This window comes from Dellaglioa algida DSM 15638, from assembly GCF_001434695.1.
GTDB classification, from domain to species: Bacteria; Bacillota; Bacilli; order Lactobacillales; family Lactobacillaceae; genus Dellaglioa; species Dellaglioa algida.
Genome location: NZ_AZDI01000010.1, coordinates 1 through 57,671 on the forward strand (window position 1 = coordinate 1; position 57,671 = coordinate 57,671).

Here is a 57,671-nt window from a genome sequence, read left to right on the forward strand (position 1 = left end):
TCTCCCAGTTTACGCTGTTCCCAATCGTCAGAAAACCCTTTAAACCGTATCTCGGGTGTCATTTTATCGCTCATTTGAATACCTCTTTTGTCGCTTCAATCAAGTCTTTTGTTTCATCAGTAACGGCTAATTCATCCAGCATAGCTAGGAATTCTGCTTCTGATTTCTTAATTTCTGCATTCAAATCAACAAGTTCTTTACTAACTTGAACTAAGTCGATAGGTTCTTCTTCTTCAAAAGTATCCACATAACGCGGAATGTTTAAGTTAAAATCATTTTCCACAATTTCGGCCAATTCGGCTTTATGCGCATATTTTTCAACATCTTCTCGTTTTTGATACGTTGCAATGATCTTATCTACGTGCTCATTAGTTAAGTTATTTTGATTCTTCGCTTTTTCAAAATCATTTGACGCATCAATGAAGAAAATATCATTATTAGTCCGATTCTTTTTGAATACTAAAATAGTTGTTGGAATACTTGTGCCATAGAATAAATTAGCTGGTAAACCAATTACGCCATCAAGGACATTCATTGATTCAATCATTTGTTTACGAATTAAGCCTTCACCTGCACCACGGAATAATACCCCGTGAGGTAAAACTACAGCCATTGTACCTTCATCGGACAAATGATAAAGCATCGTTTCAACAAAGGCAAAATCAGCCTTTGATTTAGGCGCTAATTTACCAAATGAACCAAAACGTAGATCGTCATTCTTTGATGCATCGGCATTCCAGTTAGCTGAATAAGGTGGATTTGCGACTACTGCATCAAATTTTTGATCGCCATATTTATCATTTTCCAATGTATCGCCTTGCTCAATATTGAAGTCATCAAAAGAAACGTCATGAAGAAGTAGATTCATGCGAGCTAAATTATAAGTTGTTCCATTCAATTCTTGACCCGCGTAATAACTAACCTCGGCTTCATCCCCGACACGAAGTAACAACGAACCCGAACCAGCCGTTGGATCATAGACGTTACGTAATTTCTTTTTATCCATTGTGACCAATTTAGCTAAGATACTTGAAACCTTTTGTGGTGTATAGAATTCACCAGCTTTTTTACCAGCGCTTGCCGCAAATTGGCCAATTAAATATTCGTACGCATCACCGAGAACGTCAATCTGAGTATTATCGTAATCTGTTTCAATTGAATTAATTGAGAGCATTACTTTCGCAATCAAACCAGATCTAGCCGTCACCGAACTACCTAAACGGGTTGAACTCAAATCCATATCGTCAAACAGATGGTCAAAATCTTGTTCTGAATCCGTTCCGATTGTTGAACTTTGAACACGGTTTACTGCAATTTCTAAATGTTCAACAGAAAAGTTATTAGCAGATATTTCTTTAATCATATTAGAAAATAAATCTTCAGGTAATACGACATAACCAAGCGTATCTAACAATTCGGCGCGAACGTCTTCTTCCCCAGCTTCCGCAACCAATTCTTGATAAGTTGTTAATTCAGGATAATCTTCCAGTAAAGTGTCCACATATTTTGCTGTTTTTTGTGATAAATACCGATAAAAAATCATACCAAGCAAATAATTCCTAAATTCACTGGCATCCATGTTACTACGTAAATCATTTGCGGCGGCCCAAAGTGCTTTTTGTAGGTTGGCCTGTTGTTGCTGTACAGTATCCGTATTTTCAGTCATTAATTAAACTCCTATAGTGAATTTTTTAACGGTTTGAATGGCGAATTTCAATGCTGATTCAATTTTCCGTTTATTTTTAAGCGGTGCGCCGATTCCTTTTTTCAGTGACTCTTTCTTCTCTCGACCAGTGAACTTATACTCACTAATCGTTTCGTTAATCGCTGATTCTGGAACGTCATTTTCTTTCGAATACGTTTGAACAGCAATTTTTTCTTGTTCTTCAAAGAAATCTAACAACGCATCTTCAATTTTAATATCTGAACTTAAGCTGGGTACCTCATTTTCAAGAAATGAGATCAATAAGTCTCGTTTCAAAAAAAGGTTAGCATCGTTAGAACTCTTAATTCCATCTATCAATTCTTTAACTGCCTTCCTGCGCTCATCCTCTGGAGCGGCTAAGTCAAGTTGTCCAATTAAGCCTTTGATGTATCTTGTATTGATTGTATTTTCCTCAATAAGATCAATTTCAAAATCGATTTCATCAAGAATTGAGGCCTTGTCATGAACCCCTCGGCCAATATAAATATCCAAATATTTTGAACGATAGTCATTCATATCTTGTTCAGTAAAACCAAACTCTGAACCAGATTTAGCTAAATCAAATTCAGCATATCCTTCCATTTTTCGTTCAACTCGAGCGAGCGTTCTAAAAAGTTTAATAAATTTACTTTGTGCCTCTTCATCCGGTAAATCATCAACCATTTGTGGTGTTCCCACATATTCAAGTAACTCATCAATTGCTTTTTGATAATCGGTTTTGATGTCATTAAAAGGTGGCTGTAAAAAGGCACCTACACTATTAGTTGCCCCAAATAACTCAAGTGCTTCATCCGTTTGTTCTTTTAACTTACGGTAAGCAACAATTTGTCCAAATGGTTTTAAATTCATATCATAAACACGGTTTGTTCTTGAATAAGCTTGGATTAAATTGTGATATTCCAAATTTTTGTCGACGTACAGCGTGTTCAGAGTTTTAGAATCAAATCCAGTCAACATCATGTTGACCACAATTAAAATATCAATCCGATTTAATGGATCATTTTTTTCCACGCGATTTTGAACGTCTTCAGCATACTTTCTGAACTCATTCGTCGAATGCTGCGTATGGTACGTTTTATTATAATTATCTATAATTCGGTCCATTTGTAATTGTGAATGAGATTGAGTTGACTCATCTTCATTACCATCCTCATTTGCCGCCCATGTAAAAATAGTTGCCACCTTAATGTCTTTTTTAGAATCAGCTAGTTGCTTGTTAAATTCATCATAATAAGCAACTGCTAACTTAGTATCTTTAACCGTTAAAAAGGCATTAAATTTACCATTACGTGTTCGTTGCAGATGTTGTCCTAAAATATTTTTAGTTACTGTGGCAATACGCTCTTCAGATTCATAAACTTCTTGGGTATCAATTCCAACTACTTTTTCACCATCATCAACCGCGTTTGCCATTTTAAGCGTACTCATATAGTCAATTTGGAAACCTAAAACATTTTTATCTCGAATCGCATCCGTTATTAGATACGAATGTAGCATTGTTGTAAAAATATCATCGGTTGTTCTACCATCGCCCGCCGGATTCTGTTTGAATCTTGGCGTTCCGGTAAATCCAAACCACTGTGCTTTCGAAAAGAAACCATTGATAGCCTTTTGTTGTTCACCAAAAGTTGTCCGATGAGCTTCATCTACAATAAAAACAACTTTTTTATCTTTTAATGCTGCTAATCCCGCTTCATGACGGGTGACTGCATAATTCATTTTTTGAATAGTTGTAATGACAACTTGTGTCTCTTGTCCTTTAAGTTGTCTAACTAAGTCATAGGTCGATTCTGTCCCGCTCAATAAATCTAGTTCTTCAGAAAACGCCGTAAAATTATCGGTCGTCTGCTTATTCAAATCAGCACGATCTAACATAAAAATAACTTTTTCAATGCTTTCTTCTTGGGCCAGCAACGTTGCTGCTTTGAACGACGTTACGGTTTTACCCGAACCCGTTGTATGCCAGATATACCCATTCTCATTCGTTGTTAGCGCATGGTTCACTAACGCCTCTGTCGCATATACTTGATAAGGTCGCATCACCATCAAGACTTTTTTTCGTTCATCAAAAATAAAGTACTTTGAAATCATTGAATGCAGTCGGTTAATTTCTAAAAATGAGTTCGTAAAATCTTGAATTTCATTAAACCGATGATTTCCTTCGTCCGTCCAATTAAATAGGAAGTCTGCACTAATCTTACCGTCGGTATTAGACATATACTGTGAATTAACACCGTTTGAAATCACAAAAATCTGAATAAACCTAAAAAGATTTTGATAAGAAACTTGTCGATAACGTCCAATTTGATTGAAGGCTTGATGATTCTCAACACCACGTTTTTTCAATTCAACTTGAACAAGTGGTAATCCGTTAACCAAAATCGTTACATCATAACGATTTTCGTGTTCATTAACTCCCATCACGGTTACTTGATTTGTGACTTCATAAACATTATTATTCGCATTTTTCGTATCAAAATAGTTCAGATACAACGTTGGTTCATTAGTATCATCCCTTTGGATCGTTAATGTTTGATCTCTTAATATGTGCGCAGTTGCATACGCATTCCCACTTGTTAACTTCGACATGATTCGTGAAAATTCGCCATCCGTTAATAATTTCCCATTTAATTTGTCAGCGTTACGTTGATTTAATATTGCTCTAAAATGTGCAATCATTTCATCAAGCGAACGTAATTCGACTCGTTTATAATTTAATTTTTCTAGATACCCAATAAAACGTTCTTCAAGTTGTGCTTCACTTTCGGCCATAATATCGCCTCTCCTCCGAACTTACGTTGTCGCAGAGCGTAAGTAATTATAAGTGAATTATACCAATGTTCCCTATCAATTCACAGTACTAAAAAAGCCACTCCAAGAAACTGAAGTGACCGTAATCTTACCTATTTTTAATGAATCATATCGTGTATCACATGTTGTTGTGCAGCGATATTCTTTTTAACTGCTTTTCCAATCATCTTCATAAATGAAGTATGGACGCTTTCCGTTGAATGATCATGTGCCAAATATTGCCACGTTGAAATAATCAATAATAATGATACAAAAATCAACGGGAACCCGGCCATTAAACAAATTGCTTGAATGGTTTTGAATCCACCAACAAAGACAATCCCGAATGAGAATAACATAAAGATTGCCATCCAAACTAAGCGATTAAATAAACTTGGTTGTTGTGCTGGTCCAAGTTTTGTACTAGTAAATGCCGACACAATGTATGCTGATGAAGAAATGGTGGTTGCTAAGAAAATAAAACACGAAATTGCGTATATAACTAACATGACGTATTTAAAAGGCAACGTCGAAATGACTTGCGCGATTGCTGCGGCCTGACCGTAAACATTCAAGGTATGAATAAGGTCAACGGCTCCACTTTGCTGAAGATAAAGTGAGTAGCCACCTAAGATTGCATAGAAACTCATACAGCCTAATGCGCCATACGCTAACATCCCTAAAATGACTTGACGAATTGTTCGACCACGTGAAATTCTAGCAATGAATAAGCCCATAAATGGCATGAATGTTAACCACCAACCCCAATAAAAAATAGTTTCTGATTTAACAGGATCAACCGCATGGCCCAACCCTGATGCAGTCCCTGTACTCATTGCGACAAATTGTGTCACCATCAGTACAAGGCTATGTCCTTCTGATTTTAAAATATATAACGTTGGACCTACTAATAAAACAATTAATAAGAACCCAATTGCCGTCCAGATATGTGCTGAACTTAAGCGGTCAATTCCGCCCTTAATTCCCTTGAACATTGTTAACGTAAAAATAGAAAACAAGACTACAAACAAGGCTAATTTTAACAAAATTGTATCTGGAACACCCGTTAGTGTTGCGATAATTCGTGACAATACTGGGATTTCCATTCCGACTGATGAGCCAACACCGCCCATAATGCCAAAGACAACTAAAAAATCAACAATTTTACGTAAGATTTTTTTATAAGCTTGGTCCCCTTTTAACATAGGGATGACATCACTGACACACATCACTTTTACTTTTTTTACATACATAACGTACGAAATAATTACGGCCGATGACGCAAACATCATCCAAGCCATTGGACCCCAATCGAATTGGCCCATCATATGTGCATTTTGATAATTAACAGGTGACATCGCTTTAGCGCCAAACAATGGTTGTTGTACGTAACGAAGTGGATCAACCATGCTAAGCATCAAAATACTAGCATCAATGGCAGTCGCAAAAACCATACTTCCCCATTTAAAATCATTGTATGCGGGCTTTTCGCCTTTATTACCGAGGGTTATTCTACCGTAATGACTCAATGCAATATATAAAAAGAAAACAAAATTAAGAATATATATGCCAAGATAAACCCAACTCAGATGAGCCGTAATGGCGTCCATCGCAGAACCCAATGCTAGCTTCAAACCTGAGCCACCAAGCAATAATCCGACTGACACTAAAATAAATAGTGCCACAGTTGGTACAAACATTTTTTTATCGATATTTTGTTTTTCTAAAATAAAAAATTCCTCCTAAATTTAGAGTGCGCCTCGCACTCATCCCAACAACTTCACTTTTATTTGCACAAAAAAACACACCGGTACAGTTTCTCCACTAGGGATATCTGCACAGCGTGCTTGTTAGCTTGCCATCTTATACAAATACTCATAACGTTAATTAATAGTTAATATTCTATCGAATCGCTAACCTGGGCTCACGTCTCCATTATCATCTAGATAACGAATAATTCGTGCTGGGTTACCCGCAATTACGAGATCATCACCGAACGACTTTGTTACTACTGATCCGGCGCCAACTACGACACGGTTACCAAGCGTAACGCCTGGTAAAATCGTGACGTGTCCACCCATCCAGACACTATCGCCAACCGTAATTGGTTTACCCATTTCGACATCCGCGTTACGTAATTTTGCGGATAAGGGATGTACTGGTGTGTAGAAGCCAACGTCTGGACCAATGTAACAATGATCACCAATCGTGATCGGACAAGTGTCCAACATCGTTAAATGGTAGTTCGCATAAAAGTGATTTCCGATATGAATATTAAATCCATAATCAAATTCGATTCCCGTTTCGGCCCAAAAGTCGTCACCGGAATCAGCCAATAATGCTTTAATATTTGTATTCTGTTGTTTATTATCGTCAAGTTGGTTAATTGTCAGCAGTTCTCTCCGAATTAGTTCTCGTCGTTCAACTAATTCCGGATCAAACTGCTCATACGGTTCACCATCTGACATCTTTTCTCTCTCAGTTTTTATCATAGTATAAGAATACCACTTATAGAGTCATTTGTTAAAATTACTTTTAAAATGGGACTTTATGGCATTTATAATACAAACGTTCATGCCCATCATAACGCGCCTAAGCCCAATAATAAAAATAATTAATATAATTTTTTATGTATCTTGAATTCTAATTTTTATCCGCACAAAGGGACACCTTATCATAATTATCTTGCTCCCTGATAAGGCGTTCCTTAATTTTTACAATTGTCTTAACTTATTTTATCAACGAATCGTTGCGTAATTTGTTGTGGTCTTGTTATAACACCACCCACAACAGCTGAGAACGCGCCCATATTCAAGGCTTTTTTTACTTCTTCCGGCGTTGTTGTATGACCTTCCATAATCACGGGAATTTTAAGATTTCCAACCAATTTTTTTAATAATTCAAAATCTGGATTGTCTCTTTCATCCGTGTAATCCGTATAGCCAGAAAGCGTAGTAGAAACCATGTCAAAGCCATTTTTTTCGGCCATAATGCCTTCTTCGTAAGTCGAAATATCTGCCATTACTAGTCTGTTTTCCGCATGAATTTTGCCGACTAAATCTGTAACGGATTCATGATTTGGACGATCTCGAACAGTTGCGTCCATCGCAATAATTTCGGCATCCGTTGTCAGTAACTCATTTACTTCCTTCATAGTCGCCGTAATATAAACTTCTGAATCAGGATAGTCTCGTTTTATTATCCCAATTAACGGGAGATTCACCTGTTTTTTAATTTCTAAAATGTCGGCTACTGAATTGGCACGAATCCCAACGGCGCCACCTAGTTCTGCTGCCAAAGCCATTTTTCCCATAATAAATGAACTGTATAACGGTTCATTTTCAAGTGCCTGACAAGAAACGACTAGCCCATCTTTGATGTCATTTAAATTCATTATATTTCTCTTTTTCGCCGGATAAAATCTGTCTTTAAATATTTTGACCATTAGCCTCAATAACTTGCTTGTACCAATCAAAACTATCCTTCTTGTAACGTTTCAATGAGCCATTACCGTCGTCATCTTGATCCACATAAATGAATCCATAACGTTTACTCATTTCGGAAGTCGATGCACTAATCAAATCAATGCAACCCCACATGGTATAACCCATTAAATCGACGCCATCCATAACTGCCTCTTTCATTTGGATAATATGTTCTTCAAGGTATTTAATTCGGTAATCGTCGTGAACTTTACCATCCGCCCCTAACTTATCAAGAGCGCCAATCCCATTTTCAACAATAAATAACGGCACTCGGTAACGATCCCACATTGCGTTCAACGTAATTCGTAACCCGACTGGGTCAATTTGCCAACCCCAGTCACTTGTTTCTAAGTATGGATTCTTTTCACCGTTAATCATGTTTCCCAACGACGTGTCACCTGTTTTGCCAGCCGACGTGACCATTGACATATAGTAACTAAAACTAAGGTAGGACACCGTTCCCATTTTAAGAATTGCCTCATCCCCGGGTTCCATTGATATATGTACGTCATTTTCTCTGAAGTAACGGTTCATGTATTCTGGATATTCACCACGGACCTGAACATCCGTGAAGAATAAGTTTAAATTATCATTTTCTTGAGCGGCCCGAACATCTGCCGGATTTGGTGTTGAGGGATAAGTTTGCATTCTCGCAAGCATACATCCCACCTCAAAGTTAGGATTAATCTTCCGTGCTTGTTCAACGACCAATGCACTAGCAATAAATTGATGATGAACTGCCTGATAACGAATTTGTAATTGTTCCTTTTCCGTTAATTCACTATCTACGGCACCCGTTTCCATAAACCCAAATGAGCTAACGTTAATTTCATTAAAAGTTAGCCAATACCTAACCTTATCTCTGAAACGCTTAAGGACAACATCTGTGTAACGTGTAAAACTTGTGATTGTATCACGACTTGCCCATCCATTTTGTTTAATCGTCAAGTCGAGTGGCATCTCATAATGTGATAATGTCACAACGGGTTCAATATCATATTTTGCTAATTCATCAAAGACACGGTCATAAAAAGCCAATCCGGCTTCATTCGGTTCTGTTTCGTTACCATTAGGGAAAATACGTGCCCATGCCATCGACATTCGGTATGATTTGAATCCCATTTCTGCGAATAATTTTATATCTTCTTTATAATTATGGTAAAAATCAATGCCACGACGTTTTGGGTAATGGTCAGTGGTCGTATCAGCCATCGCTTCTTCAATAGCTTTCATTGTGACAGAACCCAAATTCATTTCAGTTCTTTTTTCAGATTTCCGAATAACTTCAGCAGTCGTCATCCCTTTTCCATCTAAATTCCAGCCACCTTCAACTTGGTTAGCGGCCGTTGCGCCACCCCATAAGAAACCATCTTTAAACCCTTTTGGATAATCTGTTTTATACATATCATTACGCTCCTTCAAAGTTTTTTTGTCGTTCTTATGTACCATGTTGCCGTCAAAACAAGCTGATACTCATTTTTTCAAAAAAAATTACCTATTGATAACCACAAAAAGTAGTTATCAATAGGTAACGCCTGATCTAATCAGTTACAGCCCTTATTTGACAAGATAAGTATACCAAATTAAGAAAGCGCTGTCAAAAGGTATTTTATCATCATTTATCTTGTCTAATCTTCTCAATCACTTGAATAATATCAAATGTATCTTGCAAACTATGTCTGTGAGACTCGCTCGCCCCAACTTCCACTAAATCAATAAAGGCCTGAATTTCAAGCGTCATATCATCCCCCGCAATAAAATAATGACGGTCAATTTTTTGCCCATTCGTCAACGTAATCGTATAATCTTCAATTCTGTTGTACATCGGAATTGTGATTTGTCCCCGTTGCCCTGAAATAATGGCAACCCGTTCTTTGGCTTCATTAATGGCCCCTTCGATAAAAGCCTGTACGCCATTTTCAAAATAAATAGTTGCCGAAAAACTTTCATCAATCCCATTGTGCATTTCCATTGTGGGATTAATTTTTCGAATTGGAGTTGCCACAATATCTAATACGAACCCAATTGGATACGTGCCAATATCATTTAAAGCCCCACCTTGGCCCTTTTGTAGTAAATATGAGGTTGGTTTTTGTTCCGGAATAGCGTTTGAACAGAAATTAGCCGATAACGTTTGAATGGGTCCAATTAAATCTAAGTCTTTTTTTAAATGATCCATCCCCGCGTTAAATTTCGTCTTGAATGCTTCCATAAATAATGTTTTGTTTTGCACCGAGGCAAGCTCAATTTCTTTCATATCAGCAGTTGTTAAAACGGCAGGTTTTTCACAAAAGACGGGTATTTTTAACGCTAATGCCTTTAGCGACCATTCTTTGTGCATCATGTGCGGTAAGGCAATATAGACACCATCAATCGTATCGTCCTCTAAAACGGCCTGATAAGAATCATAAACAGTTATACCAGGATTCTCTATTTTGAATTGGTCGTTAACGGTTAATGATTTCGATCCAATTGCCGTTACCCTTCCATTTTCTGTGTGTTGTATGCTGTTGAAAAAACGTTTCGCAATATTACCATAACCAATTATGCCAAAATTCATGAGTATTCTCCGTTTCTTTTAAATCGCTTTCATTTAATTATAAATAAGTTACTTGTTAAGTACCAATTTAATTTTGACAAAAAAATAACGCTCAATAAATGAGCGCTATTTGTTTAACCAACAAGTTCAATTTGATTACCTTCAGGATCTAGGATTACAGCTTCATAGTAGCCATCCCCAGTTATCCGAGGCTCGCCAATTACCCCTATCCCGGCAGCCTTGAAATCAACGACCATTTGGTCAACAATCACATGACTGCCAACGGAAAATGCAAGATGTGCGTAACCTTGACCAGTCGGATAGCGCGTTGTAATGTCCGTTCTTGTCATAATCTCTAAACGGGCTTGACCGTCCGGAAAACTCATAAAATATGAAGAGAATCCTTTAGTGACATTATCATAACGTTCGCCAAACGTAGCGTTAAAATTTGTCACGTAGAAATCACGCATGCCTTCGAGATCTGCTACCCATAAACCAATATGTTCAATTTTCATTTTTTATGCCTCCGTTGTTTCAGTTGGAAAAACCAATTCAAATTCTTCACATAAGACAGGCATTGTCTCGTCAAATTTTTTATTGACACTCTCTAAATCTTCTTCAAAAAAAGGTTGATGAACGCTACGCCAATAAGCTAATGTCCGGTCACCCTCGCCTTCAAGAAAAGCATGCGCTTCTGTAACTTCGTTATATGGCGTCGTGTAGACTTTAGTTGTTTTCGTGATAGCCATCGGATTGTCTTTGTAATCGACAATAACGTTATAATCGCCAACTTTAGGCATTGGTTCTTCATCAAAATATAGACCATAAGCTGATGACGTTGCCGTTTTAAGGCCGTCCAGTACTAGTTGACCCAATTCCAACGATGTCTTTTTAGTAGCGCCAAATGCCCATGCATCGTAGTTATCATGTTCAATATTGTTTGCCTTTTTAAATGCTTGCCAGTACTCATAAATTGTCATGTGAACTCTCCTTCAAGAATTTAATCTTCTGCGTTTAAAATATCTAAGAATAACTCGCCGTATTTTTCTAATTTACTTTCACCGACACCTTTAACGTCTAACATTTCTGTTAAGGTTTCCGGCATAATTTCGCACATTGAATATAACGTTTTATCAGAGAAAATAACAAATGGCGGTACGCCTTGTTCTTCCGCCAATTCACGACGTAATTGTCTCAATTCTTCAAATAATTCATTATCTTCCGGTAATGCCTGACGTACTTTAACGGCCATTTTACGGGTAACTTTTGTCTCGCCTTTCAAAACCCCAACACCATCAGCAGCAAGCTGTAAGACGGGATATTGTCCGCTTGATGCCTGTAAGAATCCCGATGCCACCAAATAGTCGATTAATCCAGAAACCTCTTTTTGCGAACGATCTTTCATCAAGCCATAAGTGGGCAACTCATCAAATCTGAATTGCATGACCTTTTGTACCTTCGATCCAGTTAAAACCTGGGCAACCAAACCTTTACCAAAATGTTCATCCATACGTTTTACGCACGATAACACTTTCTGGGCGTCAATTGAAATATCTAGCGCATCCCGTGTGTCCAAACAATTACTACAGCGACCACACTCTGGTGCTTCATCGCCAAAATAATTCACGATTGTCTGTTGTAAACATTGCTGCGTATTCGCATATTGCGTCATTTCTTGCAATTTAAGATATTCATGCTTCTTATTAATTTCATCCATCTCAGACTGATCAATAAAGAAATGTTGAATCTGAACATCTTTTAAATTAAAGAGTAAAACAGCTTCACTCGGTAACCCATCTCGTCCCGCGCGTCCAGCTTCTTGGTAATAAGCTTCTAAACTTCCCGGAATCTGAGCATGAATCACGAATCGAACATTACTTTTATCAATACCCATTCCAAAAGCATTAGTCGCAATCATGACTTGTACACGATCATACAAGAAGTCTTCCTGATTCTGACGGCGTTCGTCTTCTTTCATACCACCATGGTACATTGCCACTTTAATTTTGGCCTTTTTAATTAATTTCGTTAACCGTTCAACTTCTTTTCGTGTACTAGCGTAAATAATACCAGATTGTTGCTTTTGCGCTTTCAAATAATCAAGTAAGAAGCGATCACTGTTTTGGTCTTTAACCACTTGAAAGGCTAAATTTTCACGAGAAAATCCCGTTTTGACTTCATGTACAATCGTAAGCCGTTGCATGATGTCTGCGGCCACTTGTGACGTTGCTGTAGCCGTCAACGCAATAATAGTTGGATTTGAACTCAACCGTTGAATTGTTTCTGTCAGCCGTAGATAACTGGGACGGAAATCATGCCCCCATTGTGAAATACAATGTGCCTCATCAACGGCTACAAGATCAATTTTCAATTGTGATAAATCGGCCATAAATCCATCAGAATCCAAACGTTCGGGTGACACATAAAGTAATTTCACTTCGCCACGCGCAGCCTGATTGAAGCGTTCACGAACTTCCATATAGTCTAGCGTACTATTAATAAACGTTGCCGCAATCCCATTTTCATTCAAGGCATCAACTTGGTCTTTCATTAATGAAATTAATGGTGAAATAACTAACGTTAATCCATCCAAGATAAGCGCTGGAATTTGGTAACAGAGTGACTTTCCGCCACCCGTTGGCATAATCGCTAAGACATCTTCACCGGCTAGGATTCCGTCGATGACTTCTTGTTGGCCCTGACGAAAATTATCGTAACCAAATTTTTCTTTTAAAACTGATTGTGGATTCATATGGCCCTTTCTCTTTGCTCATTTTCACAGATAATTCTCTAATACATAAATTATAGCATAGGTTATTTTTTCGGAATTAAAAAGATGCCTTTCAAATTGAAAAAGACATCTAAAATCGTACTACAATTTCTTTTCATAGTAGACAATAACCGCGAATGAAATAAATAACAACATCGTATACAAGATTGAGAATGCCGCCCCAATCCATAAAAGGGTTCCGATTTTAAAAATTGCCCATAAAATAATGAACAACAGCGATAAAACAAAAATCATGTTATACGCAATTTTGCCAATCATGGCATCGACTGATTTATCAATTAACTGATTACGTTCATCTTTTTCCTCAAGGTCATGTTCCTTCAATCCCTTTTTGGAAAAAGTGATATAGAATTGGTAACCTGCAATCAAAAAAGAACAAATAATAAAGAAGAGTGATTTCCCCAGTTCTAACCAATCAAAAGTATCCGTGAAGGTTAAATTCGTTGTCCAAATTGTTGAAATTCCAATAATTGTAAAGAATATTCCGGTAATAAAATGACGATAACTATAAATTTTCATCTTAACTTTCCTCCAATGCTAAGTTTTCTTTTAGCTGAAACAAGTCTTCAATTCGACAATCGAATAATAAACTCAATCGATAAGCCAACATAATCGACGGTTTATACTTCCCTTTTTCAAGTGAAATAATGGTCCGACTTGAAACCTGGACTTTTTCAGCTAACTGCTCCTGCGTTAAATCAAGTTGTGTCCTGTATTGTTTAATTTTATTTCGCATGTTTGTTACCTCTCAGTATGAAATGAACTTCATGTGAAGTTAACTTCATAATATAATTCTTTTTATTTGAAGTCAATAAAAAAAGAACCTTCTGGTTGGAAGGTTCTTGAGAGTAATTATTATATTTTTTTCAATCTATTTGGAGAGCAGGATCCTTCTAAAACAAAATATCAAACTGGTACTCAATATCCTTCTCCGCATCAATTTGATAGTCAGACTCAACATCACTGCCCCAACTATCAATACCACCCACGCCTCGAACGGCACCAAGAATTGATAGAACAGTTCGATGTTCAGCTGGTAATTCACTATGATGGGTCGCATTTTCTAATTCTTCAGCCGTATAAGGCAAGCATGAAAACGCAATAGGTTGATTGACTGCACTAAATTTCAGTCCAGTTTCTGGTACCTGTCGAATGCGATTATCTAAAACTGCCTGACGATAGATGGTCACCCAATCTGTTTGCATATGTATCCCACAATCTTGTGGTACCAGGTAAGGCGTTACCGGTAAACCTTGAACATCGTATTGACCCGGTATACCGCCTGCCATGCGATCCGGATATGTTTCACCAGAAAGGCCTTGGTAAGAGAAACGCGTTGCCGTCGTTGGCATAATAAATCGTAACCCAAAGACAGGTAAAGATGGTAATCCTTTTTGTCCTTTATAAGCAACTGCGACATTCATCTTACCGGTTGGCTCAACCGTATAGGTCACCGTCACCTGCGTTTCTGGCACGGTCGTCGTGAGATAAGTATAGCTTATCTCAACTTTTTCGGCGATTTCATGATCAGTATAACGATTATTTTCAGGTGCAATGGGTAAGTCAATCGGTTGTCCATTAATGGCAACAGACACTGATTGGTTATGACTAAACTGATCAGCGCCCAACCACATTGCAGATTTCACTGGAAACTTATTACCGCGATCATTATCGGTAGTCGCTCGCCAAAAAGTTGGTTTAGGTGAACGATAAAGCCACTCTTTGCCTTGAATTCTAAAAGATTCTGGACCACCCGTTTGATAAGAGAAGATATAATGGAAATCGTCTCCTTTCAATCCAAGCGTCACATCCCCATAAATTACGGCTAATTGCTTATTTGTCTGTGCCATAGTAGTATTTCACCTCCTGCATTGCTGGTTTTTCTTCACGCGTTGCAAAAACAAGTCCATCACCCGAGAATTCGTAATCAGATGGCCGATCATCAAAATCGCCACCATAACGTAACTCAGATTGTCCCGTTACTGGGTCTTCAACCAATAGTCCTTGATCAATAAAGTCCCAAATAAACCCACCTTGGTATGACTCATACTGCTGCAATAAATCAATATAAGATTTCATTCCGCCTAGTGAATTCCCCATATCATGCATATATTCGCACAAAATAAATGGTTTCTTTGGTGAGTTGTCTAAATAAGCTTTAATTTCATCTGGTGTTGCATACATCCGACTTTCAACATCCGAAATCGTGTCCTTATACTCAGTTGCACGGAAAACACCTTCGTAATGAACTAATCGTGTTGCATCTCGTTGTTTATAGTAAGCATTCATTTTTTCTAGCACGCTACCGGCATATGATTCATTGCCTAACGACCAGAACAAGACTGAGGGATGATTTTTAAAAAGTTCAAAATTACTTTTAGCACGATCTAAAACAGCTGGTTCCCACTCATTCATTGAACCAGGAACATTCCAAGAAGGTTCAACCGCACCCATTTTCTGCCATGAGCCATGTGATTCCAAGTTCGTTTCAGCCATCATATAAATACCGGCTTGGTCACAACGATCATAGAAAGATAACCGATCCGGATAATGTGATGTCCGGACTGCATTAATGTTATTACGTAACATGGCGTCAACATCCCATGCCTCATCAGCATCAGAAATTGTCCGTCCCGTTTTAGGATTCCATTCGTGTCGGTTAACACCATTAATAATTAAACGCTCACCATTCAATAACATTACGCGATCTTTAATCTCAATTTTCCGGAAACCGACTAATTGTTGAATCACCTCAATAACTTGGCCCTCATCAGTCATAATTTCTAATTGTAACGTATATAAATAAGGGCGTTCATTTTGCCAGGCAACAACTGGCTGTTCCAAATCGTAGTGTTGCTCAACGGTTGGCGCGCTCGTTAATTCATCACTAAATAACAGATTTTCTTGGTCTTTAAACGTGACGCGTACTCGTCGTGTTGCACCACTAAAATGCAGTTGTAAATTTAATTGTCCCGTTTGTTGGTTAACATCATATTCAGGAATAACCCATAAGTCATCTAAATGGGTTTCCGGTTGCGCTAATAAAGTCACATCTCGGAAAATTCCGAAGAAACGGAAAAAGTCTTGATCTTCAATAAAGGCTGCAGAACTTCGTTTATGAACCTCCACCGCCAAATGGTTATCTTCCGCTTTTAAATAAGGTGTTAGATTAAATTCGGATGGTGTGAAACTATCTTCTGCATAACCTAAGAAGTGACCATTTAACCAAACATACATTGCCTGTTCGACTCCCGAGAAGCGAATAATAACGCGTTTATTTTGCAGTGCGGGATCCAAATCAAAATGCTGCAAATACGAGCCGACTGGATTGTATTCTGCAGCACTGAACATCCCCGTAAAGTTATCCTGATTAAATTCTGAAAAAGCAGGTCGTCGATATTCATGACCTTCCCACGGATACATCGTATTTATATAATGGAATTGATCATAACCCGCCAATTCGATATGCTGCGGTACCGTAATTTGATCAAATTGTTCCGCATCAAAATCCGTCTGAAAGAAATTTTTTGGCCGGCTTGCTGCATTTGGACTATAACTGAATTGCCATGTTCCGTTCAAAGATTGTTCAAATGAACTCTTCTGTAGTGCCATCTCAGCTTCCGTAGCGTAGTAACGGTGATCACTATGAGCTGGTAACTGACCCTCTCGGAAAACGGCTGGTGTATCTAACCACTCAATCTCTGGAATCATTTTATTTAACCCCCATTTAGTCTTTTTAAAACGCTTTCATATTTGAAGTATAATTGTTTCCACGAGGGATGTCAAAACGGGCATCGCACGATTAACGACCAAAAAATAAGACTACCAAAGTAGCCAAATTTTCTAATCTGCAAGTAACCAACTTTCGTCCAGATTCTTATTTTTCCGAAAAGCTTTACCGTGTTCATCAATCACCGCATGCCATTCACGACACAAGTTTAGTGGGACCTTCTCAGCAGCTCCCGTAAAATCAGTTTGCATTTTTTTGTAAGATTTGTATTCGCCAAAACCCAAACGGCCAAATAAACGCATTGCGTATTGATCCGCGATAAAGACATTACGGCCAAACGTATATAATAATATATCGTCTGCCGTTTCGGGTCCAATACCTTTAATTGCCAATAATTCTTGACGTAAATCTGTCGTCGTTATTTCTTCAAAATCAGCGAAATTCGCGCCGTGTTCAGCGAACCAATTAATTAAATTTTTAATATAGGCACTTTTTTGTTTGTAAAATCCTGCCGATCGAATGCGCTCTTGTAAGTCTTCTATATCCATTGACTGAAGTTGTTCAACCGTTAAATAACCGTCTAGTTTAACCATCGCCTTCTCCACATTGACACCAGTAGATTGTTGGATAAGAATCATCGTCACCCAATCAGAAATTGGATTTTCATTTGACCACCAGTATTGTGGGCCGTAATGGTCCGATAACCGGTTAAGCACTTTAATTATATCTTTATCTGTTTTCATTAGGGGCTCCTTGACGTATTTAGATGGGCTAAGTTTATCATATTGGCATCAACCTAACTATCGATTACACCTAACTTTATTGCAAAAAAATAGCCCAGATATTATCTGAACTATTTTCCCTACAACTATTTAAATATTTTAGGACCTTTACGCATTTTAGTGCGATCATTTCGAGCAGTTGCCTTCTTGTTGAAGTTACCACCGTCAGTTTGTTTCTTTTTAATGATTTCTAACATTTTTTCTCTGTCTGTCTTTGCTTTATCAGCCATTGGTGTGTCCTCCTTGCTCTAGTAATTAACAATTTTTTCAAAGTTAAAGATTCATCTACTGAATAAATGCCTTCAAATAAAGTCGATTCTTGGATCATCAACTTCTAGGTCTCTTTCAATTTTGTATGCATTACTTACTAACATACAATCAAATAACGATGCTTGTAACAGTATATCATTATGACTCACTTTATATCAATAGAAGCGTTAAATAGCTAAGGTTTAGCTTTCAAATATGTCGTTTAATTTCAATAAATTTTGTCCCTACCGCCTCAACAAATTCCTTATCGTGATCAATGATTAGCATTGGTGGTTGAAACGTCATAATGACATCTTGAATTTGTTGTCGCGTGATCACGTCCAAATAATTAAGTGGTTCATCCCAAATATATAAATCGGCCGGTTCAACTAATGAGCGACTTAACGCTACTTTTCGCTTCTGCCCCATACTCATTTGGCTAATATCTTTCGTAAATTCATCCCGTTCGAAGCCTAATTTTCTTAACATATCTAATAATAACGAATATGAAACAGCCTTTTCTGCGGCAAAATCTTGTAATGAGCCAGATAGTCCATCAAAATCTTGCGGCAACCAACTGACTTTTAAAGGCGCCGCTAGTTGCTGTTGTCCTTGATAATCTAAATGATTCAAAATAGCTGAAATAACACTAGATTTACCAGATCCATTCTCGCCTTGAATAACAAGTCGCTCCGTTGATCTCACTTTAAATGAGATTGGATGATTGACCGCCACTTCCTTTCGGAGTGCCGAGAAATCAATAACTTCTAATAATGATTTTTCTGACGAGATACGCTCAAAATTCAAGGTTAAAGGTTCTGCCACATCGATATTCTTAAGGAGAGACCGTTTTTCTTCTACTGCCTTGTTGGCTCTTTTTTTGATACTTAATGCGCGTTTCATTGATTTTGCCGACTTGTGACTAATAAATCCACGGTCGACTGCACTGGAGACTTTGGCTTCCGTTTGATTAGCCCAACCCGTTTTTTTCTGCGACGCACTTTCTAACCGTTTAATATCGCGCTGTAATTTTTCTTTTTCATTGAGCTCCCAGTTATTACGCGCCGTATTTTCTTCATCCCATGTTCGATAATTTCCTTTAAACTGGCTAATCTTAGCTCGGTCAATGGAGATAACATGGTCTATAATAGCGTTTAAAAAATACCGGTCATGGCTAATTAAGATAAAACCTGATTTTTGCCGTAAATAGTCAGAAATAACCTGGCGTCCAGCTTCATCTAAATGATTCGTTGGTTCGTCAATTAGTTGAAACTTTCCTTCGCCCACAAACAGACTAGCCAATAATATCTTCGTTTGTTGCCCTGGACTTAATTGGTTAAACGGTTCTGCCAGAATACTTTCAGGCAAACCCAACTTATCCAACTCAATTAAAATCTGCCACTGATCGTAATCTTCTAAACCTGTCACACGCCTAATAACTAACCAGACGGATTCTTCTGGCTTTTCAACAGTTTGAGGGAAGTATTGAAATTCTAAATCGGTTCTAATTTTCCCTTGATACTGCAGTTGGTTCTGTAAAATTCTAAATAAGGTCGTCTTTCCACGACCATTTCTACCAATTAACCCTAACTTCCAACTCGCGTCTAATTGCAAATCAACTCGGTTAAATATTGGTGCTAACTGTCCATCATATTGAAAACTTAATTGTTCAATTTGTATTGTTCCCATGGTAATTACCTCATTTCTTTGTGAGGTCGACCATTGGCCCACTCAACTTGAGTCCACAAAAAAAGAGCATACAGTTATATGCTCTTCAATCGTTACGCATCAAAAAATGGTTCTTTAAGATGTGAAAAAGAATTGAAATTGCAAACCGTTTGAATAGCCAACCCGCATAAAAGGACACACTTCGCCCCATGCTTAGCCGACAGATATTCGATTAACGATTTGTATTTTTCAATGTTCTTCACACTCCCGTTTGTTGATTGGTTATAGATTATCATATTTGTGGGGGATGGGCAAATATGTTAATTAACTTTATAGTAAACGTCCGATTCCGTAACCATCATTGACAGTGCTCCTTGAGTACTAAGGGCCACTATCTTGTCTTTGCTGATGTCTCCAGCTACCAGTTCACCTTTTGTTCCCTTGGGTAAGAAAAAGACAAATAAGCCAGAACGAGAAACTGAACCTTTTAATTTTAGCGCCCCATCAGTTATTGCCGATTGTAGTTGCTGCTTATACATCAATTCATCTCCGCTTTGATAAAGACCCGCTAACTTTGGTTTACCATTTGCTAAGTTTAACTCGGGAATATTTAGTTTTAAATTTCTCACTTCACCGGCCTGCTTATATCCAGTGATATCCGTAAATTTCATGGTATCATGTCCTACATTAATTTCACGTCCATGTTTATTTTTCCAAGTTCCATCAATGGTTGCATAGTCACCCGTTTTGATTTCATTAATATCCATCTTTGCCTTATCCGTAGAACTCACATTTGAACTTTTTTTAACAGATGTGCTTCCGTCAACTTTTTGAAAAACCTGTAAATAACTATTGTTACTCGTTCGGACAGTGATTCGATCTTTTGAATCGTCTATGGTCGCTGGCTTATCGTCTCCTGAGTTAGCCATTGTCACTCCTTTAGGGTAAAAAGATACGCCCCATAATATTGAAGCCATTTGATCCGCAGAATCTGCCGCCAAATATCCATTTTGCACTTTAAATGTCATTGCTGAACTTCCATTACTATCAGTTAATGTCTTACCTTGTAGCTTCATGGATTCATTAGTAAGTTGGTTCAAAGTTACAGAAAGTTTGGCGCCGTCTGCGGAATCCCATGTGTTACCATTTCCGTCGTGATGATTACTAGATGTGGCAACCTCTCTCCAATCGCCCAGTAAACTCGTATAGTCTCCCTGTTGAATCTTTGAAAGATCCATTGTTTGATCCGTTTGTTCATTTACTTTCGTTGGTTGGGATTCTGACTTTTGGTCTGACTCGCTATCCGATTTGTTAAGTTGTTTATCATAAGATTTCTTTAAAGTAGTTACTTTTGATTTAAAATTATTAAGTTCTTTTTTATCGTAAACAGTCACATCTTGTATCTCGAGTCTCTTAGAAAGTACCTTTAATGAATTTACCTTCATCGTAATATTTTTGGTTGATGCTTTAGACAGATTTGTAATCTTACTTTCTTCAAAAGTTGTCTCATTTTTATCTTTCAGTAATTTTCTAGCTTGATAAATTGAATCATCATAACGTTTTACGACTTTTTTATTTTTTTCTGTTCCTTTTTTGTATTCGTCTGACTCTTTAATCAATTTTTCTAATTCTTTAAATTGCTTACTTTCATTCTTTTCTTTTTCAAAAACTACTGCCTCTTTGTCTATTCCTTTTAACTGTTCCTCTATCTTTGGCCCATTGTCATGCTTCTGATTATATATGTAAAATGCGCCACCCAAAATAACTATAATTGCTACAACCCATACAACTTTTTTGTTCTTCATCCCTATTACCCCCGTAATTTATTAATTTCCATAAGTGCATCAGACCATCACAAACTGGTTATTTTTCTTAAAATAAAAGACCAATTCCCTAAAAATCCTTGGAAATAAGTCCTTTATGATTTATTCATGTTGCATTTTTTGTTTTTTATCAAAAATTCACATTAAAATTACTATCTATTATCTGTTTTTTTTCGTATGTTGTCCCTTTTACTAAGACAGTTAACCGTTTGGCGAACCAGACGATTTTTATATCCTGTAACACCATTGTCGTCGTCACGTAATATCGCGTAAGTCCTTTTATGAATAGTTTAAGTTTACTCAAGAGTGTTAAATGTAATTTAATTCTAATCTACTTTTTCATAGTCAATGTAGCTAAAGTAAATACTAAAAAGGGCATTAATCATTCTTTAATATATTTACGTTTAGGAATTGCTTTTAACCCATCTTTACTATTTTTAGCCGTTAATATGTTTTCCCCGTGTGGTCTATCTCGTAAGCTGGTAATACTAAACGCTTTTTTCCCATCTATAAGTTTTGCCTCCGTAGTAATATTTGCAAGTTTCATTATAATTTTATTACCCGAGACTGTATACGTCCCTGCCGGTCCAGCAATTTTTCCATCCACAGTTTGTTCAACTCTATTATCCTTAAAAGTATACGTATTTGATTTATACGTATACTTTCCATCCAAGGTGTTTGAACCGCATGCCGAAAGAGTGATCATTCCCAGTACTATCATAAATCCCATAATAATTTTATTTTTCATTTATTCTCTCCAAACTTTATTTAAGCACACTTTCTTTTTAGAGGTACTCCCATCTAAATACATTTTAAGCTCAAAACTTAGTTCTATTTCTGAAGTTAATTTTCATAAGAAATTTTCAATTACGTAGTAACCTATAATGGTGGCTATTAAAGAAATTATTGCTGCTGCCGTTAAGGAGAATGGAATCAGTACAGCAAAAACTCCTAAAAGAATAAACTCAGAAATACCAATTGCGTGAGTTACAGATTGGTATTTTACAGTTTCTGTTCCGGTCCACGGATTTAAATTTTTATTTTTTAACATATATGCATTAATAGCGATTAACGTTATTGCTACTAAACTAATGTATAGTGAGGTCCTGGTATTTAAATAACTACGCGTATATTGAGAAGTTAAATAACCTTCGATATACGGAGTAGCATAAACGATCGTTATCCAAATCATTATCGTCCACCGTTTAAATCCATTTAATGAATTTATTATTATATTATACTTTTGATTTTTGTCTTTCAAAAATCCCCTGATAAGAATTTTCCAAATAACAACAACCGGTAATGCTAATATTACTAGTATAATTCCCACTATAACAGCCCCAACTAGTAAAAAGCACCCCATTGTATCATCTGACGTGCTGCCGTTTGATACCTGTTCGTACTCATTTCCAGCCCTATCTCTTAAAGTCATATTACTTCCCCCAATATTAAATGTTTTCTATTCCTTCACGAACATCTGTTAATTTTATTTTATTAAATGCTTCTGGATCCGTTTTTAGAGTACCATCTGAAACTATCCGAACGTCACGAGCTTGACTAATAAATTGTATTATATTTCTAACCCAACGCCCGTTTCCGTCAACTTGATTATTTTGTTTAGCTTTCAAAATATAATTTTCAAGTTCTACTTTAGCATCATCGTCTAATTTCTGTTTTTGTTGTCCAAGTTGTACATAAGTGATTGCTAACAAATCTTCGGCGCTATAATCTGGAAAACTTATTTTGTTAACAAATCGACTGGGTAATCCTGGATTAGATTGTAATAATTTTTCCATATTTTTAGTGTAACCAGCCATAATGACTATCAAATCCGATCGATAATCATCCATATCTTTAACTAGTGTTGTTATAGCCTCTCTCTTATAAGTACCAGCATTACCACCCTCTGGATCCAATTCATAAGCTTCATCAATAAAAAGAATTCCACCCTTAGCCTTCATTATTAGATTATGCGTTTTAGGAGATGTTTGTCCTGTGTACTCTCCAATCATATCTTTTGCAGTTACTTCTTTTATATCAGGTTTTGAAATAATTTCATTTTCAAATAAGATTCTTGCTAGTAATCTTGCGACTTGTGTTTTACCTGTTCCAGGTGCTCCACTAAAAATTAAATGCAAACTACTTTCATTAACCGGTTCACCCTTTTTTTTCCGCATCTCATTAACAATACTTGTAGCTATATACGTTTTAACTTTTTTCTTAACATCTGTGAGACCAATCATTTCATCAAGTTTATTTTGTGCTGATTTTGGTTTAGGTACTGGCTTAGGGATTGGTTTAGGGGTAAATTTATTCTTACGTTTAATTTTCGCATCCACTAACATTACCTGTGAACTCTCATCATAAAAAAACCAAGGTGTTTTATCTTCATAATTTCTAAAGTTTATATTCCCACGATTAACACGATTTCCCCACCTGTTAATAAATGCCCACTCTCCACTTATATTTACTACTATATCTTTATTAGGATTAATCAAAAATAGTCGTGCTGATTTCTTATATCTATCAATGTTTACTTCAGGCGAAATAACCTGTTTTATTATAGTATTTCCGTATATTTTCAAGCCATCAATTAATTCATTTGTTAAAAATCCATCAGGATCAAGACCCATGTCCATTGTAAATTTATCTATTAAAATTTTATCATTTTTATCATATGTAGTTACACCAACCTCTAAAGCATTGAGTTCTTGAATTCTTCCCGAAACCCCGAGCGTAGTAGTATTTACAGCATTTAATGTTCCCAAATCTATTTTAACCGCTGACCACTTTTCATTTTCCATAAATGTTATTTCACTTTTATCTAATTCTGCGGACCCAAGTGTTAAACTATCTCCACTTAATTCTTTAGTACGTAGCTGTGCTTGATCAATTACGACGTTATTACAAATTAATTTACTCAGAGGAAATTTCCATACACTAATGGAAAGGGAAAAATTCTTCGATGATTCATGTGCCACTGTAAAATTTTCTAAGTGTAATTCCACTCCAGATACTCGTGACGCAATTCCACTACGATTCTCTCCAAGAACCATATTGCAATTTTCGATCTTACAATGATTATATAAGTTTATTCCCGATTTACCTTCTGGTACATAAAAAGTATAACCATTTCCATCAATCGTAATTTGTGCATGAATTGAAACGGCATCAATGATATCTGAATTAAGGACAACTGTATCCCCATCTTTTAATTTATCTTCTATCTCTGAAAAGGCGTATTCTTTCGGTTTAGTTCCTAATCTTCTTCCAATTGTATATACTTTATTATTCCCCATAACTTACACTCTCCTTTTATTATGCCAAAACCACTAAACTATATATCGTTAGAAAATAGTTGAAATAAAGAGTGAATTATTTAATGGATATAAAAAATGAAAAGAAATCTATTATTTATATCTCTATTATCAAGGTCTCGCATATTATCTTATTTTCAATATTCATAAAAATTAAATATTTCTGAGTAACCACATAAATTTCTTTTATTTTTAACAAATTTTTCTCTATATAAAGCGCCATCCCGTATGTTTTATTCAACCATGTATACCGACAATCTTTTTATCAAAGTACCAGCAAAAGCAATACTTTGTACCAGTAATAATATCATAACTCTACTAAATTAACAATATAGGTTGTACTTGGTACGTGCATAACACGTATTAATCTTTGATACCCTTAATATTGAGGTGATAATCATATGTCTATAGACTTTTTTGGCGGAAAATTAAAAGCAATTCGTAAATCAAAGCGTCTTACACAACGGGACTTATCGATACGTCTAAATGTTAGTAAAGGAACTATTTCCGGGTACGAACAAGGCTTATCTTATCCATCAATTGAAACGTTGACAAAAATTTGCATTATATTAGATACATCTGCTGATTATTTACTTGGGATTTCCGATGATTTACCATTCAAAATGGGCGGACTAACTGATGAGCAGATGGAAAGCATTTTACAATTTGTTTCCTTAATTGAAAGAGCAAATAAAGTTACCACTAAATAAATAAGGCGCACACTATCAACTCATGATAGTGTGCGCCTTTAGCATAACTGAATTATTTTTATTCCGTAAAAAAGACACCCTCCAAATTGGAAGATGCCTTGAAATGTTGATATACGAGTATATTAACGTTTTGAGAATTGACTTGCTTTACGAGCTTTCTTAAGACCTGGTTTCTTACGTTCTTTCATACGAGGATCACGTGTAAGTAATCCTGCAGATTTAAGAGCGGCACGGAAATCTGGATCTACTGTAAGCAATGCGCGAGAAATACCATGGCGAACTGCGCCAGCTTGACCTGAGAAGCCACCACCATTAGCGTTAACTAAAACATCATAACTACCTAATGTTTCTGTAGCGTTGAATGGTTGTAAGACAACTTCACGTAAGTTAGCAAATGGAATGTAATCTTCAATTGCTTTGTTGTTAATAGTAATTTTACCAGTACCTGGTACTAAACGTACGCGAGCTACTGAGTTTTTACGACGACCTGTTCCTGAATATACGACTTGAGCCATTTCAATTGCCTCCTTAAATTAAGTTTGTAATATCTAAAGTTTCTGGTTGTTGTGCTTGTTGATCATGTTCTGCACCACGATATACGTGTAATTTCAATGCTTGTTCTTTACCAAGAGTACCTTTTGGAAGCATACCTTTAACAGAGAAAGCAATCAATTTTTCAGGATCGTTGGCACGGAAATCACCGGCAGTACGAGTCTTTAAACCACCTGGATGATCTGTATGATGTTGGTATAATTTTCTGTCAGCTTTGTGACCAGTTAAACCAACCTTTTCTGCATTGATAACAATAACGTTATCACCAGTATCCACATTAGGTGTGAATGTTGGTTTGTTTTTACCGCGTAAGATAGAAGCAACGACAGTTGATAAGCGACCTAAAGAGATATCGGTTGCATCAATAACATACCATTTACGTTCTATTTCGCCTTTTTTTGCTAAATAAGTTGTACGCACGATTGTTTCCTCCGTTTTTTCATGTTGTTTGTTTGACACTCAAATAAGTTTCCGGGGCCTATCAGTGGGGCAAACAATACCATTTATAATATTAACTATTAAAAGTCAATTTGTCAATCTAATTTATGGGCATCCCACAAATAAATAACACCTTTTCAGATTTAGAATTGTCTTAGTATTCATATTGTCAATAACTACTATATTACCCTAGTTCATCCGGATAATAAACCTTTTTTAAATATAATCCACTGGCTGGAGCCGTTTCTCGAGCCTGTTGTCGATCCTTCACTTCATATAACCGTAGAATATCATGGACTGGACGCCGCCCGTTCCCTATTTCTAGGAGTGTTGCGACTAAAATTCGGACCATGTTGTAAAGAAATCCATTACCATAAAACTCAAAAATAATTTCATGATTTTCTTTATCTTCTCTCACGGTTGCCTCATAAATCGTTCGAACATGATTGGTGACTTGACTACCTGCAGCCACAAAACTCGAAAAATCATGTTCCCCAACTAAATCAGGTAACGCCTCTTCAATTTTTGCGATATCGATTTTATATTTATAATGACCCGTGTAGAATCGTTTGAATGGATCCGTGAACTCTCCTTGTGACACACGATACATGTAACGTTTACCATGTGTACTATACCGTGAGTGGAAATCGTCACTAACCAGTTCAGCCTTTTTAACTTGAACATCCAACGGTAATAAACTATTCAAAGCCCTTAACATACTCATTTCTGGAATTTCATGCATGAAATCAAAATGAAAAACTTGACCTAATGCATGAACGCCTGCATCTGTTCGGCCAGAACCATAAATTCTAACCGGTACATCTGACTTACTCATAATTGTGACTGCTTTTTCCAATACGGATTCAACGGTTCGTTGGTTTGGTTGCCGTTGAAATCCAGCAAAGGCTGCCCCATCATAAGCAACTGTAATTTTATAACGTACTGACATATTTCTTCATCCTTAATTTTTGAGATAGACTAATGCAACAGTTACGACTGCAAATAAGACAAAGGCCATCGTATCCGTTGTTTGCCATTTAAGCACTCGGTATTTCGTGCGGCCTTCGCCACCTTGATAACCACGCGATTCCATCGCAATGGCTAAATCTTCTGCTCGATTGAACGAACTAACGAATAATGGAATTAACAAGGGAATAATTGACTGCATTTGTTTAATCAACGACCCTTGACCAAAATTCACGCCTCGAGCACGTTGCGCATTCATAATTTTAGCCGTTTCATCCATCAATGTTGGCACAAATCGTAGCGCAATTGATAACATCAAGGCAATTTCATAAACTGGAAATTTAATGGCTTTCAGGGGTTTCAATAATGATTCAATCGCGTCTGCTAATTGTAATGGCGCCGTCGATAACGTTAATAATGTCGACATGAAAATAATTAAAATAAATCGACAAAAAATATATAATCCATTTGTCACACCAAACTCTGAAATTTTGAAGATTCCCCAGTGCCAATACATCTGGCCGCCACTTGAAAATAGCATTTGTAGAGCAACCGTGAAAATAATCAACCAAATTAATGGCCGGACACCTTTTAGAAAGAAACTCAGACTAATTTTTGACGCCAAAATACAGCCCAACGTAAAGATTAAAAGCATCGAGAAACTTTGCCAGTTATTCGCCATGAAGATGATTCCGACAAAATAGAAACTCAGAACTAATTTAGCTCGGGGATCTAGACGGTGAATAAGTGAATCACCTGCTATGTAACGTCCTAAAATCAATTTATTCATTTGCGTCATGACCTCCTTTTCGACTTAATAATGCGACAAGGTCATCAGCGAGTTCAGCTTCCGTTAAAGGCATATTGGCGAAAGAAAACCCTTTTTCAGTCAGTTTTTTTGAAAATAAAGTCGTTGTTGGCACATTCAAATGGTTATTCAATAAAAAATCTGGTTCCGAAAAAACAGCCCTCGGCGTACCCGATTTAATAATCGTCCCTTTAGACATAATAATGGCGTGATCTGCATAATTCGCTACGTCATCCATTTGATGCGTCACCAAAATTATTGTGAGATTTTGTTCACGATGGAGTTCCTCGAACATTGCCATCATGTCAACGCGGCCTCTAGGATCTAATCCTGCCGTAGGTTCGTCTAAAACAAGGATTTTAGGCTCCATAGCTAAGATGCCGGCTATTGCTACTCGACGCATTTGGCCCCCTGAGAGGTCAAATGGAGACTGTTGATAGATACTCTCTGGCAATCCAACTAATTGTAGCATTTTTGCAGCAATAGCTTCTGCCTCAGATTCTGTTTTACCGAAATTTTTTGGCGCAAAAGCCACGTCTTTAATGACGGTCTCTTCAAAGAGTTGTGCTTCCGGAAATTGAAAAACAATTCCAACCTGTTTGCGTAAATTGTTCAGCGCTTTATTAGGCGTTTCTGGCGTTATTATCTGCTCACCAATCTGAATTTCACCTTCGGTAGGCTTTAGTAGTCCATTTAAATGTTGTAACAGCGTCGATTTACCAGAACCTGTGTGCCCGACGATTGCCGTAAATGATCCATCCTCAATTTCAAGATTGATATCATGCAGAGCCTGACTTTCGAAAGGTGTGCCTTTTTGGTAGGTAAAGGCTACTTCGTTGAATTTAATTGCCATAACCAATCTACCATGCCTTCCTCTGTCATATAGTCGTCCGGAATGTCAAAATGACGTTTTTTAAGTGCTGCCTTTAAGCGTTCCGGATAAGGGACATCTAAACCCATATCCACTAATTGTTCGCCGAGCGCAAAAATTTCGGCAGGTGTTCCCTGTTTAACAAGTTGTCCGCCATCCATCACCATAATTTTATCGGCACTTGCCGCTTCATTAATATCATGTGTAATTGAAATGATTGTTAACCCACGTTCATCTTTAAGTTGATGAATTAAGCTCAAAACCTCGTCACGACCTTCAGGATCCAACATACTGGTTGATTCATCCAAGATGATGACTTCTGGCCTTAGAGCGACAATTCCTGCGATTGCGACCCGTTGTTTCTGCCCACCAGATAATCTGGCCGGTTCTTTGGCCGCAAACTGCCACATGTCAACACGTTCAAGCGCATCTCTGACACGTTCTTGCATTTCTTTGCGTTCAATACCATTATTTTCAAGTCCAAATGCCACATCGTCTTCAACTGTTGCTCCAACGAACTGATTATCTGGGTTTTGAAAGACAATTCCAATTTTACGGCGAATGTCCCAAACTGTTTCAGTTGATAACACAAGTCCATCAACCGTAATTTCACCAGACTTAGGAGCCAATAGGCCATTAATATTTTTTGATAGCGTGCTTTTACCACTACCATTATGACCAATGATAGCGACCCACTCTCCCTTATTAATCGTAAAGGAGACATCTTTGAGCGCCATTTCATTCAGTTCTTTTTGTGCTTCATATTGATAATTTAAATGATCAACTTTAATTACTTCAGTCATGCCGCTTGTCCTCACACTTCACAAAATAGATTACGTTTTGAATTATATCACAGGCAAAAATTAACCCGGTAACTTTATACTTTTAATTATGCGCCCTAATCCGACCATATCTTCATCACTATGAGTCTAATTTCCAATTATAAGGCACTTATTATTTATTGATGGAGATTTAGTTGTGACCGTTCAGAACAGGCTGAGAACCGTATTCTGGTCCAATAGTTCTCACCATGTGATAATTAATTAAATTTTGTTGTCGTCGGTAGTTATTTTGTTTTCGAACTACTTTAAAACCTTGTTGTTCAAAAAAAGGAACGGCAGTTATTGAGGCATTTACTGATTGTATTTTTGTTTGTAAATAATGTCTTTGGTAGTTGGTTAATTCGGCAAGTAATCGTGTGCCAATTTGTTGCCGAATCATATGACTCAAAACATACAATAAATCTATCTGCCCGTTTGCATCAATATTACTAAACCCAACGACCTTTCCGTCGCTTATGGCAACCAAACTATACGTCTGAGTTAACCGCCGATGCCACTCGTCCAAATCAGGGTGCACCTGTACCCATTCATTAATTTCTAATTGCGAGTAATCCTGTCGATTAACGACTTGAACCGTTCGATTAAACAATGCAATAATTTCAGATAAATATTTAGGATCATACCGATAAAGTTGACTACCTTCAATCGACATCGGGCTACCTCCTGATTGGATTAAGAATATTATTATCATACTAGGTTTCCAGACATAAAAAAAGGGTTCTAAACACATTACTTGAATGTGTTTAGAACCCTTTTAAAAATCTCATTAGACAATAAAAAATCACTATGAAGGATGACCGGCAATTCACAAACGTGAAAGACCTTCAAACTAGACTAAGATTACTCCATCATCATAACGTTTGTTTTTAATCATCAATCAAAGTGAAAAATTATCTGTTAACGAATTATACTAATTCAATAATAACCATTTGTGCGGCATCGCCACGACGAGGCATTGTCTTCATAGTTCTAGTGTATCCACCATTACGTTCAGCGTAACGAGGAGCTACATCAGAAAATAATTTTTGTAATGCTGATTGAACAGTGACATCGTCACCATCTTCTTTCACGTCAGCAACTGTGTTTCTTACGAAAGCAGCAGCACGACGACGTGAAGCCAAATCACCACGTTTACCTAAAGAAATCATTTTATCGGCAGATTTGCGTACTTCTTTAGCGCGAGCTTCAGTAGTCACAATTCGTTCGTTGATAATAAGACTTGTTGTTAAATCACGTAACATTGCTTTACGTTGAGAACTTGTACGTCCTAATTTGCGGTAACTCATGAATAGGTTCCCTCCCTCTATATAATATTAGTCATCATGACGTAATGATAAATCAAGCGCAGCTAATTTAGCTTTAACTTCTTCCAACGATTTACGTCCTAAGTTACGGACCTTCATCATGTCAGCTTCGGATTTATTCGTCAATTCTTGAACCGTGTTGATACCAGCACGTTTCAAACAATTGTATGAACGAACTGATAAATCAAGTTCTTCAATCGTCATTTCGAGCATTTTTTCTTTATGCGTTTCTTCTTTTTCAACCATAATTTCGGCATTTTTAGCTTCATCGGTTAAATCAACGAATAAAGTCAAATGCTCAGTTAAAATTTTAGCCGACAAACTAATGGCTTCGCTTGGTGTAATTGAACCGTTAGTCCAAACATCAAGTGTCAATTTGTCATAATCATCTTTTTGACCAACACGTGTTTTTTCTACTTGGTAGTTCACACGTTCGATTGGGGTATAAATGGAGTCAATTGGTAATACGCCGATTGGCATATCTTCCGCTTTGTTTTGATCAGCAGATACATATCCACGACCATTACTAGCGTTCATGCGAACATGAAAAGATGCGCCTTCTGCGACTGTACAAATGTACAAGTCGGGATTTAACACTTCAACATCACTGTTGCCAATGATGTCACCGGCAGTAACTTCTGCGGGACCTTTCACATCGATTTCGATGGATTGGTCTTCGTCAGCAGCTAACTTCAAAGCAACTTTCTTAATATTCAAGATAATTTGAGTAACATCTTCCAATACGCCTTCAATAGTTGAAAACTCATGTAAAACGCCATCAATTTGAATATTAGTAATAGATGCACCTGGTAAGGAAGATAGTAGAATCCGACGAAGTGAATTACCTAATGTCGTACCATAACCGCGTTCAAGTGGCTCTACAACAAATTTACCATAGTTAGGACTTTCATCTATCTTATGAATATTTGGTTTTTCAAATTCAATCATTCTTATCTTTACCCCTTTCAAAACGTAACGTGTAATCTAGTGAAAACATTATGAAGTTCAACTCCGTAATGAATATTAATCCACGTTAAACACGACGGCGTTTTGGAGGACGACATCCATTATGAGGCACCGGAGTAACATCGCGAATTGCGGTTACTTCGAGACCAGTAGTTTGTAAAGCACGGATTGCGGCTTCACGGCCAGAACCAGGTCCTTTAACAGCTACTTCAACGGTTTTCATACCGTTTTCCATTGAGCCTTTAGCTGCAGCTTCTGCTGCCATTTGTGCTGCGAATGGTGTAGATTTACGACTACCTCTAAAACCTAATGCACCAGCTGATGACCATGCAACGGCGTTACCGTTAACATCAGTAATCATAACAAGTGTATTGTTAAAAGTAGAATGAATATGTGCAACACCGGCTTCAATATGTTTTTTAACACGGCGTTTGCGAGAAACTTTCTTAGTTGCCATAAATAGTATTACCTCCTTAATCTAGTAATTATTTCTTGCGGCCTGCAATTGATGTAGCTGGGCCTTTACGTGTTCGAGCGTTGTTTTTCGTGTTTTGTCCACGAACTGGTAAACCACGACGATGACGCATGCCTCGGTACGTTCCAATTTCTTGGAGACGTTTAATGTTCAAACTGATTTCGCGACGTAAGTCACCTTCAATTTTGAATTGATCAACAACTTTACGGATTGCATCCTCTTGGTCAGTTGTTAAATCACGAGTTCTAATATCTTCTGATACTTCTGCTTCTACCAAGATCTTAGCAGCAGTAGTATTACCGATTCCATAAATGTAAGTTAATGCTACCACGATTCTTTTATCACGTGGAATATCAATACCTGCAATACGAGCCATAACAATTACACCTCCTAATTTTTATTATCCTTGACGTTGTTTATGTTTTGGATTTGCGCTACAAATGATCATAACTCGACCTTTGCGCTTGATAACTTTACAATGTTCACACATTGGTTTTACTGATGGTCTTACTTTCATTGAATTATACCTCCTAAAAGTTTTTGAAGTACAATCTATTTAAAGCGATAAGTAATACGACCCTTACTTAAATCGTAAGGAGACATTTCAACCGTCACTTTATCACCAGGTAAAATACGAATATAATTCTTACGGATTTTACCTGAGACATGAGCTAAAATTTCATGATCATTTTCAAGTACTACTCGAAAAGTCGCATTGGGTAACGTTTCACGGACCGTACCCTCAATCTCAATTACTTCTTCTTTCGCCACGTAAATGTACCTCCTTAAAATCGTGTTTTAACTTTACATGTAAAAATGGTGAGAAATAGAGACTCTCACCCGTTCTTATCAGGATATTAATAAAAAATATCCTCCTGAAAAGATAAACCGGAATTATTCTATCATACCGCTATCTCAGATGCAAGTTAGTCACTCCGGCACAATTACTTTGCGGCGGAATACTCAGATTACTTGAGATTGTTTAAAATCGTTTCAATATCTGCAAATACATCTTCAATATCACGGTTGCCATCTACTGTATACAATAGATGACGTTGTTCATAAAAATCTAATAACGGTGTATTCATTTTGATGTTAACTTCTAAACGGTTCTTAACCGTTTCAAGCTTGTCATCTTCACGTTGATAAAATTCATGATGACCACAACGATCACATGTTCCTTCAACCTTTGTGGGGTTAAAGATTTTGTGATAAGTGGCACCACAGTTGCGACAAATGTAACGACCAGTTAAACGTTCAATTAGAGATTCAGGATCGACATGAATGTCAATGACTGCGTTAAGAGGTTTTCCAAGGTCTTTACCGATTTCGTCCAAGGCAACAGCTTGCGCCATATTTCTTGGAAACCCATCAAGCATGTAGCCATCTTGAATATCATCCTCAGCTAATCGTTCTTTGACAATGCCATTTGTGACTTCATCAGGAACAAGATCGCCACGATCAATATACTTTTTAGCTTCAAGTCCCATTGGTGTTTCATTTTTCATTGCTGCACGGAAGATGTCCCCCGTAGAGATATGAGCGATGTGGAAAGCGTCGACAATCTTTTCAGCTTGTGTTCCCTTACCTGCACCAGGTAAACCCATTAACATCAGGTTCATTTTAGTCATGAATATCCTCCTAATATGAGAAATGGTTAGGCATCAGCCTAACCTAATTCCCAGTTTAAAATTTGTTTTTATCGATTATCTAATGAATCCAACGTACTTACGTTTCATCATCATACCCTCTAATTGACGAATTGTTTCAAGAGCAACACCAACAACAATCAACAGACTAGTACCACCTAAACCAATTGATTCATCTAATCCAAACATACTTGATGCTAATAATGGAATTAAAGCAACAAATCCTAAGAATAATGAACCAACGGTACTTAAACGCATCAATAATTTTGAAACATATTTTTCTGTTGCTTTACCAGGCCAAACACTTGGAATGTAACTTCCTTGTTTTTGTAAGTTCTCTGAGAGTTTCTCAGGATTTACCTGAACGAAAGCGTAGAAGAATGTGAACAAGACAATTAATACGGTATAAAGAATGGCACCGTATGTCGTTTGCATATTGAAAACTTGACTCAATACTTTGTACCAAGTCGCGTCCCCTTGTGAGCTTTGGAAAGCCAAAAGCACAGTTTGGGGAGTTGCAATGAATGAACTCGCAAAAATAACGGGGATAACACCCGCAACGTTTACCTTAAGTGGCAGATATGAACTATCCGTCGCACCAGCAACTCGTCTTGTGTATTGAATTGGAATCTTATAGTTAGCCTGTTGAACATATGTTACAAAAGTTACGATTGCAAAAATTGCAACGAACAAGATTACTATGAACAAGATGCCCCCCCAAAGATCACCTTTATCAGCTTGGACAATTTGTTCATTAAAAATCTGTTTAATACCACCCGGGATACGAGAAACGATACCTGCCATGATTAACATGGAAACACCATTCCCAATACCTCGTTCAGTAATCATATCACCTAACCAAGTCGTCAACATTGTTCCGGCTGTTAAAATAATGCCCAGAACAACATATGTTTCCGTACTTGGATTTTTAACCAAACCTAAACTACTCAATGAGTCTAACCCTGCAGTGATACCCACAGACTGAACAAATGCTAAAACAATTGTTAGGTAACGCGTAGCTTGATTCAATTTACGACGACCAACTTCACCTTGCTTACTCCATTCTACAAAACGAGGAACAATGTCCATCTGTAGTAATTGGATAACAATTTGAGCGGTAATGTAGGGTGAAACCCCCATTGCGAAAATCGAGTAGTTAGTTAATCCACCACCACTAAAAGTGTTAAGAAGACTAACTAAGTTACTACTTGTTGCACTAGCAATTGCAGCATGGTTAATTCCAGGAACTGTTATAAAAGTACCTAAGCGAAAGACAATTAAAACGCATAAAGTGAAAAAAATCTTTTGACGGATTTCTTTCACGGCTAATGCATTTTTCATCACTTTAAGCATTAGATCACCTCTGTTTGACCACCGGCAGCTTCAATAGCTTCTTTAGCAGCAGCTGAGAATTTACCTGCTTTAACAGTTAATTTCTTGTTAAGTTCGCCGGAAGCTAAAATTTTAATTCCTGATCTTTCGTTCTTAACAATACCTGATTCAACAAGTAAAGCTGGTGTTACTTCAGCACCGTTTTCGAATTTGTTTAAGCTATCTAAATTGACAACTGCATATTCTTTACGGTTAATGTTGTTAAATCCACGTTTTGGCATACGACGGAATAAAGGCATTTGTCCACCTTCAAAACCTAAACGTACTTTACTACGGGCTTTTTGGCCTTTTTGACCACGTCCAGAAGTTTTACCATTACCAGAAGATGTTCCACGTCCGACACGGTTACGTACTGAGCGAGAACCTTCACTTGGTTTTAATTCATGTAATTTCATAGGGTTGGCACCTCCTTATTTTAAACTGCAAACAAGATGTTGATGTTATTTAACTTCTTCAACGTCCACTAAATGAGAAATCTTTGCGATAACGCCTCGTGTTACTGCGTCGTTAGGACGAATAACAGAGCTGCTAATACGGTGTAAACCGAAAGCTTTAACGATTTCGCGTTGATTTTGAGGACGTCCGATGACACTGCGTTTTAATGTAATTTTCAAATCTGTCATGTTTTAGTCCTCCTAGTCAGCTAAGTGTTGGATAGAAACGCCACGTAATGCAGCAACTTCTTCAGCACTCTTCATTTTCTTTAAACCATCCATTGTTGCGCGAACAACGTTGATTGGTGTATTTGAACCTAATGATTTACTTGTTACATCTGATACTCCAGCAAGTTCCATAACGGCACGAACTGAACCACCAGCGGCAACTCCAGAACCTTCAACAGCTGGTTTAAGCATAATGCGTCCACCACTGTATTGACCGAGAACTTCGTGAGGAAGTGTCGTACCGACCATAGGTACGTCAATCAAGTTCTTTTTAGCATCTTCAACTGCTTTACGGATTGCTTCAGGAACTTCTTGAGCTTTACCTGTACCGAAGCCTACATGACCATTGTGATCACCGACAATAACTAATGCAGCAAAACGTAGACGACGTCCACCTTTTACAACTTTAGTAACACGGTTAATCGCAACAACACGATCTTCTAAATCTAAATGAGTTGGATCAATGAAAGTCATAAACTATTTCCTCCCTTTCTTAGAATTCTAATCCATTTTCACGAGCTGCTTCAGCTAAAGCAGCAACGCGTCCATGGTATAAGTATCCGCCACGATCAAAAACAACAGCTTTGATACCTTTGTCATTAGCGCGTTTAGCAACTAATGCGCCGACAGCAGTAGCTTTTGCTACTTTGCTATCGCCTGTTACATCACTATCCATTGTTGAGGCACTTGCTAGCGTTACACCCGCTACGTCATCAATTACTTGAGCGTAGATGTGGTTATTTGAACGGAATACGTTTAAGCGTGGGCACTCTGCAGTTCCAGAAATCTTACCACGAACACGTAAATGACGCTTTGAACGTGTTTTATTTCTATCTGGTTTTGTAATCACAATTTTCACCTCTTGATTTTATTCAAAAACAAAGTAAGTAATGCTAAGCAGCATTATTTACCTGTTTTACCTTCTTTACGACGAACATGTTCGCCAACGTAACGAATTCCTTTACCTTTATAAGGTTCTGGAGGACGAACGGCACGAATTTCTGCGGCAAGATCGCCAACTTCTTGTTTACTGATACCTGAAATAATAATGCTTGTATTTGCAGGAACTTCAACAGTTAAGTTTGCGCGTTCTTCAAAATCCACTGGATGTGAATAACCAACATTTAATACTAATTTTTTCCCTTGTAATTGTGCACGATAACCAACACCAATCAACTCAAGTTCTTTTTTGAAACCTTCTGTAACTCCAAGAACCATGTTGTTTACGTTGGCACGCATTGTACCATGTAAGGCACGAGTGCTTTTATCGTCACTTTCACGAGTAAATTTAACTGAAAGACCTTCTACATGCATTGTAATAGCACTAGAAAACTTACGAGTTAATTCACCTTTGGGGCCTTTTACTGTAACCATTTGACCTTCTTGTGTAACTTCTACACCAGCAGGAAGAACGATTTCTTTATAACCTATACGACTCACGCGAGTGACACCTCCTTACGAATTAATTGATTACCAGATGTATGCTAAGACTTCGCCACCAATTTGTTTGGCGCGTGCATCTTTATCTGTCATCACACCTTCTGATGTTGAGATAACTGCGATTCCTAAACCATTTAATACTTTAGGAACTGCATCAGCTTGAACGTACGTACGTAATCCTGGTTTTGAAATACGTTTAATACCAGAGATTACACGTTCATTGTCTTTTCCAAATTTTAAAAATACACGGATAATACCTTGTTTGTCATCATCGATGTATTCGATATCACGTACGAAACCTTCATTTTTAAGGATTTCGGCGATATCACGTTTGATTTTTGAAGCAGGTACTTCTAAAGACTCATGCCGTACCATGTTTGCATTACGGATACGAGTTAAAAAGTCTGCGATCGGATCAGTCATGACCATTGAGTTTACCCTCCTTTAACTTATCTTTTTAAATTTACCAACTAGCTTTTTTCATACCAGGAATTTGGCCTTTGTGAGCAAGGTCACGAAGACAAATACGGCATAATTTAAATTTACGATAAACAGAATGTGGACGACCACAACGTTCGCAACGTGTGTAAGCTTGCGTAGAGAATTTTGCGGGACGTTTGTTCTTTGCAATCAATGATTTTTTAGCCAAAGCTTTGTAACCTCCTTATTATTTAGAAAACGGCATACCCAATTGTGTGAGTAATTCTTTTGATTCCTCATCAGTATTAGCAGTTGTAACAATAACAATATCCATTCCACGAACCTTATCCACATCATCAAAATCGATTTCTGGGAAAATTAATTGTTCGCGAACACCTAAAGTATAGTTACCACGGCCATCAAAGGCTTTATTGCTAACGCCACGGAAATCACGCACACGAGGTAATGAAACTGAAACTAATTTATCTAAGAAATCGTACATGCGTTCGCCACGTAAAGTAACTTTTGCACCGATTGGCATGCCTTCACGTAAACGGAAGCCAGCGATTGATTTCTTAGCTTTAGTAACCAATGGTTTTTGACCAGAGATCAAAGCTAATTCTTCAACAGCTTTATCTAAATTTTTAGCATTAGTAACAGCATCACCAACACCCATGTTGATAACAATTTTATCAACTTGAGGTGTTTGCATAATTGATGTGTAGTTAAATTTTTCCATCATAGATGGTGTAATTTCATTAGTGAACTTTTCTTTTAAACGGTTAGTCATGAAGAAAGTGTCCTCCTTTCAGTAGGTCTATTTAACAGTTTCACCTGATTTTTTAGAAACTCTAACTTTCTTACCATCTACAACTTTGAAGCCAACACGAGTTGGTTCGTTTGTAGAAGGGTCGACAAGCATCACGTTTGAAACGTGAATTGGTGCTTCAATATCCACGATGCCACCTTGTGGATTCGAGTTACTAGGTTTTTGATGTTTTTTTGCAATATTGATACCTTCAACAATCACACGGTCTTGTTTAAGGAAAACTTTAGTAACAGTACCTTGTTTACCTTTATCTTTACCTGCAATTAATTGAACTTTATCACCAGTTTTGACGAACATTTAGCGCACCTCCTTGTTTTCCGATGGATTTCTTATAATACTTCGGGTGCTAAAGAAACAATCTTCATGAAATTGTTATCACGTAATTCACGTGCAACAGGTCCAAAGATACGTGTACCTTTAGGGCTCTTGTCATCTTGGATGATAACAGCAGCATTTTCATCAAATTTGATGTAAGAACCATCAGCACGATGAGCACCTGATTTTGTACGTACGATTACGGCTTTAACAACTTCACCTTTTTTGACAACACCACCTGGTGTTGCATGTTTAACAGTAGCAACAATAACGTCACCGATATTAGCAGTTCTACGCTTTGATCCACCTAAAACTTTAATAGTTAAGATTTCTTTTGCGCCTGAATTGTCGGCAATTTTTAAACGACTTTCTGTTTGTATCACAGTAAGTGTCCTCCTTTCAATAGCAAATTAGAAATACGAATGGCAATTATGCTTAAGCAATAACTGCTTTTTCAACGATATCTAATAAACGGAATCTCTTAGTTGCTGACAACGGACGAGTTTCCATAATTTGAACGATATCGCCGATTTTCGCTTCGTTATTTTCATCATGTGCATAGAATTTTTTAGAATAAGTCACACGTTTACCGTAGGTTTTGTGTGTCTTGTATGTTTCGATAAGAACACTAATCGTTTTATCCATTTTGTCGGATACAACGCGTCCTTGATAGACTTTACGTTGGTTACGAGTTTCACTCATGCGTAAATGGCCTCCCTTTCGTAATCTACTTGTTTAATTCTTGTTGGCGTAATGCCGTTTTAATACGAGCAATTGTTTTACGTACTTCACTTAAGCGTGCGGTATTTTCTAATTGACCGGTAGCTAATTGGAAGCGTAAGTTAAACAATTCATCTTTAAATTCTTGTTCTTTGGTAATCATTTCAGCAGTGGTTAATTCATTAATTTCCTTAGCCTTCATGTGATTCGCCACCTACTTCCTCACGTTTTACAATTTTAGTTCTCACTGGAAGTTTGTTTGATGCTAAGCGTAAAGCTTCGCGAGCAACTTCTTCGGGAACACCGGCAACTTCAAACATGATCTTTCCACGTTTAACTGGAGCTACCCATCCTTCAGGAGCACCTTTACCAGAACCCATTCGAACACCAATTGCTTTTGCAGTATATGATTTATGAGGGAAAATTTTAATCCATACTTTCCCACCACGTTTCATATGACGGTTAATTGCGACACGAGAAGCTTCGATTTGACGGTTAGTGATCCATGATGATTCAAGAGCCTGTAAACCGAATTCTCCAAAAGCGACTTCTTTGCCACCTTTAGCTTCCCCACGCATTTTACCACGGAATTCACGACGGAATTTTGTACGTTTAGGTACTAACATAGGTTATTTCCCTCCTTTCACAGCGTTTTTCTTAGCTGGTAAGATTTCGCCACGGTAGATCCAGACTTTTACGCCTAATTTACCATAAGTAGTCATTGCTTCAACCCAAGCGTAGTCAATATCTGCTCTTAAGGTATGTAATGGAACTGTACCATCTGAGTAGCTTTCAACACGAGACATATCAGCTCCGTTAAGACGGCCAGCAACTTGAACTTTGATACCTTTGGCACCAGAGCGCATTGTACGTTGCATAGCTTGTTTAACGGCACGACGGAAAGCGACACGGTTTTCTAATTGTTCCGCAACGTTTTCGCCGACTAATTGAGCATCTAAATCAGGACGTTTGATTTCAACAATGTTGATATGCACACGTTTACCTGTTAAATCATTTAATTCTTTACGAAGTTTTTCAACTTCAGCTCCACCTTTACCGATAACCATACCAGGTTTAGCAGTATGGATTGAAACGTTAACACGTTTTGCAGCGCGTTCGATTTCAACGATAGAGACAGAAGCGTCGGTTAATTTTTCTTGAATGTATTTACGGATGTGTAAATCTTCATGAAGGTAGTTTGCAAAATCTTTTTCTGCATACCATTTTGAATCCCAATCACGAATGATACCTACACGTAATCCCGTTGGATTTATTTTTTGACCCACGCGTTATCCCTCCTTATTTTGTAGCTTCAGATACAACTACTGTAATGTGACTCGTACGTTTATTAATTGGTGAAGCTGATCCTTTGGCACGAGGACGGAAACGTTTTAACGTTGGTCCTTCGTTAGCAAAGATATCACTAATAATTAAGTTTTCACCATCTAAATCAAAATTATTTTCTGCATTAGCTACAGCAGAAAGTAAAACTTTTTCAATGATTGGGCTTCCGGCTCTGGGAGTAAATCTCAAAATACCGATAGCTTCAGCAACACTTTTACCTCTGATAAGATCGATTACCAAGCGAGCTTTACGCGCTGGAATACGAACAGTTTTGGCGGTTGCTTTTGCTGATGTTACTTGTTCAGCCATGTGTATAACCTCCTTTATTTAACTGTAGTTTTCTTATCGTCAGATCCGTGACCACGGAAAGTACGTGTTGGAACAAATTCACCCAACTTATGACCAACCATATCTTCTTGCATAAATACTGGAACGTGTTTGCGTCCATCATATACAGCGATTGTTAGACCAATGAAGTTAGGGAAGATTGTTGAACGACGTGACCATGTCTTGATAACTGTTTTCTTTTCTTGATCAGTTTGTGCTTCGACCTTTTTCATCAAATGTTCATCGACGAATGGTCCTTTTTTTAGACTACGACTCAATGTGAATCCTCCTTCCGGAATATAGCTTAAGCAACAAGCAAATTATTATTTTTTGTTGCGTCCACGTACGATAAATTTGTCTGATTGGTTTTTCTTTGAACGTGTTTTGTAACCCATCGTCTTTTGACCCCAAGGAGACATAGGTGATGGACGACCAATTGGAGCTTTACCTTCACCACCACCATGAGGATGATCGTTAGGATTCATAACTGATCCACGAACTGTAGGACGTTTACCGGCCCAACGAGCACGACCAGCTTTACCGATTTTGATTAATTCGTGTTGTTCGTTACCGACAGCACCGATAGATGCACGACATGTTGACAAGATCATGCGAACTTCGCCTGATGTCAAACGAACAAGAACGTATTTACCTTCTTTACCAAGTAATTGTGCTGAAGCACCGGCTGAACGAGCAAGTTGTCCACCCTTACCTGGTTTTAATTCTATATTATGGATAATTGTACCAACTGGGATATCTTGAAGAGCTAATGCGTTACCAACCTTGATATCTGCTTCTTTACCAGATTGAACCATCATGCCAACTTCTAATCCTTTAGGAGCAATGATGTATGATTTGATACCATCAGTATATTGTAATAATGCAATATTAGCTGAACGGTTTGGATCATATTCGATTGCTTTAACAGTTGCTGTTACATTGTCTTTAACACGCTTGAAATCGATCAAACGGTATTGACGTTTGTGACCACCACCACGGTGACGAACAGTAATGCGACCATAGTTATTACGGCCGGCAGTTCTGCTTTTTGATTCTAGTAATGATTTTTCAGGAGTTGATTTAGTAATTTCTGAGAAATCAGAACCAGTCATATTACGACGACCGTTAGTGGTTGGTTTGAATTTTTTAATTCCCACGTTATTTTCCTCCTATTTACAAAATTTTAGATTATTCTTCGAATAATTGAATTTCTTTTGAGTCGGCAGTTAAAGTAACGATTGCTTTACGGCGTTTTTTAGTATAACCGGCATAGCGACCTTGACGCTTTAACTTACCTTTAACATTCATGATATTTACTTTAACAACTTTAACGCCAAAAATATCTTCGATAGCTTTTTTGACTTCAATTTTAGTTGCGCGAGTATCAACGTCGAATGTGTAAACTTTATCAGCCATTCTGTCCATTGCTGCTTCGGTGATGACTGGGCGTAAGATAATATCTCTTGATTCCATTATGAAAGAGCCTCCTCTACTTGAGAAAGAGCTGCTTGAGTCATGACTAATTTGTCGTTGTTGATAACGTCAAGAACGTTAACACCTTTAGCTTCTACTACTGTAACATTTGGTAAGTTACGAGCTGCTAAAGCAACGAAATCATTGCCAGGTTCAAGAACTATTAATACTTTTTTGTTGATATCTAAGTTACTTAAAACTTCTTTGAAAGCCTTTGTTTTTGGTTGTTCGAAGCTAAGAGCATCGACCATAACCACGCCATTATCCAATACTTTTTGTGAAAGTACTGATTTAAGAGCTAAACGACGAACTTTTTTAGGTAATTTGTAACTGTATGAACGAGGAGTAGGGCCAAATACGACACCACCACCACGCCATTGTGGGCTACGGATAGATCCTTGACGAGCACGACCTGTACCTTTTTGGCGCCATGGTTTTCTACCACCACCTGAAACTGCACTTTTGTTTTTAACTGAATGAGTTCCTTGACGTAATGATGCACGTTGCATGATTACGGCGTCAAAAATGACATTGTCGTTAGGTTCGATTCCAAAAATAGCGTCGTTTAATTCAACTTCACCATTTTTAGTACCATCTTGTTTTAATAATGCGACTGTTGGCATTTTGAAATTCCTCCTTCCTGTTATTTAGCGTCTTTAGTGACGTTTTTAATTGTAACTAATGATTTGTTTGCGCCTGGCACGTTACCTTTAATCAAGATAACATTGCTTTCAACGTCAACGCGGATAACTTCCAAGTTTTTGACAGTTACGCGCTTGCCACCCATGCGACCTGGTAATCTCTTACCTTTGAATACACGGTTAATAACGGCACCCATTGAACCAGGACGACGATGGTAACGAGAACCATGAGTCATAGGACCTCGTGATTGTCCCCAACGTTTGATATTTCCTTGGAAACCATGTCCCTTAGACGTACCTGTGACGTTAACGACGTCTCCAGCTGAGAAAGTATCAACTTTGATTTCGTCACCCACAGTATAATCTCCAAGCACGACATCGTTAATTTCACGAACGAAGCGCTTAGGAGTAGTATTTGCTTTTGCTGCATGACCTTTAGCAGGTTTGTTTGTTAATACTTCACGTTTGTCTTGGTAACCTAATTGAATTGCTTCGTAACCATCATTTTCAATTGTTTTCAATTGTAAAACAACGTTTGGCGTAGATTCAATCACTGTAACTGGTACCAATTCACCATTTTCAGTAAAAACTTGTGTCATACCGACTTTTTTTCCTAAGATTCCTTTTGTAGTCATAAGTACACCTCCAATATGTTTATAATTTATTTTTGTTGCTGAGTTTTATAATTTGATTTCAATATCAACGCCACTAGGTAAGTCAAGTTTCATCAATGAATCAACTGTCTTAGGTGTTGGGTTAACGATATCAATCAAACGTTTATGTGTAAGCATTTCGAATTGTTCACGTGAATCTTTATGCTTATGTGGTGAACGTAAAACTGTGTATAATGTACGTTCTGTTGGCAATGGAATTGGTCCAGAAATTGTTGCCCCTGTTCTTTTTGCAGTTTCAACAATCTTGTCAGCAGATTGATCTAAAATACGGTGTTCGTAAGCCTTTAGGCGAATACGAATTTTTTGTTTTGCCATTTTGTTCCCTCCTTCGTCTATTTTAAAAATAAGACTAGCTCCGTGTAAGTGACCGACACGCCTTGCGTGGCAAAGCTGCCGGGCGTGTCGCAATCTTTCACATCTTAGCTCATTCTATGAAACCCTGCCACAGGGCGAACTACGCCATCTGTTTTTGGGTACTTATCTATACTACTAAAGATAAAGCCTTATGGCAAGTGCTTTCTTTCTTTTTTTCAAAGTTTCTCATTAGAAAATCATAATTCACTTTTTTTCAGAAACAACTTTTATTCAATCGTTATTTTAACACAAAAAAAAGAAGCTATCGATAAACGATAACTTCTTTTTAAAATTCAGAACGGCTGACTAGTCAGCAGATGTTCCGTTTTTCTTCATAATTTCTTCTTGGATTGCTTTTGGTACAGCTTCATAATGATCAAATGTCATTGTAAATGTACCACGTCCTTGTGTTGAAGAACGTAAAGTAGTTGCGTAACCGAACATACCTGAAAGAGGAACCATTGCGTTAACAACTTGTGCGTTTCCGCGAGCTTCCATACCTTCAACACGTCCACGACGAGCAGTTACATGTCCCATAACATCACCTAAGTAATCTTCTGGAGCAACAACTTCAACCTTCATCATTGGTTCAAGGATAACAGCACCAGCACTCTTAGCAGCATTTCTCAATGACATTGAAGCAGCTACTTTAAATGCTGATTCGTTAGAATCGACATCATGATATGATCCATCATATAACTTGGCTTTAACATCAATAAGTGGGTAACCTGCAAGAACACCGTTTTGCATAGCTTCTCTCAAACCTTGTTCAACTGAAGGAATGTATTCACGAGGAACAACACCACCAACGATAGCGTCTTCGAATGCGAAACCGCCACCCTCTTCATTAGGTGAGAATTCAACCGTAACATCCCCATATTGACCTTTACCACCGGATTGACGAACGAATTTACCTTGTGCAGAAACAGTTTTTGTAAATGTTTCACGGTAGGCAACTTGTGGTTCACCAACAGTAGCTTCAACGTTAAATTCACGTCTCATACGATCAACGATGATATCCAAATGCAATTCACCCATCCCAGCGATTAAAGTTTCACCAGTTTCAGGGTTAGTTTCTGCCTTGAATGAAGGATCTTCTTCAGCTAGTTTTTGTAAACCGATATCCATCTTATCTTGATCAGCTTTTGTTTTTGGTTCGATAGAAACTTGGATAACTGGTTCAGGGAATTCCATTGATTCAAGAATTAATGGGTGTTTTTCATCCGTTAAAGAATCACCAGTTGTCGTGTTTTTCAAACCAATAGCAGCAGCGATATCACCTGAGAATACTTCAGGAATTTCATTACGGTGATTTGAATGCATTTGAAGAATACGACCAACACGTTCACGCGTGTCTTTAGTAGAATTCAAAACATATGAACCAGCTTGTAATGTACCTGAGTAAACACGGAAGAATGTCAAACGACCAACGAATGGATCCGTTGCAATTTTGAAAGCTAAAGCAGCGAAATCTTTATCATCGCCAGCTGTAATTTCAACTTGTTCGTCCGTTTTAGGATCAGTTGCGTTATAAGGTTTGACATCTAAAGGAGATGGTAAGAAATCATTAACAGCATCCAACATCATTTGAACACCCTTGTTTTTAAATGCTGAACCAGCAAGAACTGGGTACATTTCAAGGTTTAATGTTGCTTTACGGATAGCAGCTTTGATTTCATCTTTAGTAATTTCAACGCCATCAAGATATTTTTCCATAAGCTTTTCATCAACATCAGCAACGGCTTCAACTAAAGCTTCGCGACGTTTTGTAGCTTCTTCTAAATATTCTTCAGGAACGTCAATACTTTCCCATGTAGCACCTAAATCTTCGTTATCATATAAATCGGCTTTCATTTCGATTAAATCAATAACACCTTCAAAATCATCTTCAGCGCCAATTGGCATTTGGATAGGAACAGCATTTACTTGAAGACGATCTTTGATTGTACCTACTGAATAATCAAAGTTAGCACCCATTTTATCCATCTTATTGATGAATACAATACGAGGAACTGAATATGTTGTTGCTTGACGCCAAACATTTTCAGTTTGTGGTTCAACACCAGATTGACCATCTAAAACAACAACGGCTCCATCTAAGACACGAAGTGAACGTTCAACTTCAATAGTGAAATCCACATGTCCTGGAGTATCGATGATATTAATACGATGTTCTTTCCATTCAGCTGTTGTAGCAGCTGATGTGATTGTAATACCACGTTCTTGTTCTTGTTCCATCCAATCCATTTGTGAAGCTCCTTCATGAGTTTCACCAATTTTATGAATTTTACCCGTATAGTATAAAATACGTTCAGTAGTTGTTGTCTTACCAGCATCGATATGAGCAACAATACCAATATTACGCGTTTTTTCTAGTGGAAATTCGCGTTTATTTGCCATTTTGTATGATCTCCTTCCAATTCTAAAATATATCCAAAAAAATGACTACTATATCGATTATCAAAATCATATAATAGCCATCCTTTTATAAAATTACCAGCGGTAATGTGCGAATGCTTTGTTAGCGTCAGCCATTTTATGTGTATCTTCACGTTTCTTAACTGATGCACCAGTATTGTTTGCTGCATCCATGATTTCTTTAGCTAAACGTTCTGGCATTGTATGTTCCCCACGTAAACGTGCGTAACTTACTAACCACCGTAAACCTAAAGTTGAACGACGATCAGGGCGAACTTCAATTGGCACTTGGTAGTTAGAACCACCGACACGGCGAGCTTTAACTTCAAGTACGGGCATGATGTTTTTCATAGCTTCATCAAAAACTTCATTAGGTTCGTTTCCTGTTTGTTCTTTAATCATTTCGAATGCATCATACAAGATCTTTGATGCAGTACCACGACGACCATCTAACATTAAACGGTTGATTAAACGTGTTACTAATTTAGAATTGTAAATTGGATCAGGCAATACTTCTCTTTTTGGAGCTGGGCCTTTTCTTGGCATCTAAATAACCTCCTTAGATTCTATTTTTATTAGAATGACCTAAACTTATTTAGGTCTCTTTGCGCCGTATTTTGAACGACTTTGTTTACGATCAGCAACACCGGCTGTATCAAGAGCACCACGGATAACATGGTAACGTACCCCAGGTAAATCTTTTACACGGCCACCACGAATAAGAACAACACTATGTTCTTGTAAGTTATGTCCAATACCAGGAATGTATGCTGTAACTTCAAGAAGGTTAGATAAACGAACACGCGCATATTTACGTAAAGCAGAGTTAGGCTTTTTAGGTGTCATTGTTCCGACACGAGTAGCAACCCCACGTTTTTGTGGTGCAGGATTATCTGTTTGAACTTTCTTGTAACTGTTATACCCGAAGTTTAATGCGGGTGCACCAGATTTTGAACCTTTAGAATTACGACCTTTACGAACTAATTGATTAATTGTTGGCATCTAAAGTTTCCTCCTTCCTTATTATAGGTTAATTGTTTTTAAGTCCACACATCCAGGTGGTTCATTTTTTAATAATAAAAAATAACGTCCTAGACGTCTGGCTTATAATGCGCTGCTGTTATACAGAATCTCAACTATGTAGATGAATTAACTGTTCACAAAAAGCACCTTACACAGAATAGCATGGTATTTTATTTTCGTCAATGGTATTTGTATTAAAAAGCGTATTTTTTACATAGGAGGATATAAATTATGTTAATTAGCTACTTATTTTTACTAGGCGCCTGCCTGGGATCATTTATTACCTGTACTGCGACACGCCATGCGTTGAATCAAAGTCAACTCGGTCAAAGATCGATGTGCGACTATTGTGGGGTAAACATCCCTTGGCGAGACCTTATTCCGATTTACGCTTTTCTTAGATTACGTGGACATTGTCGATTCTGCAAGGGGCAATTTCCAGCATATTCATTTATTTTTGAATGCAGTTTGGCTATTATGTTGCCTCTGGCTTTCGCCAAACTTTCCCCGCCACTATTTATACTGGTTACCGCATTTTTATTTTATCTCACTTTTTTATCCGTTATGGATTTTACCAATCGGCTTATTTCTAGTCGTCTAACTATTGGTGGTGGCCTCATATTTATTGTTTGGCACTATTTATTGCTCGGCTTACCAGACTCATTATTAGAAATCTTATTATTTAGCCTGTTTCTATTTGCATTATGCTTTCAACAAAAAATGGGGGTCGGCGATTTCATACTACTGCTTGTCATTCAACTAACATTTGGCATCCATTTTTGTTTGATTGTGACGCTTTTCGCTTGTATAAGTGCACTCATATATTTTCTCTGCACAAACCAAATGAGATATCAGATTTTTGCGTTCGTTCCGCATTTAACGTTAGGCACCTATCTAACTTTTGCATTATCTTTCTATATATAAACAAAAAGGCTGAGCAACTATGCTCGGCCTTTAATTTAGTCTTCGATTGCGTCATTTAAATGACCATAATTGAATAAAACGTTTAATATAACAGCTGACAAACTACCAACAACAAGTCCGTTGCCAAAAATAGTTTGAATCGTTAAAGGTAAGGCTTGTAACAACGCTGGTTGAACAGTTACGCCAAGACCTAAGCTGACTGAGATACCAATAATTAATAAATTGCTATTACTACCTTCGACTTCACGCAACATTTTAATTCCTTGCGCACCAACCATTCCGAACATTACCAACATGGCACCACCTAGAACGGATGCGGGAATGACAGTTGCCGTTGCACCAATTTTTGGAAGCAAACCCAAGGCAATTAAAAAGAATGCTGAAAAGTATACCGGTTTTTTTGTTTTAATTCCTGATAATTGAACGATCCCAACATTTTGTGAAAAAGTTGAATAAGGGAATGTATTGAAAATACCACCCAAAATAGCTGCAAGTCCCTCAGCACGGTACCCTTTTTTCAAATCATCCTTTTTGATAGGACGACCAACGATATCACCTAACGCAAAGAACACACCAGTCGACTCAATCATTGTTGTCAAAGCAGCTAGAATCATCGTCACAATTGATGACCATTCAAATTTTGGAGCAGCGAACATGAAGACATGAGGAAGCTGGAACCAACTTGCCTGACTCACAGGCTCTAATGATACCTCACCCATGAACGAAGCAACCACAACACCTACTAAGATACCAATTAAGATCCCGACTTGTTGGATAAATCCGCGTCCCCAGATGTTCAACCCTAGGATGACGAGGACTGTTACACCGGCAACAATCAGATTAGGAATACTTCCGAATGATTTAGCCGTAATATCCCCGCCACCCATGTTAGTAAAGGCGACCGGAATTAATGTTAACCCAATCAATGTAATCAATGAACCCGTTACAACTGGTGGGAAGAACTTTCTAATATTCGCAAAAAAACCTGCGATTAAGAAGATAAATATCCCGGCGGCAATAATTGATCCGTACATTGTTCCCAGTCCAAAATGTTTCCCTACGGCTGATAATGGTGCCACATACTCAATTGCACACCCAAGTACTACTGGTAAACCAATCCCGGTAAAACGTGTGCGTTTTAATTGCAGCAATGTTGCAATCCCACACATAAAAATATCCATCGAAACTAAATAAGTAATTTGTTTTGTACTAAACCCAAGTGCAGCTCCAACTAACAATGGTACTAAAATATCGCCCGAATACATGGCTAATAAATGCTGCAACCCTAATATTGATGCTTTAAAATTTGATAAGTTAGATTCATCCAAACTACTATCTTCTAATTCCGTGCTATCTTTCATTCAATCCTCCACGTTATCCTGCACACTAATAAGTCAGGTTTTTATGGACTTCGCTCTTAATACGCGCTTAATTTAACTCACATATAGTCCGGAATTTACGGCTCCGGGTAGAGACTAGCATCCATATCATGACATTATATAGGTGGTTGGTATTTTTTTATTGTATGACAATATTAACACAGTCCATTTATTCATTCAATGGTTCACGGATGTTTTTTTACTTGTTACATCTATCGTTCGTTTATAAAGCACAAAAAAAAGAACAACTCTTAAATTAATAAGAATTGTTCTTTTTTTGCTTTAACGTTAGTCGTTCACGCCAGCTTCTTCTTCTTTCATTCGTTTCTCAATGTCTGAGATTGAATAAACATTAGCCGAAATTGAACCTGTTTCTTTTGGTTTGATTTGACGGTAATCTGGCATACCAGTACCGGCAGGAATAATCTTACCAATAATAACATTTTCTTTAAGACCAATTAATGGATCATTCTTACCGCGAATAGCAGCATCCGTAAGAACACGAGTTGTTTCTTGGAATGATGCAGCTGATAAGAAACTGTTTGTTTCAAGAGAAGCTTTAGTGATACCAAGCAAGACAGGACGTGAAGTAGCTGGAATGCCACCCTTAATCAATGTCTTATAGTTATCTTCTTTAAGATCCATGATATCCATCAAAGTACCTGGCAATACGTCTGTGTCACCGGGATCCATAACGCGAACCTTACGTAACATTTGACGAGACATAACCTCCACATGCTTATCAGAGATTTCTACCCCTTGCATACGATATACTTTTTGAACTTCACGAAGAATGTAGTTCTCCGTTGAAAGAACATCACGAACTTGAATTAATTGTTTAGGATCAATTGAACCAACTGTAAGTGCTTCGCCACGATGAATCTTATCGCCTTCGGCAACTTTAAGAACAGCAGTATAAGGTAAGCTATATGTTCGTGTATCAGTTTCACCCTTAACTGTTACTTCTTTAGTACGTTCAGCAGGATTTTCTTCAATCGCTTCAATCACACCAGTTACTTCTGTAATTTCGGCACGACCTTTAGGATTACGTGCTTCGAAGATTTCTTGAACACGAGGTAAACCTTGTGTAATATCATCTCCGGCAACCCCACCAGTATGGAAAGTACGCATTGTTAATTGAGTTCCGGGTTCACCGATTGATTGAGCAGCAACAGTACCAACTGCTTCACCAACTTCAACCTGGTCGCCAGTAGCCATATTACGGCCATAACAATGTTCACAAACCCCATGCTTCGTGTTACATGTAAATGCTGAGCGGATTGTTACTTGTTCGATTCCAGCAGCGATAATTGCTTGCGCTTTGCTTTCTTCGATCATTTCATTTGAAGTGACAATAACATCACCAGTTTTAGGATCTTTAACGGTCTTCATTGCGTAACGACCTAAAATACGGTCATACAATGGTTCGATCATTTCATTTCCTTCTTTGATGGCTGATACATCTAAGCCACGATCAGTGAAACAATCTTTTTCACGAATAATAACATCTTGAGCAACATCAACAAGTCGACGAGTCAAGTATCCAGAATCGGCAGTCTTCAAGGCCGTATCAGTCATCCCTTTACGAGCCCCATGAGTTGAGATAAACATTTCCAACACAGACAAACCTTCACGGAAGTTAGAAATAATAGGTAATTCCATTGTTTTACCATTAGGAGCTGCCATCAAACCACGCATACCAGCTAATTGAGTAAAGTTAGAGATATTACCACGGGCGCCAGAATCACTCATCATTTGGATAGGATTCTGTGTGCCCAATGCTTCCATCAGTTTTTGTTGGATGTCATCTTTTGCTTGTGTCCAGATAGCAATAACGCGTTCATAGCGTTCATCTTCTGTAATCAAACCACGACGGAATTGTTTTGCAACCAAAGCAACTTGTTTATGAGCTTCTTCGATAATTGCAGGTTTTTCCTTCAAGTCAGTTACATCAGAAATACCAACTGTGATACCAGCATGTGTTGATTGATCGTAACCCAAGTTTTTAAGACGATCTAACATCTTAGAAGTTTCAGTTACTTTAAATCGTTTATAAACTTCAGAAATGATATCGCTCAAGAAGCCTTTTTTGAAAGGTAAAATAATTTCTTGCGCTTTAATCATATCGCCAATATTATCGCCAGGTTCAACGAAATATTTATCGGCTGTCTGGTTAATTAAGTTATCATTCTTAGGTTCGTTAATATAAGCAAATTCTTTAGGTAAGATTTCATTAAAGATTGCTTTACCAACAGTTGTGATCATAATGCGTTCTTTTTGCCAATCCGTAAATGGTTTACCTTCAGCAGCAAGTGTTGCTGTTTGTAATCCAATACGAGTATGCAAATGAACGTATCCATTACGGTAAGCCATCACTGCTTCGTTAGCATCTTTAAAGATCATGCCTTCGCCTTCACGACCAGCTTCTTCCATTGTAAGGTAGTAGTTACCTAAAACCATATCTTGAGAAGGTGTTACAACTGGTTTACCATCTTTAGGTGCCAAGATATGATGAGCAGCTAACATAAGCAAACGAGCTTCTGCCTGTGCTTCATCAGATAAAGGTACATGGATAGCCATTTGATCTCCATCAAAATCGGCATTGTAAGCTTCACAAGCCAAAGGATGAAGACGAATTGCTTTACCATCAACTAAAATTGGTTCGAAAGCTTGAATACCAAGACGATGAAGTGTTGGTGCGCGGTTAAGAAGAACTGGATGTTCAACAATAACTTCTTCTAAAACATCCCAGATGTCTTCATCGCGACGATCAAGCTTACGTTTAGCATTTTTAATATTTGATGCCATTTCGCGTTTAACAAGTTCTTTCATCATAAATGGTTTGAATAATTCCAAAGCCATTTCACGAGGAATACCACATTGATTCATCTGTAACGTTGGTCCAACAGCAATAACTGAACGGCCTGAATAATCAACACGTTTTCCAAGTAAATTTTGACGGAAACGTCCTTGTTTACCTTTCAACATATGTGAAAGAGATTTCAATGGTCGGTTACCTGGTCCAGTAACTGGACGGCCACGACGACCATTATCAATCAATGCATCAACAGCTTCTTGTAACATACGTTTTTCATTTTGAACAATAATACCAGGAGCATTCAAATCTAATAAACGTTTTAGTCGGTTATTTCGGTTAATAACCCGTCTGTATAAATCATTTAAATCAGAAGTGGCAAAACGGCCACCTTCTAATTGAACCATTGGACGTAAATCAGGCGGAATGATAGGAACAGCGTCCATAACCATCCATGAAGGTTCATTTTGAGAAAGTAAGAATGCTTCTAAAATATCCAAACGACGAACGGCACGCGTTCTCTTTTGGCCAGTAGCATCTTTCAATTCTTCCTTTAATTCTTCAGATTCACCAGAAAGGTTAACATCGCGTAATAAATGACGAATAGCATCGGCACCCATTCCAGCTTCGAATTCAGTTCCGTATTCTTCACGTTTTTCACGATATTCACGTTCTGTTAGTAACTGTTTCTTTTCAAGAGGTGTGTTACCAGGTTCAGTAACAACATAAGAAGCAAAGTAAATAACTTCTTCCAAAGCACGAGGGCTCATGTCTAAGACAAGACCCATACGACTTGGAATTCCTTTAAAGTACCAGATATGTGTAACTGGTGCAGCTAATTCGATATGACCCATACGTTCGCGACGTACTTTAGAACGTGTAACTTCAACCCCACAACGATCACAGACAATACCTTTATAGCGAATACGTTTGTATTTACCACAGGCACATTCCCAATCTTTTGTTGGTCCGAAAATACGTTCATCGAATAATCCATCTTTTTCAGGTTTCAATGTACGATAATTAATTGTTTCAGGCTTTTTAACTTCACCGTATGACCAGCTTCTAATCTTATCAGAAGATGCTAAGCCAATTTGCATGCTATCAAATTTATTGACATCGATCAAAGGACCGACCTCCCTTTAGTTTTATAGTGTATTGAATTTCTTAAACTGAAATTAGCTTCATCAACACAAATTCAAGTTCAGTAACTAAGCCAAAATTATTCTTTGTTCATTTCAGCAGCCATTTTTTCGGCTTCTTCTTTAGCTTTTTTCTCTTTTTGTTCGTTAGCTAACTTGCTTAACGCATCCACATTAACGATATCATCATCGTCATCATCCATGTCACGTAATTCAATTTCAGCTTTCTTAGCATCAAGTACTTTCATATCTAATCCTAATGACTGTAATTCTTTAACAAGAACACGGAATGATTCAGGAACACCTGGTTTAGGAATTGGTTCACCTTTGACAATTGCTTCGTATGTTTTCACACGACCCACAACATCATCAGATTTGTACGTTAAAATTTCTTGTAACGTATAAGCGGCACCATAAGCTTCAAGTGCCCAAACTTCCATTTCACCAAAACGTTGTCCACCAAATTGTGCTTTACCACCTAAAGGTTGTTGCGTTACTAATGAGTATGGTCCTATTGAACGAGCATGAATTTTATCATCAACCATGTGAGCAAGTTTCATGTAGTACATAACCCCTACAGAGACACGGTTATCAAATGCATCACCAGTACGTCCATCATATAAAATTGTCTTACCATCTTCTGAGATTCCAGCTTCTTTAAAGACATTCCAGATATCTGAATCACGAGCACCATCAAAAACAGGTGTTGCAACGTGGATACCTAATTTACGAGCAGCCATACCTAAATGAAGATCTAATACTTGTCCAATATTCATACGAGAAGGAACACCCATGGGATTCAAGAGAATATCAACCGGTGTACCATCTGGCATATAAGGCATATCTTCAGAAGGCACAACGATTGAAACAACCCCTTTGTTACCATGACGTCCAGCCATCTTATCACCAACACGTAACTTACGTTTTTGTGCGATGTAGATACGAACCATCATGTTAACACCAGGACTTAATTCATCCCCTGCTTCACGAGTAAAGATTTTAACATCTTGAACAATACCGCCACCACCATGAGGAACTTTCAATGAAGTATCGCGTACTTCACGAGCTTTTTCTCCAAAGATAGCATGTAATAAACGTTCTTCAGCAGATAATTCAGTAACCCCTTTAGGCGTTACTTTACCAACTAAGATATCACCATCATTAACTTCAGCACCAATACGAACGATACCAAATTCATCAAGATCTTTTAATGAATCTTCACCAACATTAGGAATTTCACGAGTAATTTCTTCAGGTCCTAATTTCGTATCACGTGCTTCTGATTCAAATTCTTCAATATGAATTGACGTGTAAACATCATCACGAACAAGACGTTCATTGATAATAACAGCATCTTCAAAGTTATAACCATTCCATGTCATGAAGGCAACTAATGGGTTTTGGCCTAAAGCTAATTCCCCATTTTCCATTGAAGGACCATCAGCTAAAATTTCATCAGCATCAACATGGTCATTCACACGAACGATTGGACGTTGGTTGTAGTTTTTACCACCATTTGAACGATGGAATTTCATTAATTTGTATTTATCTAAAGCACCATCTTCACGACGAACACGAATTTCACGCGCATCAACATATTCAACAGTACCTTCGTTTTTGTTAATTAAAGCCACACCAGAATCATGAGCTGCCTTATATTCAATACCTGTACCAACAAGTGGTGAATGAGGATTGATTAAAGGAACAGCTTGACGTTGCATGTTGGCACCCATTAAGGCACGGTTAGAATCATCATTTTCCAAGAAAGGAATACATGCTGTAGCAACAGCCACAACTTGTTTAGGTGAAACATCCATGTAATCGACTTTATCAATACCAATTTCGATATTTTCTGAACGGTTACGAGCCATTACAAGTTCATTCACGAATGAATCATCTTCATTTAATGGTGAGTTAGCCTGTGCAATAACATAGTTATCTTCTTCGTCAGCAGTCAAGTAATCGATTTTTTCAGTTACTTGATGTGATTCCCAGCTCACACGACGATATGGTGTTTCGATAAAACCATAACGGTTAACACGTGCGTAGCTTGATAAACTATTAATCAAACCAATATTAGGTCCTTCAGGCGTTTCAATTGGACACATACGACCGTAATGCGTGTAATGAACATCACGAACTTCATATCCGGCACGATCACGAGTCAAACCACCAGGTCCTAAGGCAGAAAGACGACGTTTATGCGTCAATTCACCAAGTGGATTAGTTTGATCCATGAATTGTGACAATTGAGATGAACCAAAGAATTCTTTAATTGAAGCCACAACAGGACGAATGTTAATCAATTGTTGTGGTGTCACAGTTGTTGTATCTTGAATTGACATACGTTCACGAACGACACGTTCCATTCGTGATAAACCAATTCTAAATTGATTTTGTAGTAATTCACCAACTGAACGAATCCGACGGTTACCTAAATGATCAATATCATCCACGGAACCGATGTTTTCTTTCAAGTTAAAGAAGTAGTTCATTGAAGCAATAATATCAGCAGGTACAATATGTTTATATTGTAAGTCAATATTACCGTTACCAATCATTGGCATTTCACGTTCTGGATCTACTTGAGAGTAAACCTTAACGATTTGAAGAACCATTGGTTCAGTAACAACCCCATCTTCTGATGGATGGTAAGTCACCGTTTTGAAATCTTGACGATCAAGGTATGGTGCTAAAGTTTCCATAACTTGTTTATCAATTACGGTATCTTTTTGTGCAAGCACTTCACCAGTATCTGGATCAGCCAATGTCTCAGCTAATGTTTGATTCAATAAACGTGTTTTCAAGCTTAATTTCTTATTGATTTTGTAACGACCAACTGGAGCTAAGTCGTAACGTTTTGGATCAAAGAAACGAGCCGTCAATAAACTACGTGAGCTGTCAGCCGTTTTAGGTTCG

At 37.7% G+C, this 57,671-nt stretch carries 65 protein-coding genes and 1 riboswitch (1 of these 66 running past the window's edge); of the genes, 2 read left to right on the top strand and 63 right to left on the bottom strand.

All coding sequences use genetic code 11. The annotated features are described in order from the left end of the window. Positions 1–70: 70 nt before the first annotated feature. From FC66_RS06560 to FC66_RS06660, 21 genes are all read right to left on the bottom strand, one after another. A complete protein-coding gene (locus FC66_RS06560; RefSeq protein WP_057974589.1) occupies positions 71–1,666 on the bottom strand; it encodes a type I restriction-modification system subunit M in 1,596 nt (531 codons plus the stop codon). Positions 1,667–1,669: 3 nt separating this feature from the next. Continuing rightward, complete coding sequence (locus FC66_RS06565) at positions 1,670–4,477, bottom strand: type I restriction endonuclease subunit R (protein ID WP_057974590.1); 2,808 nt, start codon at positions 4,475–4,477, stop codon at positions 1,670–1,672. A gap of 137 nt (positions 4,478–4,614) precedes the next feature. Beyond that, positions 4,615–6,195, bottom strand: a complete 1,581-nt coding sequence (locus tag FC66_RS06570; RefSeq protein WP_083478985.1) for a BCCT family transporter — start codon at positions 6,193–6,195, stop codon at positions 4,615–4,617. A 213-nt stretch (positions 6,196–6,408) separates the two neighbouring features. Then, the gene (locus tag FC66_RS06575; protein WP_057974591.1) at positions 6,409–6,987 is read right to left on the bottom strand and encodes a sugar O-acetyltransferase; all 579 of its coding nucleotides are present in this window, start codon (positions 6,985–6,987) and stop codon (positions 6,409–6,411) included. A gap of 233 nt (positions 6,988–7,220) precedes the next feature. Further along, positions 7,221–7,892 carry an N-acetylmannosamine-6-phosphate 2-epimerase gene (locus FC66_RS06580; protein WP_420911479.1) on the bottom strand — a complete coding sequence of 224 codons (672 nt, stop codon included), beginning with the start codon at positions 7,890–7,892 and terminating at the stop codon, positions 7,221–7,223. Between the two features lie 31 nt (positions 7,893–7,923). Further along, a complete protein-coding gene (locus FC66_RS06585; RefSeq protein WP_057974593.1) occupies positions 7,924–9,384 on the bottom strand; it encodes a glycoside hydrolase family 1 protein in 1,461 nt (486 codons plus the stop codon). Positions 9,385–9,595: 211 nt separating this feature from the next. Next, a complete protein-coding gene (locus FC66_RS06590; RefSeq protein ID WP_057974594.1) occupies positions 9,596–10,540 on the bottom strand; it encodes a Gfo/Idh/MocA family protein in 945 nt (314 codons plus the stop codon). A 113-nt stretch (positions 10,541–10,653) separates the two neighbouring features. Continuing rightward, a complete protein-coding gene (locus FC66_RS06595; RefSeq protein WP_057974595.1) occupies positions 10,654–11,034 on the bottom strand; it encodes a VOC family protein in 381 nt (126 codons plus the stop codon). A gap of 3 nt (positions 11,035–11,037) precedes the next feature. Then, positions 11,038–11,499 carry an ASCH domain-containing protein gene (locus FC66_RS06600; protein ID WP_057974596.1) on the bottom strand — a complete coding sequence of 154 codons (462 nt, stop codon included), beginning with the start codon at positions 11,497–11,499 and terminating at the stop codon, positions 11,038–11,040. A 20-nt stretch (positions 11,500–11,519) separates the two neighbouring features. Then, on the bottom strand, positions 11,520–13,271 hold the full coding sequence (gene recQ / locus FC66_RS06605; RefSeq protein ID WP_057974597.1) for a DNA helicase RecQ: 1,752 nt from the start codon (positions 13,269–13,271) through the stop codon (positions 11,520–11,522). A 120-nt stretch (positions 13,272–13,391) separates the two neighbouring features. Further along, complete coding sequence (locus tag FC66_RS06610) at positions 13,392–13,829, bottom strand: hypothetical protein (protein WP_057974598.1); 438 nt, start codon at positions 13,827–13,829, stop codon at positions 13,392–13,394. A 1-nt stretch (position 13,830) separates the two neighbouring features. Further along, a complete protein-coding gene (locus tag FC66_RS06615; protein WP_057974599.1) occupies positions 13,831–14,046 on the bottom strand; it encodes a helix-turn-helix transcriptional regulator in 216 nt (71 codons plus the stop codon). 157 nt (positions 14,047–14,203) lie between these two features. Further along, the gene (locus tag FC66_RS06620; RefSeq protein ID WP_057974600.1) at positions 14,204–15,160 is read right to left on the bottom strand and encodes a beta-galactosidase small subunit; all 957 of its coding nucleotides are present in this window, start codon (positions 15,158–15,160) and stop codon (positions 14,204–14,206) included. After that, positions 15,144–17,021: a glycoside hydrolase family 2 TIM barrel-domain containing protein gene (locus FC66_RS06625; protein ID WP_057974601.1), complete on the bottom strand. Its 1,878-nt coding sequence runs from the start codon at positions 17,019–17,021 to the stop codon at positions 15,144–15,146. The genes FC66_RS06620 and FC66_RS06625 overlap by 17 nt, the downstream gene beginning before the upstream one ends. A gap of 132 nt (positions 17,022–17,153) precedes the next feature. Next, entirely contained in the window at positions 17,154–17,783 is a 630-nt protein-coding gene (locus tag FC66_RS06630) for an endonuclease III domain-containing protein (RefSeq protein ID WP_057974602.1), read from the bottom strand. Between the two features lie 125 nt (positions 17,784–17,908). Further along, complete coding sequence (locus FC66_RS08090; RefSeq protein ID WP_057974603.1) at positions 17,909–18,052, bottom strand: hypothetical protein; 144 nt, start codon at positions 18,050–18,052, stop codon at positions 17,909–17,911. Between the two features lie 229 nt (positions 18,053–18,281). Beyond that, positions 18,282–19,760, bottom strand: a complete 1,479-nt coding sequence (abc-f, locus tag FC66_RS06640) for a ribosomal protection-like ABC-F family protein (RefSeq protein ID WP_057974604.1) — start codon at positions 19,758–19,760, stop codon at positions 18,282–18,284. A gap of 299 nt (positions 19,761–20,059) precedes the next feature. Next, entirely contained in the window at positions 20,060–21,544 is a 1,485-nt protein-coding gene (locus FC66_RS06645) for a DUF6287 domain-containing protein (protein WP_057974605.1), read from the bottom strand. A gap of 400 nt (positions 21,545–21,944) precedes the next feature. Then, the gene (locus FC66_RS06650) at positions 21,945–22,310 is read right to left on the bottom strand and encodes a hypothetical protein (protein ID WP_057974606.1); all 366 of its coding nucleotides are present in this window, start codon (positions 22,308–22,310) and stop codon (positions 21,945–21,947) included. Positions 22,311–22,412: 102 nt separating this feature from the next. Further along, positions 22,413–22,994, bottom strand: a complete 582-nt coding sequence (locus FC66_RS06655) for a hypothetical protein (RefSeq protein WP_057974607.1) — start codon at positions 22,992–22,994, stop codon at positions 22,413–22,415. A 16-nt stretch (positions 22,995–23,010) separates the two neighbouring features. Continuing rightward, positions 23,011–24,861 carry an AAA family ATPase gene (locus FC66_RS06660; RefSeq protein WP_057974608.1) on the bottom strand — a complete coding sequence of 617 codons (1,851 nt, stop codon included), beginning with the start codon at positions 24,859–24,861 and terminating at the stop codon, positions 23,011–23,013. A gap of 419 nt (positions 24,862–25,280) precedes the next feature. Between FC66_RS06660 and FC66_RS06665 the strand changes: the two genes are divergently transcribed. Continuing rightward, positions 25,281–25,589, top strand: coding sequence for a helix-turn-helix domain-containing protein (locus FC66_RS06665; RefSeq protein ID WP_057974609.1), 309 nt, complete (start codon positions 25,281–25,283; stop codon positions 25,587–25,589). A gap of 122 nt (positions 25,590–25,711) precedes the next feature. On the opposite strand, the gene rpsI is transcribed toward FC66_RS06665, so the two are convergent. The 39 genes from rpsI to rpsL form a co-directional block, all read right to left on the bottom strand. Then, the gene (gene rpsI / locus FC66_RS06670) at positions 25,712–26,104 is read right to left on the bottom strand and encodes a 30S ribosomal protein S9 (RefSeq protein ID WP_057974610.1); all 393 of its coding nucleotides are present in this window, start codon (positions 26,102–26,104) and stop codon (positions 25,712–25,714) included. A 13-nt stretch (positions 26,105–26,117) separates the two neighbouring features. After that, positions 26,118–26,561, bottom strand: coding sequence for a 50S ribosomal protein L13 (gene rplM, locus FC66_RS06675; protein ID WP_057974611.1), 444 nt, complete (start codon positions 26,559–26,561; stop codon positions 26,118–26,120). 202 nt (positions 26,562–26,763) lie between these two features. Then, a complete protein-coding gene (truA, locus tag FC66_RS06680) occupies positions 26,764–27,528 on the bottom strand; it encodes a tRNA pseudouridine(38-40) synthase TruA (RefSeq protein WP_057974612.1) in 765 nt (254 codons plus the stop codon). A 12-nt stretch (positions 27,529–27,540) separates the two neighbouring features. Beyond that, a complete protein-coding gene (locus tag FC66_RS06685; protein ID WP_057974613.1) occupies positions 27,541–28,335 on the bottom strand; it encodes an energy-coupling factor transporter transmembrane component T family protein in 795 nt (264 codons plus the stop codon). Continuing rightward, positions 28,328–29,206 (bottom strand): energy-coupling factor ABC transporter ATP-binding protein, encoded by an 879-nt coding sequence (locus tag FC66_RS06690; RefSeq protein ID WP_157052006.1) that lies wholly within the window; start codon positions 29,204–29,206, stop codon positions 28,328–28,330. Before FC66_RS06690 ends, FC66_RS06685 begins: the two co-directional genes overlap by 8 nt. Beyond that, complete coding sequence (locus FC66_RS06695; RefSeq protein ID WP_057974615.1) at positions 29,182–30,027, bottom strand: energy-coupling factor ABC transporter ATP-binding protein; 846 nt, start codon at positions 30,025–30,027, stop codon at positions 29,182–29,184. Before FC66_RS06695 ends, FC66_RS06690 begins: the two co-directional genes overlap by 25 nt. Positions 30,028–30,196: 169 nt before the next feature. After that, on the bottom strand, positions 30,197–30,718 hold the full coding sequence (locus FC66_RS06700) for a GNAT family N-acetyltransferase (RefSeq protein WP_057974616.1): 522 nt from the start codon (positions 30,716–30,718) through the stop codon (positions 30,197–30,199). A gap of 253 nt (positions 30,719–30,971) precedes the next feature. After that, entirely contained in the window at positions 30,972–31,352 is a 381-nt protein-coding gene (gene rplQ, locus FC66_RS06705) for a 50S ribosomal protein L17 (RefSeq protein ID WP_057974617.1), read from the bottom strand. Between the two features lie 27 nt (positions 31,353–31,379). After that, complete coding sequence (locus FC66_RS06710; RefSeq protein WP_057974618.1) at positions 31,380–32,318, bottom strand: DNA-directed RNA polymerase subunit alpha; 939 nt, start codon at positions 32,316–32,318, stop codon at positions 31,380–31,382. A gap of 85 nt (positions 32,319–32,403) precedes the next feature. After that, on the bottom strand, positions 32,404–32,793 hold the full coding sequence (gene rpsK / locus FC66_RS06715; RefSeq protein WP_057974619.1) for a 30S ribosomal protein S11: 390 nt from the start codon (positions 32,791–32,793) through the stop codon (positions 32,404–32,406). Positions 32,794–32,821: 28 nt separating this feature from the next. Next, positions 32,822–33,187, bottom strand: a complete 366-nt coding sequence (rpsM, locus tag FC66_RS06720; RefSeq protein ID WP_057974620.1) for a 30S ribosomal protein S13 — start codon at positions 33,185–33,187, stop codon at positions 32,822–32,824. Between the two features lie 24 nt (positions 33,188–33,211). Beyond that, entirely contained in the window at positions 33,212–33,328 is a 117-nt protein-coding gene (gene rpmJ, locus FC66_RS06725) for a 50S ribosomal protein L36 (protein ID WP_057756760.1), read from the bottom strand. A gap of 35 nt (positions 33,329–33,363) precedes the next feature. Beyond that, complete coding sequence (gene infA / locus FC66_RS06730; protein WP_057974621.1) at positions 33,364–33,582, bottom strand: translation initiation factor IF-1; 219 nt, start codon at positions 33,580–33,582, stop codon at positions 33,364–33,366. 197 nt (positions 33,583–33,779) lie between these two features. Further along, entirely contained in the window at positions 33,780–34,442 is a 663-nt protein-coding gene (locus FC66_RS06735; RefSeq protein ID WP_284060691.1) for an adenylate kinase, read from the bottom strand. 75 nt (positions 34,443–34,517) lie between these two features. Then, complete coding sequence (secY, locus tag FC66_RS06740; RefSeq protein ID WP_057974622.1) at positions 34,518–35,813, bottom strand: preprotein translocase subunit SecY; 1,296 nt, start codon at positions 35,811–35,813, stop codon at positions 34,518–34,520. Then, the gene (gene rplO / locus FC66_RS06745; RefSeq protein ID WP_057974623.1) at positions 35,813–36,247 is read right to left on the bottom strand and encodes a 50S ribosomal protein L15; all 435 of its coding nucleotides are present in this window, start codon (positions 36,245–36,247) and stop codon (positions 35,813–35,815) included. The genes secY and rplO overlap by 1 nt, the downstream gene beginning before the upstream one ends. Positions 36,248–36,292: 45 nt before the next feature. Beyond that, on the bottom strand, positions 36,293–36,475 hold the full coding sequence (gene rpmD, locus FC66_RS06750; protein ID WP_057974624.1) for a 50S ribosomal protein L30: 183 nt from the start codon (positions 36,473–36,475) through the stop codon (positions 36,293–36,295). 12 nt (positions 36,476–36,487) lie between these two features. Beyond that, entirely contained in the window at positions 36,488–36,988 is a 501-nt protein-coding gene (gene rpsE, locus FC66_RS06755; RefSeq protein WP_057974625.1) for a 30S ribosomal protein S5, read from the bottom strand. A gap of 19 nt (positions 36,989–37,007) precedes the next feature. Beyond that, complete coding sequence (gene rplR, locus FC66_RS06760) at positions 37,008–37,364, bottom strand: 50S ribosomal protein L18 (RefSeq protein WP_083478987.1); 357 nt, start codon at positions 37,362–37,364, stop codon at positions 37,008–37,010. A 53-nt stretch (positions 37,365–37,417) separates the two neighbouring features. After that, a complete protein-coding gene (gene rplF, locus FC66_RS06765; RefSeq protein WP_057974627.1) occupies positions 37,418–37,954 on the bottom strand; it encodes a 50S ribosomal protein L6 in 537 nt (178 codons plus the stop codon). Between the two features lie 30 nt (positions 37,955–37,984). After that, positions 37,985–38,383: a 30S ribosomal protein S8 gene (rpsH, locus tag FC66_RS06770; RefSeq protein WP_057974628.1), complete on the bottom strand. Its 399-nt coding sequence runs from the start codon at positions 38,381–38,383 to the stop codon at positions 37,985–37,987. A 34-nt stretch (positions 38,384–38,417) separates the two neighbouring features. Beyond that, positions 38,418–38,603 carry a type Z 30S ribosomal protein S14 gene (locus FC66_RS06775; protein ID WP_057974629.1) on the bottom strand — a complete coding sequence of 62 codons (186 nt, stop codon included), beginning with the start codon at positions 38,601–38,603 and terminating at the stop codon, positions 38,418–38,420. Between the two features lie 18 nt (positions 38,604–38,621). Beyond that, positions 38,622–39,164, bottom strand: a complete 543-nt coding sequence (gene rplE, locus FC66_RS06780; protein WP_057974630.1) for a 50S ribosomal protein L5 — start codon at positions 39,162–39,164, stop codon at positions 38,622–38,624. 27 nt (positions 39,165–39,191) lie between these two features. After that, positions 39,192–39,500, bottom strand: a complete 309-nt coding sequence (rplX, locus tag FC66_RS06785; RefSeq protein ID WP_057974631.1) for a 50S ribosomal protein L24 — start codon at positions 39,498–39,500, stop codon at positions 39,192–39,194. A 32-nt stretch (positions 39,501–39,532) separates the two neighbouring features. Then, positions 39,533–39,901: a 50S ribosomal protein L14 gene (rplN, locus tag FC66_RS06790; RefSeq protein ID WP_057974632.1), complete on the bottom strand. Its 369-nt coding sequence runs from the start codon at positions 39,899–39,901 to the stop codon at positions 39,533–39,535. Positions 39,902–39,953: 52 nt separating this feature from the next. Then, positions 39,954–40,220: a 30S ribosomal protein S17 gene (rpsQ, locus tag FC66_RS06795; protein WP_057974633.1), complete on the bottom strand. Its 267-nt coding sequence runs from the start codon at positions 40,218–40,220 to the stop codon at positions 39,954–39,956. 25 nt (positions 40,221–40,245) lie between these two features. After that, complete coding sequence (rpmC, locus tag FC66_RS06800) at positions 40,246–40,440, bottom strand: 50S ribosomal protein L29 (RefSeq protein WP_057974634.1); 195 nt, start codon at positions 40,438–40,440, stop codon at positions 40,246–40,248. Beyond that, positions 40,430–40,864 carry a 50S ribosomal protein L16 gene (gene rplP / locus FC66_RS06805; protein ID WP_057974635.1) on the bottom strand — a complete coding sequence of 145 codons (435 nt, stop codon included), beginning with the start codon at positions 40,862–40,864 and terminating at the stop codon, positions 40,430–40,432. The genes rpmC and rplP overlap by 11 nt, the downstream gene beginning before the upstream one ends. A gap of 3 nt (positions 40,865–40,867) precedes the next feature. Then, complete coding sequence (gene rpsC, locus FC66_RS06810) at positions 40,868–41,524, bottom strand: 30S ribosomal protein S3 (protein ID WP_057974636.1); 657 nt, start codon at positions 41,522–41,524, stop codon at positions 40,868–40,870. 13 nt (positions 41,525–41,537) lie between these two features. Then, on the bottom strand, positions 41,538–41,891 hold the full coding sequence (rplV, locus tag FC66_RS06815) for a 50S ribosomal protein L22 (protein WP_057974637.1): 354 nt from the start codon (positions 41,889–41,891) through the stop codon (positions 41,538–41,540). Positions 41,892–41,905: 14 nt separating this feature from the next. After that, the gene (rpsS, locus tag FC66_RS06820; protein ID WP_057974638.1) at positions 41,906–42,187 is read right to left on the bottom strand and encodes a 30S ribosomal protein S19; all 282 of its coding nucleotides are present in this window, start codon (positions 42,185–42,187) and stop codon (positions 41,906–41,908) included. Positions 42,188–42,232: 45 nt separating this feature from the next. Then, a complete protein-coding gene (rplB, locus tag FC66_RS06825; RefSeq protein WP_057974639.1) occupies positions 42,233–43,066 on the bottom strand; it encodes a 50S ribosomal protein L2 in 834 nt (277 codons plus the stop codon). A 31-nt stretch (positions 43,067–43,097) separates the two neighbouring features. Beyond that, positions 43,098–43,382 carry a 50S ribosomal protein L23 gene (gene rplW, locus FC66_RS06830; protein WP_057974640.1) on the bottom strand — a complete coding sequence of 95 codons (285 nt, stop codon included), beginning with the start codon at positions 43,380–43,382 and terminating at the stop codon, positions 43,098–43,100. Then, positions 43,382–44,005 (bottom strand): 50S ribosomal protein L4, encoded by a 624-nt coding sequence (gene rplD / locus FC66_RS06835; protein WP_057974641.1) that lies wholly within the window; start codon positions 44,003–44,005, stop codon positions 43,382–43,384. Before rplD ends, rplW begins: the two co-directional genes overlap by 1 nt. A 20-nt stretch (positions 44,006–44,025) precedes the next feature. Then, entirely contained in the window at positions 44,026–44,658 is a 633-nt protein-coding gene (rplC, locus tag FC66_RS06840; protein ID WP_057974642.1) for a 50S ribosomal protein L3, read from the bottom strand. A 45-nt stretch (positions 44,659–44,703) separates the two neighbouring features. After that, positions 44,704–45,012 carry a 30S ribosomal protein S10 gene (gene rpsJ, locus FC66_RS06845; protein WP_057974643.1) on the bottom strand — a complete coding sequence of 103 codons (309 nt, stop codon included), beginning with the start codon at positions 45,010–45,012 and terminating at the stop codon, positions 44,704–44,706. 345 nt (positions 45,013–45,357) lie between these two features. Next, positions 45,358–47,451 (bottom strand): elongation factor G, encoded by a 2,094-nt coding sequence (gene fusA / locus FC66_RS06850; protein ID WP_057974644.1) that lies wholly within the window; start codon positions 47,449–47,451, stop codon positions 45,358–45,360. Positions 47,452–47,544: 93 nt separating this feature from the next. Then, positions 47,545–48,015, bottom strand: a complete 471-nt coding sequence (gene rpsG, locus FC66_RS06855) for a 30S ribosomal protein S7 (RefSeq protein ID WP_057974645.1) — start codon at positions 48,013–48,015, stop codon at positions 47,545–47,547. Between the two features lie 45 nt (positions 48,016–48,060). Next, complete coding sequence (gene rpsL / locus FC66_RS06860) at positions 48,061–48,471, bottom strand: 30S ribosomal protein S12 (RefSeq protein ID WP_057974646.1); 411 nt, start codon at positions 48,469–48,471, stop codon at positions 48,061–48,063. 252 nt (positions 48,472–48,723) lie between these two features. Between rpsL and FC66_RS08200 the strand changes: the two genes are divergently transcribed. Further along, on the top strand, positions 48,724–49,416 hold the full coding sequence (locus tag FC66_RS08200) for a prepilin peptidase (RefSeq protein WP_057974647.1): 693 nt from the start codon (positions 48,724–48,726) through the stop codon (positions 49,414–49,416). A gap of 35 nt (positions 49,417–49,451) precedes the next feature. Here the strand turns inward: FC66_RS08200 and FC66_RS06870 are convergent, their stop codons facing one another. The 3 genes from FC66_RS06870 to rpoB all read right to left on the bottom strand — a co-directional run. Beyond that, a complete protein-coding gene (locus tag FC66_RS06870) occupies positions 49,452–50,777 on the bottom strand; it encodes a nucleobase:cation symporter-2 family protein (RefSeq protein ID WP_057974648.1) in 1,326 nt (441 codons plus the stop codon). 64 nt (positions 50,778–50,841) lie between these two features. Continuing rightward, a riboswitch (purine riboswitch) is annotated at positions 50,842–50,939 on the bottom strand. Positions 50,940–51,083: 144 nt separating this feature from the next. Further along, positions 51,084–54,737 carry a DNA-directed RNA polymerase subunit beta' gene (gene rpoC / locus FC66_RS06875; RefSeq protein ID WP_057974649.1) on the bottom strand — a complete coding sequence of 1,218 codons (3,654 nt, stop codon included), beginning with the start codon at positions 54,735–54,737 and terminating at the stop codon, positions 51,084–51,086. A gap of 95 nt (positions 54,738–54,832) precedes the next feature. Next, positions 54,833–57,671, bottom strand: the 3' portion of a protein-coding gene (gene rpoB, locus FC66_RS06880; protein WP_181647393.1) for a DNA-directed RNA polymerase subunit beta. It continues 752 nt past the right edge of the window; only the last 2,839 of its 3,591 coding nucleotides appear in the window; its start codon lies beyond the right edge, outside the window; it ends in the stop codon at positions 54,833–54,835.

Coding starts and splice junctions, on each gene's coding strand:
- FC66_RS06560 (WP_057974589.1), bottom strand. CDS start 1,666: ATGACTGAAAATACGGATACTGTACAGCAACAACAGGCCAACCTACAA.
- FC66_RS06565 (WP_057974590.1), bottom strand. CDS start 4,477: ATGGCCGAAAGTGAAGCACAACTTGAAGAACGTTTTATTGGGTATCTA.
- FC66_RS06570 (WP_083478985.1), bottom strand. CDS start 6,195: ATGTTTGTACCAACTGTGGCACTATTTATTTTAGTGTCAGTCGGATTA.
- FC66_RS06575 (WP_057974591.1), bottom strand. CDS start 6,987: ATGATAAAAACTGAGAGAGAAAAGATGTCAGATGGTGAACCGTATGAG.
- FC66_RS06585 (WP_057974593.1), bottom strand. CDS start 9,384: ATGTATAAAACAGATTATCCAAAAGGGTTTAAAGATGGTTTCTTATGG.
- FC66_RS06590 (WP_057974594.1), bottom strand. CDS start 10,540: ATGAATTTTGGCATAATTGGTTATGGTAATATTGCGAAACGTTTTTTC.
- FC66_RS06595 (WP_057974595.1), bottom strand. CDS start 11,034: ATGAAAATTGAACATATTGGTTTATGGGTAGCAGATCTCGAAGGCATG.
- FC66_RS06600 (WP_057974596.1), bottom strand. CDS start 11,499: ATGACAATTTATGAGTACTGGCAAGCATTTAAAAAGGCAAACAATATT.
- recQ (WP_057974597.1), bottom strand. CDS start 13,271: ATGAATCCACAATCAGTTTTAAAAGAAAAATTTGGTTACGATAATTTT.
- FC66_RS06610 (WP_057974598.1), bottom strand. CDS start 13,829: ATGAAAATTTATAGTTATCGTCATTTTATTACCGGAATATTCTTTACA.
- FC66_RS06615 (WP_057974599.1), bottom strand. CDS start 14,046: ATGCGAAATAAAATTAAACAATACAGGACACAACTTGATTTAACGCAG.
- FC66_RS06620 (WP_057974600.1), bottom strand. CDS start 15,160: ATGGCACAGACAAATAAGCAATTAGCCGTAATTTATGGGGATGTGACG.
- FC66_RS06625 (WP_057974601.1), bottom strand. CDS start 17,021: ATGATTCCAGAGATTGAGTGGTTAGATACACCAGCCGTTTTCCGAGAG.
- FC66_RS06630 (WP_057974602.1), bottom strand. CDS start 17,783: ATGAAAACAGATAAAGATATAATTAAAGTGCTTAACCGGTTATCGGAC.
- FC66_RS08090 (WP_057974603.1), bottom strand. CDS start 18,052: ATGGCTGATAAAGCAAAGACAGACAGAGAAAAAATGTTAGAAATCATT.
- abc-f (WP_057974604.1), bottom strand. CDS start 19,760: ATGGGAACAATACAAATTGAACAATTAAGTTTTCAATATGATGGACAG.
- FC66_RS06645 (WP_057974605.1), bottom strand. CDS start 21,544: ATGAAGAACAAAAAAGTTGTATGGGTTGTAGCAATTATAGTTATTTTG.
- FC66_RS06650 (WP_057974606.1), bottom strand. CDS start 22,310: ATGAAAAATAAAATTATTATGGGATTTATGATAGTACTGGGAATGATC.
- FC66_RS06655 (WP_057974607.1), bottom strand. CDS start 22,994: ATGACTTTAAGAGATAGGGCTGGAAATGAGTACGAACAGGTATCAAAC.
- FC66_RS06660 (WP_057974608.1), bottom strand. CDS start 24,861: ATGGGGAATAATAAAGTATATACAATTGGAAGAAGATTAGGAACTAAA.
- FC66_RS06665 (WP_057974609.1), top strand. CDS start 25,281: ATGTCTATAGACTTTTTTGGCGGAAAATTAAAAGCAATTCGTAAATCA.
- rpsI (WP_057974610.1), bottom strand. CDS start 26,104: ATGGCTCAAGTCGTATATTCAGGAACAGGTCGTCGTAAAAACTCAGTA.
- truA (WP_057974612.1), bottom strand. CDS start 27,528: ATGTCAGTACGTTATAAAATTACAGTTGCTTATGATGGGGCAGCCTTT.
- FC66_RS06685 (WP_057974613.1), bottom strand. CDS start 28,335: ATGAATAAATTGATTTTAGGACGTTACATAGCAGGTGATTCACTTATT.
- FC66_RS06690 (WP_157052006.1), bottom strand. CDS start 29,206: ATGGCAATTAAATTCAACGAAGTAGCCTTTACCTACCAAAAAGGCACA.
- FC66_RS06695 (WP_057974615.1), bottom strand. CDS start 30,027: ATGACTGAAGTAATTAAAGTTGATCATTTAAATTATCAATATGAAGCA.
- FC66_RS06700 (WP_057974616.1), bottom strand. CDS start 30,718: ATGTCGATTGAAGGTAGTCAACTTTATCGGTATGATCCTAAATATTTA.
- rplQ (WP_057974617.1), bottom strand. CDS start 31,352: ATGAGTTACCGCAAATTAGGACGTACAAGTTCTCAACGTAAAGCAATG.
- FC66_RS06710 (WP_057974618.1), bottom strand. CDS start 32,318: ATGATTGAATTTGAAAAACCAAATATTCATAAGATAGATGAAAGTCCT.
- rpsK (WP_057974619.1), bottom strand. CDS start 32,793: ATGGCAACTAAGAAAGTTTCTCGCAAACGCCGTGTTAAAAAACATATT.
- rpsM (WP_057974620.1), bottom strand. CDS start 33,187: ATGGCTCGTATTGCAGGTATTGATATTCCACGTGATAAAAGAATCGTG.
- rpmJ (WP_057756760.1), bottom strand. CDS start 33,328: ATGAAAGTAAGACCATCAGTAAAACCAATGTGTGAACATTGTAAAGTT.
- FC66_RS06735 (WP_284060691.1), bottom strand. CDS start 34,442: ATGACTAAAATGAACCTGATGTTAATGGGTTTACCTGGTGCAGGTAAG.
- secY (WP_057974622.1), bottom strand. CDS start 35,813: ATGCTTAAAGTGATGAAAAATGCATTAGCCGTGAAAGAAATCCGTCAA.
- rplO (WP_057974623.1), bottom strand. CDS start 36,247: ATGAAATTACATGAATTAAAACCAAGTGAAGGTTCTCGCTCAGTACGT.
- rpmD (WP_057974624.1), bottom strand. CDS start 36,475: ATGACAGATTTGAAAATTACATTAAAACGCAGTGTCATCGGACGTCCT.
- rpsE (WP_057974625.1), bottom strand. CDS start 36,988: ATGACTTTCATTGATCCAACTCATTTAGATTTAGAAGATCGTGTTGTT.
- rpsH (WP_057974628.1), bottom strand. CDS start 38,383: ATGGTCATGACTGATCCGATCGCAGACTTTTTAACTCGTATCCGTAAT.
- rplE (WP_057974630.1), bottom strand. CDS start 39,164: ATGACTAACCGTTTAAAAGAAAAGTTCACTAATGAAATTACACCATCT.
- rplX (WP_057974631.1), bottom strand. CDS start 39,500: ATGTTCGTCAAAACTGGTGATAAAGTTCAATTAATTGCAGGTAAAGAT.
- rpsQ (WP_057974633.1), bottom strand. CDS start 40,220: ATGAGTGAAACTCGTAACCAACGTAAAGTCTATCAAGGACGCGTTGTA.
- rpmC (WP_057974634.1), bottom strand. CDS start 40,440: ATGAAGGCTAAGGAAATTAATGAATTAACCACTGCTGAAATGATTACC.
- rplP (WP_057974635.1), bottom strand. CDS start 40,864: ATGTTAGTACCTAAACGTACAAAATTCCGTCGTGAATTCCGTGGTAAA.
- rplV (WP_057974637.1), bottom strand. CDS start 41,891: ATGGCTGAACAAGTAACATCAGCAAAAGCAACCGCCAAAACTGTTCGT.
- rplW (WP_057974640.1), bottom strand. CDS start 43,382: ATGGAATCAAGAGATATTATCTTACGCCCAGTCATCACCGAAGCAGCA.
- rplD (WP_057974641.1), bottom strand. CDS start 44,005: ATGCCAACAGTCGCATTATTAAAACAAGATGGTACTAAAAATGGTGAA.
- rplC (WP_057974642.1), bottom strand. CDS start 44,658: ATGACTACAAAAGGAATCTTAGGAAAAAAAGTCGGTATGACACAAGTT.
- rpsJ (WP_057974643.1), bottom strand. CDS start 45,012: ATGGCAAAACAAAAAATTCGTATTCGCCTAAAGGCTTACGAACACCGT.
- fusA (WP_057974644.1), bottom strand. CDS start 47,451: ATGGCAAATAAACGCGAATTTCCACTAGAAAAAACGCGTAATATTGGT.
- rpsG (WP_057974645.1), bottom strand. CDS start 48,015: ATGCCAAGAAAAGGCCCAGCTCCAAAAAGAGAAGTATTGCCTGATCCA.
- rpsL (WP_057974646.1), bottom strand. CDS start 48,471: ATGCCAACAATTAATCAATTAGTTCGTAAAGGTCGTAATTCTAAAGGT.
- FC66_RS08200 (WP_057974647.1), top strand. CDS start 48,724: ATGTTAATTAGCTACTTATTTTTACTAGGCGCCTGCCTGGGATCATTT.
- FC66_RS06870 (WP_057974648.1), bottom strand. CDS start 50,777: ATGAAAGATAGCACGGAATTAGAAGATAGTAGTTTGGATGAATCTAAC.